Below are 45,080 nucleotides of genomic sequence, written 5' to 3' on the forward strand. Positions count from 1 at the left end.
CTGCAGATAGTTTGGTAATCAAACTCACGCTCGAAATACTTGCTAATATCGCGAGTACTTGTACCAAAAGCATACATGTTTATAATCTGATCTGCCATACCTTCAGCAAGGATTGTTTCGCGCTTTCTGACGGTCTGAGGCTCAAAGGAACCGTCACGGTCACGAGGTGTCTCAACAGTGACCTCACCATAGCATGTCTGCACTTGCTTAGGCATTTTACCATTACGGCGGTTGCCTTGTGAACGCTCTTCAGAAGTGGGATGAGCATCTATCTCACCTTCAAGGGCAGCATTCAAAATGCGCTCCAACATTGGTGCCAAAGCACCATCCTTATAATGGTTCTCCCTTACGAAGCTGCTCAGCAGCTCGCTTGTAATCAATTTCTTTGTTGTCCATAATAAATAAACTGTATAAAACTAATCTTATTGTAGCATGACACAGTTTACTTTACACTCTCTCAATGAACTCTTGAAGAACAAAGCTAACCTCGTACACTCGCGACATCGCTCAACACATAACTTTATCATGAACCTATGTTCTGCCTTAACAGCCTATTGCTTTTTTGACAATAAACCTGAGGCGCTACCTGTTTATGTCGAAGAATCAAGGCAGTTAGAATTATTTACATACTAAGCTTATCCCGAACTCGGGTATTTTCTTCTATTATCTATCTTCTCAATATCTCAAGACATCTTTTCAACATAGGCTCATTGTTAAGGATAATGATATACAATTTTTGTCTTGTCCTCGTCAATATCTGATAGAGCATCTGGCGTTGCGAATAGCAACTGTTATCTGCCACTAATATCCCATTTTCATTATATCTGAAGGTTTCATCTATTATGGCGGCGACCCTGTCAAATTCCTGACCAATTACAGCATGTGCACTTTCTTCATTATCTATTCCATATCCCTGATATTTAAATATAGAACGAGTTCCTGGGGTATATATTGGTATTTTCCAACCTTTTTCCTGCAGGTATTCTGACAATATTATAACATCTTTTTTGGCCGAACAATAATGCAAATCAATATTAGAATGCTCTGAACGATTTATCTTCTCATGAATATCAAATAAAGGTTTAATAAAAGAAGCTATTTCTTTATTGGTTCTAATCTTTGTTGTCAGTTGAAAGATATCTTGCGTCAAGACTCTCAAAATCTGATTTGACATATTTCTGTTCTTTTCATCATTGCTTAGGTATTGTTTCTCATCATACGAAAAAATACAAGTCATATTTTCTTGACTCGCCGATTCTATCAATTTGTCAAATTGTGTCTGCCGTACTCTTTGCGCTTCATCCACAATGATTACATTATATCCTTTCAGTACTTCATTTCCAATTGCTTTTGCCATACAGATATCCCAACCATATTCATCTTGCAACATTCTTTGACCAGAATTCAACTGTGCACAATGGACAATGAGAACTCGTTTGCCTTTATTTCTCAATTCTTTGGCAATATCGTATGTCAATAATGTTTTTCCCGTACCAGCTGCTCCTGTGAGCGCCATAAACTCTGTTGTAGATGTGTCAACAACTCTCATGATATTAGTTCGTATTTCCTCTTGGTGCTCTGTCAGAAAATATTCCTCTTCCATAAATTTCTTTGTAGAATTGAATGGGGAGATTAAATAATTACTGGGATTGAAGAGTTTGTCAATATCATCAAATTCGTCACAGTCCTTAATCAATTCTTTGTATAACTCATCACGGGAAACTGAGGTAAGATGGTCTTTATCCAGCATATAAAGTTTTTTAGTTTCCTGAATGTATGTAAACAGCGAAACTTCTTTATCTAAGAATTGTAAGTAATAGTGATTTCTTTTAAGTTGCTTCAAGATCTTATCTTCACTGGCTTTAGACTTTAATTCTATATTGACAACATTAGCTTTATTGAATCGTAACAAATCAAATTCTTTTCCTATTTGTGGTATCATATACCCTACAAAAAAATTATCCAATAAAGATATAGAATCATGTGTTGTTTTAAAAAGTTCGATAAATGATGTCATGCAGTCTAATTCATTTGCACTCAACCCACAGTTTTTCCCCTTTTCTGCTAATTCTATTCCATAGAACCCAAGATATGAAGATAGTGTCTCTATACTTAGGCTCTTATACGAATCCACTAAGTTCTTTAGATTTATAGTTTTCATTGTAATTGTTTAAATCGTGAATGTAAAATTGATGCGTGGGGCACATTATACTCTACGCATCAATGTAAATATTAGAAAATCATATTTGTTCGTCCCCTTATGGCTCTATTGCAATCTCTGGTCCCGATTGGAAGTGATTCTCAGCTCGCTTCTTGGATGCCTTGTCAGGTACAATAACATGTTCATAGCTCACACCAGTAAGTGTAAAATACTTCTTTAAGGGAGTGAGGTGTACCACAGGTTTCGTGATATGAACCTTGGGGTTGAACTCCGCTTTTCCTTTCTCTACCAGTTTACTCTGGAAAGAAGGTGTAAGTGTCCCGATGTCTCCGAAGTCTACAATGTCTCCGTTCTCAACGTGCTTTTTGCTATCTCAGCTGCAAGTCTGAGAACAGCCTCGACTTCTGCACCTGTGAACGTTGTAGCGTGTGCCACTTCATCACAGAAGCTACGATGATCAACTCTCTTTCGTCCTGTAGGATGTGCCTGCAGAACGATTTTCCCTTTCAAACTTCCAACTGTTCCTTTACGCTCCTTTAGCGTATAAGCAATGGGTCTGTTCGCCATAGTTATTAGTATGTGCCCCCGATTGTTAAGCCTTTGGAGGCTGGGGCTTTATCCTCCTCAACTTGTTAGCAAATTTATATCACAAAGGTAAGAAAATTCTTGACTGTCTCCAAGGAAAACACATACTTTTTTTGATACTTCTCAACCCTTTTTCTCAAAAAGGTTCACCTATTTCAGTAAAACTATCTACCTATTATCAGAAAACCGTCTACCTTTTCCATCAAAATGGTCTACCTTTTTCGCTGAAAAGGTAGACCATTTTTGAAGAGATTATCAAATCTTTCTGCAAAGACACTTTGAGATAAAATTTATTTCTCCTGTAGTTCGTTGGTCTAAGTTATACAATCAAAGATATTAGCGTCTCTAAAAAATAATTGTTTGATTTTCTTTTTTACTTTACATTTAATTGATTATCTTTGTGGCAATAATATTAAATCTATAAATAATGGAGAATAATTGTTGTGTAGAAATTATAACAGCTGCAACAGCTGTTTTAGGTATATTTTTTTCTAGTATCTCATTATGGCAGAATTACCAACTGAATAAAAAACAAAGAAAAGATTCTCTGAATGGCAAATTAAATCATCTTTTAGAGTTTGCTATTCAATATCCTGAATTAGAATCTCAAGCCTTTATAGACAAGTGGGTAGAAATGAAGGATAAAAATATCAAAGCATATATGAGATATGATATATATTGTAACTTGCTGTTTAATTTTTTGGTTGAGCTTTATGAGTTTTATGCTGGGAATAAAACAAATATTGAGAATTTCTGTGATGTTAAAACTTGGATTAGAATGCACAAGCTAAATTGGCTAAATCCAGTAGACCCAAATGAAAATATTGATGGCTACAGTGAAGATTTTAGAAGATTTATAAATTCTTATTTAAAATAGTATGAGAAAAATAGCATTATTAATTGGTAACTCTGATGGTTTAGAAGGAGTGAAAATCGATTTAGTTGAATGGGAAAAGTTCCTAATATCTCCAATAGGTGGGGCTTGGGAGCGTAATGAAATCAAAATGATTATGAATCCCCAAAAGTGTGAGCTGCTAAGTTACATCAATGAGCTTCGTAAAACAAAGGCATATGATTTCGCAATTGTTGTATACAGTGGACATGGTGGCTATGATAGAAAAACAATTTTAGAAATAAACAGGCAAGGAGAAACAATAAATGAAACTGATCTATTTTCCATTGCACCTAAACAAATTTCTGTTTTTGATTGTTGCCGCTGTCTTGTTGATAGGCATGAACCTCTCAATGACAGTCTAAGAACATTTTCTTCAGGTGGTCATCTTTCTAATCTACAAATGATTAGGAATGCTTATAATCAGCGAATAATGCAGGCTATACCTCAGCAGATCTGTTTGTATGCTTGTAGGATAGGTGAGATGGCTTTAGATACAGAAAATGGGGCACTCTATATCCAAACATTGCTAAGGCAAGCAAAGTTGTTCCCGAATAATGAAGAGTTTAGAACAGTTGAAGAGATACATAAGGAGGCATCAGAACTCACACGCACTAAGGGATTGTTTAAAAAACATACTCAACATCCTGCTGCTAGTTTACCTAAATGTCTGACAAGCCAAAAACTGATACTTTCAATTAATCCCAATAGGATTTGAATTAATCTGCGACTTATTGCTTTAACCGCATAGCTGTTTAAGAACTAAGAAAAGATAGCCATGCAAATTATCGGTTTGCGTGGCTATTAGCATTGCTTGGCTTTAAAGACAGATCAGTCACGAGGAGGAACATACGTAATACTTGAAACTCTCCACAAGTAGTAAGTATGGTGAAATACTGCTTCTGCTGCAACTTGCGCTCGTAGGTTTCTTTGACCTGCAACTTTGCCCTGCAATGAGGGCAAGTGCAAGTTTCTCTATGTTTGTCCATTACCCAACTATACCCACAATCCATACAAGTGGTGCGACCTTTTGGCAAGCGGTAGGCGAAGTGGTCTATGCACTCACGAAATGCCCACGTGCCTTGTGTCTTGGTTATTGGGCGAAGATGCTTACTTTGTTCCAAAACCGCCTTTTCAAATTTGTTTCTCGGTTTCATAGGCTTAAAAATCAAATAGTGATGGTTGTACTTGGGTTGCTGCGTTCTCAGTCTTTTTTACTCGTGCGTTACGGCTCTGTATCTTTGCAAGTTCCTCACGCTGATATTGCTTAATGGCTTCTTGCCTTGCTTCGGCTTTTCCTTCCTCCGTTAGTTCCACAACGTGATTAACGGCAACTTGGCAGGAAACAGCCTTGCCGACCTCTATATCGTCCTCGTCGTAGTAGTGAACAGCCATAGAGTATATTTCATCGTCGTCGAAACCATTGCAACCGCTTTTCTTCACCTCGTTCAAGATGTAGGTTATGCAATCTTCTATGTTCTTGTTAGGCTTCATCAAGTTGGGGGCAAACAATGGGTCTGTCGATGCACGCTGGTTGAGATACTCGGCTATTGTCCGTGTGAAATGTTCCGTTCCTTTCATGTCTTCTTAATGTTTAGAGAGTTCTACAATTTGATTGATATGTCCGTATAGGTAGGTTCTCAGGCTTGCTCTGTCGGGAGCATAGTATTCTGTCCATTGTCCGTACTGATTGACAAGGTATTTTTTCAGTACATCAAAGAAATCAAAGCGGTAGCCCATTAGGGGAACGGCTGTACGGAAGTAGGTGTTTGAGTTTACCGCTTCGCATAACCAATTCTTTTCTTCACGGCTCATCATTTCGCCACGATTGAGTTTCACACGTAGGAGATATATTTTGCTATTATAAAGACTCTCCAAAGGGGGAACGTCCCATTGTACAAGCTTAATTGCCAACACTTGCTCACTCTTTTCTGCCGTAGGGTTAATGCGGTAATGAGGAGGAGCTATATCCTTTGCTGTTCATCGAAGATGTTGTATTTACTTTTTGCTTATCCAGCGACATTTTTTTATGCGTCCAAAGATCGGAGTATGCTGATTCCTTTTTGTAGCAAAATCAAGGTGGCGGGGCGTGGCTTACACAAGGTTTTGGCGGAAAATACTACCCGCAGGCGTGGAGATTTTCCAAACAAACCGGAGGCTTCGACCTTGGGAAAGCCGTAAGCCCCGTACTACCTTTGCGGATAAAAAGGGAACAGCGTCCGTCTCCTTGACTTCGCATATCGTGGAGATATGGAAAGGAAGCGAAAGTGCAAAGCCGTAATAATAAGGAAAAGAGAATGTGGCTACTGTCGGTGATAACCGGCTATGACTTATACTGGCCACATGCCCCTTTTATAGAAATTATTCGTACCTTTGTGAAAAAGACATAAACTTTTGACTTATGAGGACATTGCATCTTGTTGCCATTGTTGGGATAATGTTGCTAGGCATCGCCCATTCGGCACTCAGTTTCAAGAAATACAATCAGATTTCAGCCGAAGCCTTTTGGTTTTTCAGTGCGGGGTTGGCACTTGTATTTGCCGGTTTAGCCAATAGCTTGTATTATCAACTCCAAATGCCTGTCATTTTCCGTTACACGCTTGCCATAAACGTATTGCTTGTGCTCTTCACGGTATTTTTGGCCATTAAGGTGACAGCACCTACCACCATCTTGGTGGCAGTGTTTTCAATCTTGCTTTGTATCGCAGTTTTATATAACCAATAGACAATCAGGGTACGGATACATAATGTGGAAAAAATGACTTAAAGGTTGTCGCTTTATCATTTGCAATTGCTATCCGGTAAAATATTGAGGAATGGGTTCCTATCGGCTATAAGAACATAAGAACCATAATCGTGAGAAAACAAAAGGTGGTTATCTCAAAACAGATAACCACCTTGCTGCAAAAAATGAGCCTTTTAGAAAACAGTGTTTCTTTAAAGGATAAAGAACGCGGTTATTATACAATATCGCTCTCGCCGTCTATTGTCGGCAGGTGATTGTCCTCGATAAGCAGGACGATTGTACCGGTCAGTTCGGTGTAGAGCCTCTCGTATTCAGGACTTACGCCAAATTCGTCCGTAAGGTCATACTTGGCGAAAACGCTTTGTACTGCCTTGTTCTTCAGAAGCAGTGGTGCAAGTCTTTCAGAAAGTGGGGAGGGCAGCTCCTTCTCAAACTCATTCTCCAAGACAGACACAAGGGTGTCGTACTTGGAAAAATGCAGCCCTCGATACAGGACTTCACTTGCCATCGTTTCCGCTTCTAGATGCGAGAAGCCTTGCGACACTGCATCACAGTAGGTGGTAAGGGCTTCGTCGGCTCTTGCCGTTATGAATGGTTTGTTATTCAGCATTTCGGAGAAATGCTCACCAAGATAGGTCTCTAACTTCAACCGGAAGTAGGACAATTCTTTCTTTGTTCCCATAATCTTCTTTCTATTTTAGAATTATTACATTATCATATTACATGCCCATAGCCGCATTGAACTTGCCGAGCTTACCAGCCAGTTCTTCCATATCATGCTCTATCTTCTTGTTCGTGATACGCGCGTAGATTTGGGTGGTTTTTAGGTTGGTGTGCCCCAGCATCTTTGACACACTTTCCATCGGAACGCCTTTGCTCAGTGACATCGTGGCAAACGTGTGCCGGGCAAGGTGGAAGGTCAGGTTCTTCTTGATACCGCAAAGGTCGGCAATTTCCTTGAGATAAGCGTTAATCTTCTGGTTTGTAAGTACCGGAAGGAGCTTACCGTCCCGATAGGTCTTATGCCCATATTTGGCGATGATGCGCTTGGGAATGTCAAGGAGCAGCACATTGGTCTCCACGCTTGTCTTCTGACGTTTGGTCATGATCCATTGCTTGTCATCAAGCGTAACGATGTTGTCCGGGGTAAGGTTGGACACGTCTATATATGCCAGACCTGTAAAGCAAGAGAAGATGAAAACATCCCTTACCAGTTCCAGACGATGGATACCGAAATCCTTGTTGGCAATCTTCATGATTTCTTCGTCCGTGAGAAAGCCACGGTTTACCGGCTCCAAGTGGAAATGATGATTTATGAACGGGTCGTGGTTCAACACGCCCATCTTCCTTCCTAGTATGGTGATGGTCTTGAAAGTCTTCATCGTTTTCGTGGCCGTATTGGGATTCTGCCCAGCGGTTGTACGCAGATAAATGTCAAAGTCATGAATGACAGTGAATGTCAGTTCAGACAGGCGAATGTCACAGCGCTTGTACTTTTCGTTCAAGAAGGCCGCAAAGTGTTTCTTGCACACGTTGTATTTCTGCAACGTTGCCACACTCACCGAGACACCAACCTGTTCCTGTATGTCCGTATTATGCTTCTCGAAAAGCTGCATGAGTGTACAGACATTGCCCTGTCTGCCAAGATACTCGGACTTGATGCGTTCCAAGCACAGGTCGTTCGTCATTTCCAACTTGCGATAGATGGTTTGCAGGTCGTTTTGGATACTGTCTAACTGCAAGTTCATGCTTAGGGCTTCGGTATTGCGTCCTTTCACCCGTTCTCGCGTACTGTCCCATTGGGTCTGTTCAACGGCGACCCCGGCTGAACCTATGCACAACCGTTCGTTGTTAAGGTAAATCCTCAACATCACAGGGGTCTTGCCCTCCTTGTTTACATAGTTGCTTCTGAGATAGAAGACTGTTCTGAAAATTGATTTCATACATTGACTGTTTTTAATTGCAACCGGGATCATGGGAAATAGTATCACATCGAAGGCATTTTACTACCTGAATGGATGAAATGAACTTCTATATACCCCACTGCAAAGTTCTACATAATCATTTGAATAACAGCAACATATAAGTACTCTAAACAATCTCTGTACGTACTCTTGGTTACAATTTTTATTCGGCTCATCTTTTTGTAACCAGATTGTAACCGTAGGAGAGTATTTTGGGCGTTTCGGCACCCTCCTTACGTACTCTGAAAAAACGTGTAAGTATAAAACAAAAGTATCGTAACTTATTGAAGCTACGATACTTACTGATTTCGCGAAGTGTTTTCTGAAGTCTTCTCCAGAGTACTTCCTGCGGAGAGAGAGGTTTGTGAACCAAACTCTCGTATCTCGTTGTATATAAATCTTCTATATATTTTAATAAATCATCTGTGTAGCATTTTTGTAGCAGTATTTTGACTGCTTAGTGACTACCATTCTGACTACCTTTTGAAAGCACAACAGCTCTCTTTTCTTGGGTACAAAGGTATATAAAATTGTACTAACCTCCAAATCTTTGCACCATAAATATTTAGAGATTTTACTGCTACATTTTCCAGTGCAAGGTGCAAGCCCTTATATAAAAAGGGACTTGCACCTTGCACTGGGGGATCCGTGAGTTCTTTGTTCTTTGACAGTGATTGTTCTTTATAAATGATAGTTGATTTTAAGAGGAATGGTATTTTAACATTTCCTTATATAAGTTTACTATAAATCTTTTCATTAAAAGTAGGTCATTCTTTAATATTCTTTTGTCTGTACTACGTATTTCTCGTCCTTATGCTACCGCTATGATGCTGAACCTTGCACCTGCTGCAAGACGGATTGCATAGGGTGAAAACATTTGCATATAGCGGGTTGCTCTTGTGGCGGTGCTTTTATAACTTTATAATTATGAAAGAGTTATTGGAAATGCTGAAGTCAGCAAGAGTAGAAAAAGGTTATTCCCAGGAGTATCTTTCTGGAATTCTGGGAGTTAGTTCAAGTCGGATCTCACGTTGGGAAAATGGACAAACAGAGATGACTCTCTGCCAAATCCTAAAATATGCTTCTAAAGTAGGTATCTGCTCTACTGAAATGTTTGAAGTTCTTGCACGGAATGGGCAGCCAAGACTTTTACCTATGGTAGAGATGCGTATAGAAGTTTTTATAGAGGAGGCGTTCAATAAGCTTTCACAACTATTAATTGAACTCGGAACAGAACAAGCGACGGGGGCTACAAAACGGTTATAGTCATGGAAATAATCACAGTAGAGAGTCTGGCTTATCAAGAATTGATAGATAGGCTCAATCGAATAGAGCAGTACGTCGAGAGAACCTCTCACCTTATACAGAATATAGATGACGAGCTGGAAATGACCACGAAAGACCTAATTGAGACTTTGAATGTTTCAGAGTCCACCCTTTACCGCTGGCGCAAGAAGCAGTTGCTGCGTTACCGCTACACGGAGAGTGGTGATGTGCGCTACTTTTTCAAGTCAATCATTATTGCCGTGAAATGTAACCGGCTCCGTGTATCAGGGATGAGGAATGATGTGGTTCTCGGACGACTCAACCGCTTCAAGGACAACCTTATTATGAGTTCTTGCCTTAATTCTAAAAATAGATAAATATGATAGATAAAGAACAAATACTTTTGCTTACACAAGGAGGGTTGAATGTGTTCTCCCAGTTCCTTGGCTTTGAGGTGAACCTGCATCGTAACTTCCGCAGTCCCTTCTATGATGACAAGCGGGCTTCATGCCATATCTTCTATGACAGGAAGAGTTCATCCTATAAGTTCTATGATCATGGGGATACAACCTATTCGGGAGATTGTTTTTGGTTTGTAGCAACTATGCGTGGCCTAAACCTGAAAACAAGCTTTCCCGAGGTCCTGGAAACCATAGTACAAGAACTTGGATTGTATTCTTTATGTGATGGTGAACAGCATAGCAAGCATATAACACAGTCATACAAAAAAACTATTGGCTTCAGTCCCGAGACTGATATGCCCAAGCATACGGAAGAACGACCATACAGTTTTGAGATACAGCCTTTTGATGACGGGCTGCTAAACTATTGGGCGCATTATGGTATCCATGAGGATGCACTCCGACGCTTTCGGGTACGGAGTCTTAAACGCTATGAGAGTATTTCTGCTGAAGGTCGGAAGTTTGAACTTTATGGCTCACCTACCGAACCTATGTTTGCCTATATCGGAAACGGCTATGTAAAGATATACCGACCTCACAGTCCGAAAATCCGCTTTCTCTATGGTGGACGGATGCCTGCCACCTATTGCTTCGGTATGGATCAGATTCCCGCTAAAGGCGATATGCTCTTCATTACAGGTGGCGAAAAGGATGTACTCTCATTGTATGCACATGGGTTTAGTGCAATATGCTTCAACAGTGAAACCGCACAGATACCGACAACCATCATTGAGAGCCTCCAACTTCGCTTTCGACATATCATACTTCTGTATGATGCTGACGAGACAGGCGTACGCGAGAGTCACAGACAAGCAGAACATCTGGCAGAATACAAGGTATTGAACCTTTCACTTCCGCTAAGTGGCACGAAGTCTGAAAAAGACATTTCAGATTTCTTTGCCTTGGGCAACGGGGCAAAGGAATTGAAAGAGCTGCTTGCCAAGATGTTCTCAGACCTATATAGCCAAACTATGATGATGTTACGTTCCTGTGAGATTGACTATGAGAATCCACCGGACATTTCCAAATCAGTAGTAGCAGTAAACGGTGTGCCACTCGGCACGCAGGACAATCTGTTCTGCATTACTGGAGGTGAGGGGACAGGCAAGAGCAACTATGTTGGAGCCATCCTTGCCGGAGCGTTGGGAGAAAAACGATTGCCGATAGAGAATACCTTGGGATTGGAGATTACCGCCAACCCCAAAGGCTTGGCAGTCCTGCACTATGACACGGAACAGTCCGAGGCACAGCTGCACAAGAACTTGGGTAAGACACTGCGCCGGGCTTCATTGGCGGCAGTACCGGACTTTTACCATTCCCTGTATCTTGCCTCTCTGTCCCGCAAGGACAGGCTGAAGCTTATCCGCGAGAGTATGGACTTGTTCCATCACAGGCATGGAGGCATCCATCTTGTGGTGATTGACGGAATAGCCGACTTAATACGTTCCGCCAACGATGAAACGGAAAGTATTGCCATTGTGGACGAGCTTTATCGCTTGGCGGGGATTTATAATACCTGTATCATCTGCGTGCTGCACTTCGTACCGAATGGTATCAAACTCCGTGGTCATATCGGCTCGGAGCTGCAACGCAAGGCGGCGGGCATTCTCTCCATTGAGAAAGACGACAATCCCGAATACTCAGTGGTGAAGGCATTGAAAGTCCGTGACGGAAGTCCGCTGGATGTACCGATGATGCTTTTCGGCTGGGATAAGGCAGAGGATATGCACGTCTATCGTGGTGAGAAATCCAAGGAAGACAAGGAAAAGCGCAAAACCGACGAACTTATTGGTGTTATTAGAGACGCCTTCCGAAGTTCTCTCAAACTCTCATACCAAGAACTGTGTGAGGTTCTGATGCGCGAAATGGAAATCAAGGACAGAACCGCAAAGAAGTACATCGCCTATATGAAAGAACAACGTATTTTGGCACAAGATACTAATGGTAACTATCAAAAAGGAGAACTATGTCGTACTTAGATTACAATACAGAAGATACATGGCAAAAACGCCTATTTGACAAGTTGATGAATGTCGAGGATAAACTTGACCAATTACTTGTCCTGCAAGAGCAATCTGTCGATACGACTGTCCGTCCACCTCTAAAACCGGAATATCTGGACATCATAGATGTATCCAAAATTTTGAAGGTAGAACAAAAAACTATTTACAACTGGGTTTGGACAGGGAAGATTCCTTATCTCAAAGCCAACGGTAGATTACTCTTCCTTCGGGAAGAGATAGATAAAATGTTGCGTAAACGAGATGGTTGGTAACAGTAGAAGCATACCTGCATGGTTAGATTTTGGCAATATATTTGTTTTATTGCCAAAATCTAACTATCTTTGCACCGAACCATTAGTGATAGCAGAATGAATGTCAGTAATATAATTGTAGATTTTGCAAACACCAACAAGGAATTCAAGACGAATGACTTGTCTGAGTATCTTTCCGGGAAGATTGAACTTTCCAAGAAGATGCTGTCCTGGCATTTACGCAAGTTGCTGGACGAAAAAAAAATATTCAGAATAAGCAAGGGAGTGTATACAACAACCCCTAAAGCTATTTTCCGTCCGGTTCCCAATGCTCGCTCCATTCGGTTATATAAGAAATTAAAAGCGGAATATCCCTTATTAGACTTTTGTGTCTATAATGGCGAAATCCTATCCGACTTGCAACATCACCTGTCGTACAACAACAATATCTATATAGAAACGGAGCGTGATGCCACTGAAACCATTTTCCACTTTGTACAGGATATGCATGAACGCAGTTTCCTTTCGCCAAAGGAGGATATTATGTCCGATTATATCCGGTTGGATAAAAGAGCCTATATCGTAAAGCCTCTTGTTTCAGAGTCCCCCATGCAGGAAGTAAACGGCACCAATGTACCAACTATTGAGAAGCTTTTAGTCGATATTCAATGCGACAGGGATTTCTTCTATCTGCAAGGCCAGGAAGCCTTGTACATGATGCAGAATGCCTTTGCCAACTATAATGTGAATATAGGTATGTTACTGCGATATGCCTCACGGCGCAATATTAAACCGCAAATAGAAAAATATATCAAGGAATTTGTATGATCAAGAAAGAATGTATGACCACCGAGTGGATAAAATCCATTTCTGTGCGTAACAAGTATAAAGACCTGAATCTGATAGAGAAAGTTATCAGGGCAATGTCGCTGTTGGAGATGCTGAAATTGTCAGGTTGCCCTTTCTGTTTCAAGGGCGGTTCGGCTCTGATGCTTATTTTGGGTGAATCCGCTCACCGACTATCCATCGACATTGACATTATCTGCCCACCCGGGACGGATATTGAGCCTTATTTGAAAGATATAGAAAAGTTCGGCTTCATATCTAAGACCCTTGATGAGCGGCAGCAGAGGGACACGAATATTCCCAAGAGTCACTCGAAATTCTTTTATCACATCGCTTATAAGAACGATGATAAACCTGCGTATATACTGCTTGATGTCCTCTACGAGGATTTACAATACCATGCGACTGAAGAAGTTGAGATTAAAGGCCCTTTTATAGAACTGGACGATGAACCATTGAAGGTAACCGTGCCATCCGCTGACGACATTCTTGGTGATAAACTTACGGCATTTGCCCCCAATACCTCGGGTATTCCTTATATCAAGGGAGATAGAGACCGCTCGTTGGAAATTATCAAGCAGCTGTATGATGTAGGCAGGCTGTTTGAACATTCCGGTAACTTTCAGCACACTAAGGATACTTTCACCCAAATCGGGAAAATAGAATTGCAATATCGGGGCTTACCCGCTGAACTGTCACTCATTTATGAGGATATTAGGGAGACCGCCTTGTGTCTAGGCACTAGAGGGCAGATGGGTAAAGGTGATTTCAAAATGCTGCAAAGTGGCATTAAGAAAATAGACGGCTACATCTACAAAGGGAAATATCGCATAGAAGAAGCTATCGTAGATTCGGCTCGTGCGGCTTACCTTGCTACCTCAATAGAAAAATCAAGCACAAGAATTGAGAAATACGATGGAAATCCGAACACCATACTTGCCATGGAATTATCTCCTTCCGTCAACAATAAACTCAACAAATTGAAGAAAATACTACCTGAAGCTTTCTTCTATTGGGTCAAGACAAGCGAACTATTACAAAAATAATCAGTTAGATTTTGGCAATAATTACAAATTATTACTATCGGTAAACCTTTTCGACATACAAAAGTCAAGGGCTAAAATTCTCACTCGGATTTCAGCCCTTTTTGTTACTTTTGTTTTCGATGCAAACTTCACATGGGCTACACATTTTAGCGGAAAGCTGGTCTATAATCAGGTAATAAAATTACTTGATAAACAAAAAATCAAGTAAATTAGCCTTGAAACACCTCGAAGTGAAGTTTATGTTAAGCGTCGACGGATGGACTCACCTTGTCATAATACTCTTTTTACCTTTCTCCTTTTCTGTCTGAAGGGGTGTCAGCTGGATTTGATAAAGTCTTTGGGCAGGATTCCGAACTGGGCATAGAAGCATTTGGTGAAGTAGCCTGAATTGTTAAAACCTACTTTGTAGCACACTTCATTGATTTTGCAGTCGCCGGCCTTTAGTAACTGGGCAGCATATTTCAGCCGTTCGATGCGGATATAGGTATTGGGAGATACGTTAAGTGTCCCTCTCACCTTCCGGTTCAGGTTGGAGCGACTCATGTTCATGTCTGAGGCGAGCTGGTCGACATTGAACTCGCTGTTGCTCATGTGTCGTTGCATCACACTTCGCAGCCGTTCTAGAAACTCCTTGTCAACATTGCTTTTCGCCACGGTATTAGACGAAACAAAGGGTGAACCGGCATAGGTACGTTTTATTTCTTCACGCGATCGCAGCAGATTGGTAATGGTGTTGATGAGGAATTCCATAGAGAAAGGCTTCTCTATGTAGGCATCGGCACCGCTTTCCATTCCTTCCATCCGTGCCAAATCCAGTGTGGCAGCAGTGAGGAGGATAACAGGCGTGTGGCTGTAGTTTACATCTTTCTTAATGTTCCGGCACAGTTCAAAACCATTGATGGGGGCCATCATCACATCGGTAACCACCAGACTCACTTTCTCCCGTTCTAAAATGGAGAGCGCTTCCTGTCCGTTAGCAGCCAGAACGACGTCGTAATAATCCTGCAATGTGCGTTTTTCGTATTCCAGCATCTCGGCATTGTCATCTACTAACAGCAGCAAAGGGCGTCCCGATTTTCTGGGTTCAGCTTCGTCCATGTTGATTAGATCCGACTCTTCAGATAACGAAATATAGTCTGTCTGGTTAATAGGAAGGGTGAGACGGAATACATTCAGATGGTCGTTCTGGTCCATGACGAGTGTTCCTTTGTGCAGTTCGGCCAGGTTTTTGGCCAGTGCCAGCCCTATTCCCGTTCCAGTCTGTGCTGTCTGCTGATGCCCTTCTATCCTGAAGAAGGGTTCGAAAATCCTACTTTGGAGGCTCTTCGAAATGATATTTCCATCATTGCTAATGATAACGGAGAACGTATTGTTCGGGCTTGACTCTATGAGAATAGATATCCGGGAGGCACAATATTTTACGGCATTGCCAAGCAAATTGCTGATGATTTTCGTGAAACACTCCTGATCGACATAGGCCATAATACCCGCATTGCAGACAGACAGTGTGGCATCAATGTTCTTCTCCCGAATCAATGGCAGGAAGCGGCGAAATGTTTTATCGACTAATTGCGGGATGTCACAGTGTTCGAAGTTCAGCTTTAGCCCGTCTCGTTCAGCTTTTCTGAAGTCTAGCAACTGGTTGATGAGCTTGTTCAGCCGTTCGGTATTCCTTGACATGATATGTAGATCCTCCTTGGTCTGGCTGTCTTTTACCCTTTCCTGCTTTATGATATGCTCTAACGGGCCTTTGATGAGGGTAAGGGGAGTGCGTATTTCATGTGCCACATGAGTGAAGAAATTAATCTTGCTTTCATAGAGTTCCATTTCTTTCTCCTGCTCCAGCTTGTCCATTGCCTGCTTGCGTTTGCGCCTGTTGCGCCTGTAAAGATAGCGGACCGTGAAGTAGCCCATTGCGCAGGCGCAGAGAAGATAAAACAGCTTTGCCCAGAACGAGAGCAATGGATAGGGCTTTACCACCACTTTCAGGCTATATTCCCGGGCATCCCACACTCCTTTGCTGTTCTTGATCCTTACGCGAAGCAAGTATTCACCAGCCGGGAGGTTGTCGAATCCGATGCGGTAATCTACTCTGACGGGCTGCCACGTATCGGTAAATCCTTCCAGAATATACTCCATCTGATATCTCTGTAGCTGCTCATAGGCCAGCGGGACGATACGCAGGGAAAAGGAATTCTGATTGTATGCCAGTTCTATCTCCTTCGTGTAGGAAATGTTTTGGTTCAAAGGACTGCCGGAAGTATGGTTGTCTACATCGGTATTATTCACAATCAGTTCCGTTGCAATGAGCTTTGGCGTGGTATAATGCCGCTTGAAAGCACTGGGAGAAAACTTTACTATCCCATTGTAAGAGCCGAAGTAGATGTCGCCTTTTCGGTCGACAATGGCCGAAGAGACATTAAGCTGATTGTCAAGCATCGTCATCTGAGCAGAGAACAGCTGCGATTGTCTTGTGCTGGTATCGTATTTCAGGATACCACTTAGTGTCGACATCCAGAGGAATCCATCCCTATCCTCTACGAGGTCGAGCACCACCGGCTCGGCCGTTCCATAGCCGTCCAGTGATACTTTTCGTATTTTCCCAGTACGGGGGCTGTAGGAAAAGAGCCCGTTTCCCAATGTCATAATCCACATATTACCGTTTCTGTCTTCGTAAAGTCCAACGGCTTTGCTCAGCGTATAGTCCCCGATGTGGCTATGGGTGAAATGAATCCAGCGCTGAGCTGTGCCCGTTTTAAGATAAACGCCATTGTTCTGCGTAGCCACCCATAGGTTGCCGAGGTGGTCGAACTTCACCTTGTTGATAAGAACAGAGGGAATATTGCTGTCATATTCAAAGTGACCGGTGCTTCTGTTGAGCCGGCATAGTCCGCGAATCGTGCCAAAATACAGTTCTTTCCGAGGCGACATGGCGATACTGAAGATGGTATTGTCATGCAATGCCCCCGGCTCCCCATCGGCTCGAAAGCTCTTGATGACCCTGTGTGTATGGGTATCTATCACTTTTAACCCCATGGCAAAGGTGCCTACCCATAGCTCGTTCTCATGCACACATAAACCGTGCACATTGGGAAAAAACATGCTTTCGAGTACATGGGTAATCCTGCCGGTGTCCATGTTCATGCAGTTCAGACCTCCGTCCTCTGTACCGATCCATAGCTGTCCATTGGTATCCAGTACCATTTCGCGCACCCTTCGTCCATGCAGTCTGCCTTCCGCAGGTGATGGAAGAATACGGACAAAGGGTGGGGCAGACAATGACGCATAGTTTACCCCACCAAAATAAGTTCCCATCCACATACCATTTCCATGGTCGTGAAGCAGACAATACAGCGGATTGTCCGATAAGGAGAAAGGGTTGGAAGTATCGTTGGTATAGTGATGTAGCGCTTTTGTTGCTATGTTGTAAACGTAAAGTCCTTGTTCACTGGCTGCCCACACCTCATTGCCCTTAACTGACAGTGCCCTTACAAAGATGTCGTAGCCGTTTTCCTTGGACTTTACGTCGGTAACGGCTGCATGCTTCGGGTTGATGATGCTTAGTCCGCGCTTGTCGGTTCCTACAAAAATCATCGTGGGATTAACCTCCTGAATGGCCGAAACGATACACCCCCTAAAGGGCTGGCGGCCGTTTTCTACAAAGGGTGTAAGGCTTTGGAACTGGGGAGAGGTGTACCAAAGTCCGCCGCCATAGAAGCCAAGCCACACCCTGTTGCCGATACCGAAACCGATGGAAGCGATGTTCGGGTGGTGCGGAAAGGTGTAGTTCTGTAGTCGTTTCGTCTTTAAGTCATAGACAAAGAGACCTTGTTCGTTCACCCCGATGTATATTCTCCCGCGGTGTCCAGCAATGAAATTTACATTTCCTGTTATCCGACTCTTCCTGTCACTGATAGCCCTAAGAGGCCGGAAGGAGTCGGCCGAGGGCGTGTAGATCCATACTCCCTGGTCGGTTCCCACCCATATAAGGTCGTCCTCTGACTGGTAGAGCGACGTAATGAAGTCGCTTCCCAGCTTGGAATTGTTATGGCTGTACACCTTGAAGAAGTTCCCGTCGTATCGGCACAGCCCCACTTTCGTCCCCATCCAGATAAAACCAGTGTGATCCTGAAGGATGGAATACACCGTACTTTGTGACAGTCCGTTGTTTGTATCAATGTGTTTAAAAGCGTAATCGGTTTGTGCCGAAGTGCGGGAAAAAAACAGAAGTGTACATATATAAATAAGGAATGTCACCTTTTTAAGCATGAAAGTAATAGCGATTATACTGCAAAGATAATGTTTTTTCCTCATATAAAATCAAGAAAACTAAGAATAGGCCGCCTTTGATCAGGGCAGCCTATCCAGTCTACTGATTTGAATCTATGTTCTTGAAAGAAACTATTCGATAGGTGAAATGAGGATTGCGTTGATAAAACTTGTGCCATCCGGCTGGTTTCCTCCTTCTCCACCGGTAACGGTAATAATGATTTTCCCACTTCCGTCTGGGGTTATCTTTATCTTTCCGTAGCGTATGAAAGTATTATCTTCGGCAGGTGTCCCACCGATAGCCGTACCTTTTGGAACTGCCGCCCCTGTGTCTCCTGGGTCGGAAGAGGTTTTCTTTGTCAGCAAGGTTATTGTCGCCCGGTTGTCTCCTGCTGCTGTAATCTTAGCCGAACAGACATCTCCCCAAAAGCGTTTGCTCGCAAAGAATGCGAGATGATAGCTTTGTTTGTAGCTCAGCCCGCTGATTTCGAATACGCCTGTATCGGCTTTCCTGTCGTTCTTGAAGGCACTTCCGGACACGGCATTGGGCAGCGTTATCGGTCTCCCATCTTCTATTGTCTCTTCCGGGTCGCCATCATTCTCGCCCCAGTTGAAGGCATTGGTAATCTTGATGTTTACCCAGGTAGGGTTGCCGTTGATGTCTTTCATCTCGTTGAGCCCCGCTCCTTCCGAGTAGCTTCCTATGTTGTTCCAAGGAGCGTCGGCATTGCCAAAGAGATTGATATAGACAGGTGCCTTAAGTGTATATGACTGTTTGTTGACATCCACGATACAGCTGTCTTTCAAAGAGCCGTCTTCTGATGTTATTCTGAGGACAGTCGTACCTACTTTCAAGGTCGTAACCTTGCAGACCAGGGTCTGGGGATCGACGGCGATGGAGGCTACGGTGGAGTCTGAATTAGTCCAAGAGAAGCCTTTTGCGAACGTTTCAGGGTTGTTGAACCTGGGTGTTATGTTAAGCTCTTCATCTACTGCCGTGGCAAAGTAATGGCTGCTGAGCTTCACCGTGTGGATATTCGGAGGAGTGGGGATTGCGGCTTCGTCATTGCAGCCAGCCATTCCCAGCATCATGAAGATGGCAGATACCCATGCTAAAGATAATCTTTTTATTTTCATGTCAGTAATAATTTCGTTATTAATTCCAACCCGGAAGCTGGCGTAAGTTCGGATTCTTGTCTATGTCGTCCTGTGGAATAGGCATCCAATAGTTCTTCTTGGAGAAGGAACGGGTCATAACAGGAGTCCTTACGAAGTATGATTTAGGATTAGACTTGTTATCACTGTTCAACGTTCCAGCGAAGTTCATGCCGTAAAAAATTCCAGTCAGTTGCTTCTCGGCTTCCTTCCAACGTCTTAAATCGAACCATCTGGTACCGTTTTCGCAGGCCAGTTCTACTCTTCTTTCGTGATGAATAGCCTCGCGCATTTCCTCTTGATTGCCGGGGACAGGGACATATCCCGCACCTGTCCCATACTGTGGGATGCCCGCACGCTCGCGGATAAGGTTAAGATACTTCACGATGTCCGGATTGCCGGGATCGCTTTCGTTTAGTGCTTCGGCATAGTCCAAGTAGGCATCCCCCATCCTATAGAGCACTCCCGGGCGGTAGGGGTGGACTTTCTGACGCGGATCCACATCTGGAGATACTTTCTTTCTTACGAGATATCCGTATGAAGGAGCATCGTGGGTTGGACCACCGTCATAGCCTCCAGAGTAGAACTGGGTGTTTCTTCCCTCTCTTCTGAACCATGCTCCGTTATAGAGAACGGTGATATAGAAGCGTGGCTCGCGGTTGCAATACATGTTGAAAGTGCCAGCCTGGGTGATGACATTGGTGGCATTCTTGGCAGATCCGTCAGGAGCACCCTCTATCCATTTGGTCTTTTCTTTATCATCAGCATTCGAGAAGCCTGTCTCTGTGTAACCGGAAGCAGGGTTGATGACAGGCGACCCATCGGGATTATACCCCTTGATAGGTGCCAGTCCATTCTTCATATAGAATGCGTCGACGAGCGTCTGGCTAACCCCCAGGCCACCATTGCCAGCTGTCCCTCGGGGTTGTGCATGCTCATCGTAGCTGTCGGAATTCACCCATGCACGAGGAAACAGTATCTCATTATTACCACGATTAGCAGTAACGAAGAGCATATTCTGGAACGACATGTATGGATCTATCGTACCATCGCTGTTATATTCCCTGTAAAGCTCGTGTCCATTGGCTGCAGCCAGGTTAATCAATTCCTTGCATGCCTTGGCCGCCTTTTCCCATTTTGTAGGATCATAGGTAGGGTTAAAGATAAGCTGTCCTTTATTATTGCGATAGTTAGAATAGTCGCTGTTGCCATTGACGAGCGGACTTGCTGCAAACAGCAGTAGTCTTGCACGGATGACATAGCACATGATAGAGGTGGCGCGGCCGTATTTCTTCGCATCGGTATAAAATGGAGGAAGCACCTTTGCAGCCTCAAGAAGTTTGGCTTCAGTGTCCTTTACCACATCGTCGAACGGGGTCTGACCAATCATTAGAGAGTCTGATTCCAAATCGGCGGTGCCCTCCTGCACTGGAATAGCACCCCATACCGTTAGCCGGCAGTAGTTGTTGTAGGCAATAAGGAACTTAGCCTCATTCTTCATGTACTCCACTTCCTGATTGTTCAGACCCTGCTCTGGAAGGCTGTGGATACGGTTGATGAGGGTATAAGCCGACCTTGTCCTACGGGGAAGGGTGTACCAGTATGCTCCACGGTACTCCCAATCGGTCGTCGGGTCAAAGTTTCCCTTTTGATACCCGATAACAGGCCAACCGTAAGCTTCCCATCCGATGGATGGAGCAATGTCGTCGGCCATACTGTCGAAACCCCTCATGCTGGAGGCATAGTTCTCTACGATACCGGAATAAATGGCACTTAGCCAGCTTTCTACCTCCGATTTATCGCTAAACACCTTTTCCAAGGTTTCGTAATCGTCAGGTTCTTTGTCCAAATAGTCGGTACATGAACCTAAATTTAATATGATTGATAAGGCGATGAATGCCTTTGTGATAAAATTTCTCATACGTTTATAATGTTAGAAAGCTATTTCGATGCCCATGGAAAATGATTTCATAATAGGGTAGCGTAAGCCGTTGCTATTGCTTGATGTTACCTCTGGATCCCATAGTTTGAACTTAGATAAAGTGAGTAGATTGGTACCGCGGAGGTAGAGGCGTGCTTTGCTCAGATAAATTTTTGCAATGAGATTTTTAGGTAATGAATAGCCTATTTCTATCTCTTTCATTCGCAGCATACTCATATCTTTCAGCCACCAGGTGGATGCCTGAGAGTTATTGGCGTTAGGTCCGGCTGTCAACCGTGGGTAAAAGACATTCTGTGAGGGTCTATCTACCGTCCATCGGTCATCAACATTTGAGAGTATGTTGCCCGTTGCCGAGTTTCCTCCACCTGGGAGGAAGTCCTGCGAACGACCGATAATCTGCCATGTGCAGCCATTTCCTTGGAAAAGCATGCCTAAATCGAAGTACTTATAGACAAGATTGACACCAAAACCGTAAATCAATCGTGGATCTGCTGTTCCACCAATAGCTGTGATATCAAGGGCATCAATGATACCATCGGCATTCAAATCCTTGTACTTGATGTCACCGGGGCGTACAGTAGAGGTGTATGACTGTATAGGGATGCCTGGCTTTAAGATACCCTTGGTAGGGTCGATAAAGTCGTCGTTAGTGAACAGTCGCTCTGCTACCAAGCCTTCTAACTGACCTACCGAGCGCCCTATCGTACTGCGGTAGGTTCCTCTTTTGCTGAGCGCCTCATCGTTTTCAAGAATCTTATTCTTGGCATAAGTAACGTTAGCCTGTGCCGAAATGAAGAAGTCATGGGTTAGTTGCTTGTTCAATGTGAGGGAAACCTCAAAACCATTGTTGTCTACTTTTCCAATATTTGCCCATGGAGCTTCAGAGAATCCTGCCGAGGCGGGGTAGTTAGAACGCTTCATGAAGATATCTCGACGCTGCTCTTTGAAGTAATCGAACTGCACTTGTAGGGCATCATTAAAGAATCCCAGCTCAAGTCCGGCATCTGTTTTATGAACTGTTTCCCATGTAAGTCCAGGAACACCTATGGCTCCTTCCCACTTTCCTCTTATCGACCACTCCTTGTTGTAACCGAATTCATATGCATCGGTGGTCGAGATCTCAGAGAGATAAGCAAAGCGTCGACCATCGAGAGAGCTGTTACCAGCCAGACCATACGAAACTCTCACCTTGGCTTTCGACAACACCGGGCGAAGCTTTTGCATGAACTTTTCCTCGCTGATAATCCATCCTCCCGCTACAGAAGGGAAAAAGCCGTAACGCTTACCCTTGGCAAAGTTCTCTGAGCCATTGTATCCGAAGTTGAACTCTGCGATGTATTTAGAAGCGTAATTGTAAGAGAACCGTCCTGCAAAACCTTGGTTGCGATAAGGCTGTTTGCTGCCATCGTCGTAGTTTCTCCAGTTCCCCATGAACATTGCGTCTATCGTATGCTTCTTGGCAAGGATCCTGTTATAACTGAAGTTGAACTCTAAGTAGGTACTCCTATTCCCCCAGTCGGATCCCTTTTCATAGCCCAGATAGTCTTGTCCTTCAGTATCTAAAGCACCCATCTTGAGTTCCCCAGTTACAGCATTGCGACCTACGGCGGGGTTGTACATATCAGGCCACTTGGCTCGCGTTACGTAATTGGATGAGTAACTGTCAAAAGAGAAAGTACTTTTAAACTTTAGACCCGAAGTAATGAACTTCAAATCCTGTTCTAAAGCGAACAAAGATTCTATCTTGCTGGAGTTGGTTGTTTTGTAGCCACGCTGTGTTGCAAGTACATAAGGGTTCTCACGATATACCACTCGAGCAAACTTTCCATTAGAATACTGTGCTGGATGTGCAATGGGAGTAATGGTGAAAGCTTGGTTGAAGATATCATCAATACTTTCGGGAGTACCTCTGCGCGACTGTAAGTAACCTCCGATGTTGAATCGCAACAGTGTAGTAGGAGTGATGTTGATATCAACATTCGAACGCATATTATAGCGATTGAGCCGTAAAGAAGAGTCCCACGACTGTGATTTGTCGTGTGCCAAGATACCTGACTCGCCATAATAGGCTCCCACCAGAGAATATCTGATGATGTCACTACCACCATTTACATCAATCGTAGCATGGCTATTCGAAGCATAATCCTTTGTAATGGCATCAAGCCAATTCACGTCCGGGTATATGTCTGTGTCCAAATGATAGCGTGTGTCGTAAATCTGCTCGTCAGAATAGATCGGTCTTTTACCGTTCTCGGTAGCGATGCTGTTCATCACTTCCATATACTTAGCACCATTGACAAAGTCCGGCAGCTTGGTAGGTTGCGTGACAGCACTCTCGAAAGTAATATTTACAGTAGGTTTGCCAATACGTCCGCGCTTGGTATTTATCAAGATGACACCATTCGCACCACGTACGCCATACACCGCACTGGCAGCAGCATCTTTCAAAACAGAGAAAGATTCAATCTCGTTAGGGTCAATGTCGTTCAAACTTCTTTCAATGCCATCTACTAAAACGAGTGGATTTCTGCCAGACTGAAAGGTGCTGATACCACGGATCCAGAAGGAGGAATTGTCGTAACCTGGCTCTCCTGACCGTTGTACAGCGATGATACCTGGTACTTGACCGGCGAGATTATTGCTGAGGGAACGTGACGTTCCCGACTTTAACCGGTCCGGATTGATGGTGGTAATGGCACCTACTACCGATTCCTTCTTCTGTGTTCCGTATCCTACAACGACTACGTCGCCCAGTTTACCCACATCTTCTTGCAAAGTAAAGTTAAGCACTTTACGACCGGCAATAGGCTCACTTTGTGCCTCGTAGCCGATATAGCTTACATAAAGGGTATCTCTCAGGCTCTTTACATTGATTGAAAAATGTCCGTCAATATCTGTGATTACGCCAGAAGGGGTGCCTGATGTCCGAATTGTTGCACCTATTAAGGGCTCTCCATGTGTGTCGGCTACGCTACCAGATACGCTCAATACTGTTTGTGCGTTTACCTGATAGGGTATAATAAGGAGAGACGCTACGAGGCATTTCCTCATGTATTTCCAAATTTTCAGTATTTGAACCATAGTTATTTTTATTTTTTATTGAATACAGGTAAAGGTTGTTCGGTGGTAGAAGGAGAGCCTCCTTCGATATAAGGCCATCCTTTCTCATCCCATTTTAACTGGTCGAGTAGTAGGAAACGACCCTCGTTCTCCTTGCCAATCTCAATTCCGTGGTATAGAATCCAGTCTTGGCCTGTGTCATCTTGTATTATTTTCGCATTATGACCATTACCAACAAAGATGTCGTTAGGGCGTATTACCACCGAGAAGTTGTTCGACAGCATGCCATCGCCCTCCTTGTCAACATAAGGTCCCCAGATATCTTTTGAGCGTCCTACTACTACACGATAAGTGCTTTTCGCGCCATTACAGCAGCTACCCCATGATGCGAAGAGGTAATAATAGTCGCCATGCTTATGTATATAAGGCGCCTCGAAAGCACTTCCCGCGAGTTTTATCTTCGTCGCTTTGGCATCATCAACGACCGATAAACCATCGTCCTTGAGCTGGACAGCATAGATTCCGTAGAAACTACCCCACACGATGTACTTCTTTCCATTGTATTCAAAGTAGGAAGGGTCGATGGAATTGGTTACACCAATCTCATTACTTCTGAACATCTTGCCTAAATCGGTGAACGGACCTTCGGGGGCATCGGCTACGGCAACACCTATTCCACAGGTCTGAATGCCTCCCCAGGTTGACATAGCATAGTACATTACATACTTTCCGTCAATGTAATTGATGTCTGGTGCCCACACATTACCGGTAGGTTCGAACCTAGGCCGTGTGGCATCAGTGAACGCTCTTGCGACGTAATGCCAGCTGGTAAGGTTGCTGGAGGCCATGATTGGCACGTTGTAGGTGTCTTCCGTTGCATATACATAGAAGTTCCCGTCTTTGCCTCTTATGACGGTGGGATCGGGCAGACTGCCTGCTACAACAGGGTTCTTATAGGTAGTCTTTTCCGGCGGTGTAGGTACATCATTGTTGAAAGGAGAGGTACAGGAGAGTAACAGAAGGCTAAATCCTGTAAGCGATAATAGAATTCTTTTCATATTATGGTTGAATAAATGTTTACAAGTTGATCTTGGCTCTCAAAGAGAGGTCGGCTGACGATGTTCCCACAAGTATTTCGTATTCTCCTGGGGCGACAACGAAACGATGAGAATCGGTGTCATAGTGTGAAAAGGAACTTTCATCGAGTTCTATCGTTACTTGTTTGCTTTCTCCCCGCTGCAGTTTCACCTTTTCATAGCCTTTCAGTTCCTTGTAAGGAACCGGCTCCTGGCTCTGTACACAATGTACGTAAAGCTGGCAGATCTCATCGGCTGCTCTGTTCCCGACATTCTTCACCGTAAAAGTCACAGTTACTTTGCCGTTATCTTTCTTCTCAACCTGTAACCCGTTATAGGTAAAGGTAGAGTAGCTTAATCCATAACCAAACGGAAAGAGGGGCTTTTTACCGGTTCTGTCGTAGCCCCGGTAACCCAAGAACAGGCCTTCTGAGTAGAGTACACGCTTGTGGGCTACATCCCTGTCATCATAGTAGCTGTTGTGAACAGGATTGTCTTCCCACTTTTCTTCGATGCTGATAGGGAGCTTTCCACTGGGTGACACCTTACCTGTCAAAATCTCTGCAATGGCCTGCCCACCCTCTTGTCCGGGATACCAGGCCATCAATATCGCCTTGGTCTGGTCTATCCATGGCTTGAAACGGATACCGCCGCCGCTGTTTACAACGACAATAGTCTTCTTGCAGTTGGCCGTTGCCATATTGATAAGGTATTGCTGCCATGTGCTTAGTTCGAAAGGACGGTCGAAATCTTCGCCTTCAGAGTCACTGTTGAAGCCTACACACACGATGGCATTGTCTGCTTTCGACAGTTTCTCTTTCATCAGTTCTGTGTTTAGCTTTGCCATGTCCAAATGAACTGAAGCCCCTTGATCCCACTCAAAGTATTCTGCACAGAGGTGATAGGTTATTCCTTTCTCCAGCTTTACACAAGCTTCTTTTGAGGTAACACCGTGTGTCCGCCAATCGGCTAACACCTCTTTGTCATCAATTTTGAAGCGATAACCATCGTCGCCATTCATGGAAATTCTGATAATTTCATCTGTCTTAGGCTGATAAGTGGCTATCCAGCGTGCAGAGAAATGGTCTTTTGGCATGCCTTCGCCGGGGCTGTCGCTGCCCCAGTCGTGGCTGATGCCCTTCTCGTTGCGGCTTATTACCGCTGCTCCGGCAAAGTCCCTGTTGTCATAATAGGTAGCTTTGAAGGTAAGAACAAGCGGCATGGTGTATTGATTTTCGGACAAAAATGAAGCCTGTCTACCCTTAAGGGCTTGTAAGCCTTTCCATACGGAGGTGCTGGAGTAAGGCTCTACGAATCCGCTTCCGCCCCCTTTGGGAAGGTTGTCGGCATTAGGTCCAAAGACGACTGCCGATCCTTTTAGTGGCAACACACTCTCATCGTTCTTCAGCAGCACGATTCCTTCGCGGGCATCGTCCAGTGCTGTGCCCTTTGACGAGGCAATATCCTTTCCGGTTGAAATAGCTGTACGAGGTGCATCGAGGAGCCCGAATGATGAAAGGGTCTGCAAGATGTGTTCCACCTGTCGGTCAATCATGCTCTCTTTAATAATCCCATTCTTCAAGGCGGGTAAGAGTTCTTGCGCATTCATAAACTTTCCACAGGGCATTTCGAGGTCGAGACCACCAAGGACGGCCATTGGCCCAGAATAAACCGACACCCAATCAGACATCAAGATACCCTTAAAGCCCCACTGATTGCGCAACACTTCACGATTGAGCCATGCATTTTCTGTAGCATGAACACCATTGATAAGATTATAACTGCCCATGACTGCTCCTACATGAGCTTCTTGGACAGCCTTGCGAAAAGCTGGGAAATAAATCTCTTGGATGGTTCTTTCGTCGGCATCAGAACTTACAACATGGCGACTCCACTCCTGATTATTCATGGCAAAGTGCTTTACTGTAGCAATAACCCCTTGCGATTGTACGCCGAGAATATACGCTTTAGCGGTTTCACTGACAAGATATGGATCTTCTCCAAAGTACTCAAAGTTTCGCCCGTTCATAGGAGCACGGTAGATATTGACACCCGGTCCGAGGATAAACCCTAGTCCATACTGGCGGGAATCGCGCCCGAGGCTTTCGCCGACACGTCTTGCCAAGGCTCTGTTCCATGTTGCTGCGGTGAGAATTCCGCATGGATACATGGTGCTCTTTACATTGTTGCGTACGCCTTGAGGGCCATCGGCCATCTTTACTTCCGGCAGGCCGAGGCGTAGGATGGGACGAATGGAGAAGTCTTTATAACCTGATATGTAGGATATCTTCTCGTCCAATGTCATTTGTTGGGTAATAAACTTGGCTTTTTCAATATCACTTTGACGAATGATGCCGTTCTGTGCCCAGGTAGAAGTGGCGTAAAACAAAAAGGCAGCCGAAAATACATATTTTTTTATCATTTTAAGAAAGTTATTGTATATCTGTTCTTTTGCGCAAAGATAGAGATAATCCATAATCGGAATTAGAAATATCCAGTCAAAAAATAGAAATATTCAGCCAAAAAGATGGTTTCATCTACTTTCATTCTGTTCTTTTTACTTGTTATTTATTTGACAGTTTTTCTAAAGGATAGCCGGCCTGCTTCACTTTGCAGAGAATTTATACACACAATGACTGTGATAGACCTCTTCAGGCTTTAGGTAAGGCGATGGCCACTGTGGCTTGTTGGGGCTGTCAGGGTAGTGCTGTGTCTCCAGACACACGCTTGCGTGTCTCGGATAACGATAGCCATGCTTGCCGATAAAGCTACCATCAAGGAAGTTTCCAGTATATACTTGCAGGCCGGGCTCATCGGTAAAGACCTCCAGCTTGATACCTGTCTGTGGACTGTAGAGGCTTGCCGCCACTATTTTGTCGTTGCCCTTCCCATGCCTATAAGTATTCAGACACCAGTTATGATCAAAGCCCATAGCGTTCTTTGTCATGTCAAAGAGCTGGTTGTTGATATTCTTTGACAGGGAAGTAGGATGTCGGAAGTCCATCGGAGTTCCCTTGACAGGTAGGATTTCACCAGTAGTCATGTAGGTTGTGTCGGATGGGGTATAGTTGTCGGCATTGATATAGAGTACCTGGTCTTCGCCATTCAGCATTGGCTTCCCGTTCAGATTAAAGTAAGAATGATTCGTCATGTTGATGACAGTTTCCTTATTGGTGGTAGCTGTGTAGTGAATGTCTATAGCATTGTCGTCGGTCAGAGTGTAGATAACAGTGGCTTCTACCTTCCCTGGAAAGTTGTTGTCCTTATCAGGAGAGACAAGGCTAAACTGTATTGTGTGTTCGTTGATCTTCTTTCCATCATAAACTTTGTACTGCCAGCCCGTAAATCCGCCATGCAGACAATGTCCATAATTGTTTCGGGGAAGCTGGATGGTTTCGTTTCCTATTTTGAAGCGTCCTTGATTAATACGATTTGCATAACGTCCGATGCTTGCACCGAAGTCGCTTCCAAAGTTTTTATAGTCAGAATACTCGGCAATATTGTCATATCCCAATACCACATCATGGAGTCTGCCCTTCCTGTCGGGTACCATGATCGACACGATTCGTGCCCCAAAGTTGGTAAGACACACCTCCATGCCCTTCTTGTTGGTGAGCGTATATAAGTGTGTCTGCTTCCCTGCTATGTTCATCTCAAAATCGGAAGGGTTCAGATTGCTCTTGGTTATGCCCCAATTCGTATGTAAGCGTGGCTTCTCAGCTACCCTTGCTGGCGCTTTGCCCAAAATATAGGGCCACCCTTCTTGCCAGTCAATGCGATCCATATACACCAGCCTGTAAGAGTTGTCGTCGGCTTTTCTCACCCCATGATAGAGGATATAGTCGCGTCCTTCATCATCAGTAATAATCTCGGCGTTATGTCCAGGGCCTGCTACATCGGCATTTCCTGTTAGAACGGTTTCGTAATGATTCTCCATTAAAGGCCTGCCTTCTTTATCAACGTAAGGGCCGAAGAGGTTTTTCGACCTCCCGACGGTGATGTGATAGGTGCTCTTGTTACCCTCACAGCAGGTACCTGCTGAGCCAAAAAGGTAGTAATATCCCCCACGGCGGTGGATATAAGTAGCTTCCATGAATGTTCCTGCTATCTGAACAGGCTTGGAACCGGCTTTCAGATGGAGTCCGTTTGCAGCAAGTTCTATCCCGAATATACCCCGAAACGAACCCCAGAAAAGATACTTCCTGCCCTGGTCTTCTATGTAGAAGGGGTCGATGCTGTTGCAGACTCCGATGGCTCTGCTTTGGATAATGTTACCTTTATCCACAAAAGGACCCTCAGGCTTCTTACTGACAGCCACTCCGATGCCTGCATCCCATATACCTCCCCATACAGATTTAGAGTAATACATGACATAGTCATCACCTATCTTGTTGATGTCTGGTGCCCAGATATCTCCGTCGGGAAGCCATTTGGGGCGTGTCTCATCGGTAAAAGCAGTACCGATGAGATTCCAATGCACCAGATCGATTGAGTGGAATATCGGTGTATTTCGTATGTTTTCTGTTGCGTATAGGTAAAATGTACCGTCGTTTGCCCTTATCACACTAGGGTCGGGGGCACTGTTGTCGATTACGGGGTTGGTGTAAACACTCTGTGCCGATGTCATCAGGATGCCTGTCAGCATTGAGAAAAGTATGAAAGACATTTTCTTTTTCATTTTGGAGGTTCTTTAAAAATTATATAACAGTATGTTCTTTTTACTTACTCTGGAAGAATTTTTCTGTTCTCTCAGGGCTGTATAGCTCCCATAACGAGGCGATTGTCCATCCCGGAGCAAAGATGTTGTTGTAAAAACCTTTACCGTTCCGGCCATAATCCCATGTGGTATGTTGCACTACTTCTGGATAATATCCTGGTTTTCCGATGCCACATAGGTGTCCGTGGGTGGGCAGCAACTGACAAAGAGAGCTTGTTATAATCTTGTCAAGCTGCACAAAACGAGGCTCATTGGTCTTTTCCCCCAGCCATTTGAAGATGTGAGAAAGCTCAAAAACGAACACATCAATATGATTATTTTCCACCGAAACATTGCCCCAGCCGCGTGACTTGAATCCTAAATCGCCCAACATCTGCCCTTGTGCAAAGGGTACATCCCATAAGTAATACCATGATGCGGCAAAGTAAGCAGCCCGCTTGCAGAGGTCAATATATCGCTGCTGCTCCCTGCCCGAACAGATCAAAGCCATGTAATAGGTGGCAGTTACAGCGGTAATAGCAGCTTCTTTGTCCTCACAATTGGCATCTAATGTTGATGAAAAATAGTCGCTTTTGGCAATGATGTTCTGCTCTAAATAGTCGACCGTACGCCTGGCTGCGGTTAGGTATCGCTTGTCTTTGAAATAGTGGTAGCCCATGACGAGAGGCACTGTTGCCGAAGGAGTACTTCCTCCACTGCCATCTATGTCGTTGCCATTCTCATTGAACTTACGTGCGAAGCTGCCGTCTTGTTTCTGCAAAGATACGAAGATATCAAGTAAATGATGGATCTTCTTCTCCAATGCCTTATGTGTCTTACCATGTTTCCGTTCGTACATTAAGTAATGCAGGAGCGCATAAATACCTTCCGATTGCTGCCGTATCGTGTGTACTTCATCATTCCCAGGCACTCCTTTCTCGAAGTTAATGAAGTCGTGCATATAACCTTTGGCAGAGAATCCGTAAGTCTCGAAACTATTAATCACATCGTTCCCTTGCCTTACGAGGTCGGGTTGATGATGCAGAGAGCCATACTCCAGTTGATTGAAGGCATTAAGTAGCGACCTGCCGACAAACCCTACGGCAAAAGTAGGGTAGGATTCACAGGTCTCAACGGAAATGTTTTCCCCAGAATTGAACTTGATGGGATAACCGGTTACAAACGAATTGCGGAAATAACTGCACAGCTGTGCCTTTACTTCGTCTGCAGTATAGGGTGAAGCTATTGGTTTTACACCTATTTCATCGAATATCTTTATCCATGTCTGGCGTACGAAGTCGCCATAGCTGTCAGCCTTGTCGGTAGCTATCGTCCATGTAATCGTCTTGCTCTCACCGGTATCCAGCTTAGCAAAGGTAATCACTCTCGGAGCTAAAGTGAGTTTTCGGATATAGCGTTTGGGCGTTTCCTGATATGGATAGCCAAAGGTTAAAGCAGCAATGCCAGTCTCATTGTTAAAGCCAAGATAGCCTAAGGAGGTACCGCCCGACAGAATCACCTCTCCGTCCATAGCGGGTGTGAGTGCTTCTTGTGGCAAATCCAACTGGCGCGTTACGGTAAAAGTTTGATGAGTAGCGTCGTTATACGCACCTGAAAGAGGTGCTGAGAGCCTGTCTTCACGGAAATTCCAGGTCTTGGAGCTTTTGAAAGAAGGTGCTTCGATGGGTGACCGCAGGTTTTTATGATACCAGAAGCCTGGTAGATAGAAGTCGCAATGATCCGTATCAAAACCGGTTGATACCGCAAAGTTCAGATTAAAATACACCGATTCCTTGGCTTTTATCGTAACAGAGAATACTGTCTCGTTGCCCCGTTGCTTCTTTTTCTGCATAATTTCCACAGGTAAGACTTTGCTGGAAAGGAACTTATCCCTGTCAGATGTCAAAGAATAGGTTACCGAAGGATTGCCCGGGGTCTTTAAACCGAGCTCGGCTGTGATATCAACTGCCCTTGCATAGGCAGTCATGCATGTCATAATAATGATAAGAGATAGTTTATGAAACATTGTTTTTCGACTAAAAATTTATGTAAAGTTGGTAAATACGAGTAGGGCTGTTAGTATATTTCGCCACACTGACAGTTTTCTCCTTAAATGAATGTCCACAATCTCTTATGCGACCCTCAATCCCCATAGTATCCTTATCGGGCATAAAGCCTATGTGGTAAAAGGAAAGGCGATAGTTAGAAAGGTGCTCCCATGGGTGCAAACATCTATCAGCAACGCCAAACGCAATATTCTTGACACCTACCATGACATAAAGGAGGAAATCTTGTAACTCTACCTTAATGAGTTTTGCTACAAGTTCAATCGGTGATACTTCTAATCTCACTCGCTTGATGGACTGGAATTCGATGATAAGCCAAGTCTCAAGCATAGAATTTACGGATTTTGATGATTGTGGATATTCATATTTTCTTATGACTGGTGCAAAGATATAAACTACGGAATGATAGAATTGGAAATATCCAACAAAAAAATAGAAATATCCAGTCAATTTCATTATTTTTATGGAGTCCCCATGGAAAACGAATATGTTTTTATTAGCTTGTATCTTTGCCGTTTAGTAAAAGATCTTAATGCTTAATTCTCTTACAAGATTGTAAGTCCCTGAGGCGACTCTTTTGCCGTTAATAGAACTTGTAATGGTATTCGCTTATCATAGATGTATCCAGAATCTTGAAAGTAGAGCAAAAAACCATTTACAACTTGGTTTGGGTAGGGGAAATCCCTTATCTCAAAGTCAATGGGCGATTACTTTTTCTCCGGGAAGAGATTGATGAGATGCTGAGAAGGCGAGATAGTTGGTGATGCGTATCTGTTGGTTTTTATTGTTGTTTTGTTGTGTAAATGCAAGCAGTTACATTACAAAATAACGGTTACAAAATTGATAATACGTACATTAATACTGGCATGGCTCGCCAAGCTCGTACTTTTCTCTGTTTTTTTTGTACTGATTATGAGATTTTATATGTACCTTTGTTGTCTTGAATAATGCATTATTTCGCGACAAAATACATTTATAATTATGATAGAAAGCATTGAAAGTAAAATACTTATAAAAGCAAAGAAGTGCGGACGTGGTTCTGTGTTTTTTGTAGGGGATTTTATTTCGTATGGCAATCGAGATGCCGTTAATAAGGCTTTGGAACGTCTCGTAGAAAAAGGACAGATGCTTAGAGTTGCACGTGGCATTTATTGCTACCCCAAAATGGAAAAAGTATATGGCCTGGGTACGGTTCCTCCATCGCTTGAGGATATTGCCAAAGCAATGGCAAAAAGGGATGGCGCAAGAATTGTCCCAACGGGGCTTTATGCCCAATACCAGTTAGGACTGACTCAACAGATACCGATGAACATAGCTTACTTAACCGATGGCGTCTCACGTACTATAAATCTTGGCGAAGGGAAAAACATAAAATTCAAGCGCGTCTCTCCCAGATATTTCTCCATCCGTAGCCGGTTGGCCCTTCTCTTAACAACAGCCCTTAAAGACTGGAAAGTAGAGAACCTGACTGATGAGCAGGTTGCTACCATTAAAATGAAGTTAAACGAAAATCCTCACCTTCAAGTTGCCGACCTCAAACTGATGCCTTCAAAGGTAAGGGAATTTATAGTTGGTCTATATGAATAGGTTTCTTGGATTATCCGACTTACAACGGAAAAGCGTCTATGAATCAATTGCAGATAAAGTCGGGTTACCCGCACAAGTGATTGAGAAAGATTTTTGGGTAACTGCAATCTTGCAAACTATCTTTTCACTTCCTATAGCAGAGCATCTTGTTTTCAAAGGCGGCACAAGTCTGAGCAAAGGTTGGAAACTTATAGAGCGATTCTCGGAAGATATAGATGTTGCTGTCAATCCTGTTTTTCTTGGTGCTCCTGAAGGAGACCTTACTAAAAAGCAAATCAAGAAATTGCGCAAGGCATCATCGCTTTTTGTTTTAGAGGAACTAACCCCTATGATTTGTGAAGAACTAAAAAGACAAGGCTTGCAGTCGTTTGTCACAGTTAATGCTCAACCCAATGGCGAAGGTGACGCCACCTATCCCGAGCCACGTCAGATTTATCTTCACTATAAATCAGTTTTTGACAAGGGGCTTACATATCTCCGCCCTGATATTGTATTGGAAGTGAGTGCACGTTCATTGCTTGAACCGACAGAATCAATACAAATTAAAAGTATTATTGGAGAGCATCTTCCGATTACACCATTGGCTGACAGTGCCATTCATACTGCTATTCCCGAAAAGACATTCCTTGAAAAGGCGTTCTTGCTTCACGAACTCTTCTCCATTCCCGGACACGGAATGATAGCAGAGCGCAAGAGCCGACATCTTTATGACCTTTACGTTATGATGAATAAAGATTTTGCAAAGAAAGCCATTGCAGATGATGCTTTATGGGAATCTATTCGTCACCATAGAGAAATTTATACTTCAGTGAAAGATGTGGATTATACTCCCGATGTACGCAAACGTCTCCAGATTGTCCCCCGGAAAGATATTCTTGAAGAATGGAAATCAGACTATCAGGCAATGATGGAATCAATGATTTATGGGAAAAAACCTTCATTCGAAGAACTATTAGATGCACTATCCGAACTTCAAGAAAGGTTTAGGATAAGCAAATAGTAAACAACACCAGTAATCTATTAGATTTTGGCAATAACAAGCGTTATTTGCCAAAATCTAATAGAGAGAACTAAGGAATAACATTAAAGATAATGTCGCCATTTCGGTTTAAAACTCTGCGAATGTTTCTCCTCTTCTGAATCCTGAACAGAAAGGTTATCATTCCCTTTCCCGACAGAATGATTGTTGCCGGACAGACCCTCTCCTTTTCTTCCGTTTCATCTTTTTCCTCATCAGGTGGAGCAAGTGTAAGTGCAATTTTTCTGTCCAGCTCCGCAGCTTCACTTTTAAGTGAGCGAAGCTCGTCCTCTTTTTTCCACGAGCTGTTTGCAATAGTAATGTAAACCTCCTTACCAGCTGCTACTTTTTCCATTTCCTTCTCATGCGACTCTATCACCTTCGGGATACGCTCCAAGGCATTAATGAAGTTTTGACAGGCAAGTTTCGGGTCTGTTGCCAACTTACCATTATTATAGGTATAGTAGATACTCTCCTGCCCTTTCACAAAGAAGCGGTTCACCGAACAGTCGAACAAGTCCTTGGAAGTACTCTCCGTCTTGACCATGATGGAAAACCCATAAATCTCACCGATTTTGTTGTACTCACCCTTGGTTCGTGCTTTCTCGTCTATTTCTTGTAAACGTGCAGCAATGACCTTGATATCGGTGCTGTTTTCCACACCTTTGATTGTCAGTTTATTTATAGGTGTACCTTCATCATCACGCTCCACACGCTTCTCAAAGAGAGCCAAGTCAGACTGTGCCTCTTTGATTTTGTCCGTATGGAAAGATACAGAACTCTCAATCTCAGCCAACTTGCCCGTTGCGGCATCACGCTCACGGAGAAAGTTCTTACGTTCTGATTCCAAGGTGGTAATCTTCTTATCCAATCTTGCTTTCTCTAAAAGGTCGGTATTACCTGAAAGCACTGCTACGTATTCGGAGAAGTTCATGCCGCTGTCCTCATCCATCGACCCCTCATCAATGGTACGACTACCAAGCGTGTTCGTCTTGAGCTGATTGATGAAAAGCTGCTTGTTATGCAGCAGGTTAAACTTGTAGCTATCCAAGGAACGTTCCACGGCATAGATAATCACATCAACTTTGTTATCCGCAAATTCCTTGGCGATAAGGTTTCCCTTGCGCACAGCTCGTCCGTTACGCTGCTCTAAATCCGAAGGTCGCCAAGGCGTGTCCAAATGATGGACCGCAACGGCACGTTGCTGGGCATTTACACCAGTACCCAACATAGAGGTAGAACCGAAGATAATGCGGATATCCCCACGGTTCATCGCATCTACCATCGCCTTCTTTGCCTTCTCATTATTGCACTCTTGAATAAAGCGTATTTCGTAGGACGGAATATGGTAGTCCTCCACCAGTTTGCGCTTGATTTCCGAATAGACATTGAAGTCTCCACCGGGCTTATAAGTACCTAAATCAGAGAAAACAAACTGCGTACCTTTCTGTGCGTCAAACTTTTGGTAATAGTCATTGAGCATCTTGGCACAATGGCTTGCCTTGTTGTCAATATGATCTGAGTAAGCATTTTCATCAATCATGCGTAAATCAAGGCTCATCTTGCGGGCGTAGTCTGTTGCAATAAGCATCTTTGCCCTTTCCTCACTCTCACTCAGAGGTGCACGTCCTAAGATTGTAGCATCGCCACTCTTGGCAAACTCCATCAGTTTGCCGATAAAAACTTCCTGCTCGGGTGTCGGTGGTATGTTATGCAGTATCTCATTCTTTTCCGGACGGTCGATACCGATGTCCTTTGCCGTACGAAAATCGCAAATCTCCGCATAGAACGCTGCCAGTTCGGGTACTTTGATAAACGTCCTGAACCGCTCTTTCTGAATGATGTCGTTCGTGATGGAGAACTCGTAGTCCGTAGACTTCTTGGCAAATACGGCAGCCCAAGCATCAAAACTGTTGATGCCTTGCTTTTCCAAAGCCTGCGGACGGAGATACTTGAAAAGCAGATACAATTCCGTCAGACTATTGGAAATGGTCGTTCCTGAAAGGAAAGTGGCTCCCAAGTCCTTGCTGGACCGCTCCTGTATGGTACGAATAGCAAAGAGCATGTTTAAGGCACGTTGTGAGCCATCGGGATTGCCCAAACCCGACACACGGTCGTGGCGTGTGTTGAACATCAGGTTCTTGAATTGGTGGCTTTCATCGACAAAAAGGTGGTCGATACCCATCATCTTGAAGTCTACAGCATCGTCCTTACGCTCTGCGATGCTGTCCTGTATGTTCTGTAACTTGGCTTCAAGCGTCTGCTTGCGTTTTTCCAGTCCTTTGAGCATGCCACGAGAGATATCTCTTCCTTGTTGCCGCAACACCTCGAGGTTCTCCTCCACGGAGTCCTGTTCCTTCTGCATAATCGCTTCCTGTATCTCCAAGGCCTGCGGTATCATGCCGAACTGTTCATGTGTAAGTATAATACAGTCCCAATCGTTGTTCTTGATGTCGTTGAAGATACGTTGGCGGTTCTGCTTATTAAAATCGTTTTTACCTGGATAGAGTACCTTAGCATTAGGATATGCCTTACGGAATGTATCGGCAATGTCGAATACATTTGCTTTCAGACCGATAATCATCGGTTTGTTTGCCAGTCCCAATCGCTTCATCTCGTAGGCTGCCGTACACATGATGAGCGTCTTGCCCGCTCCCACCTCATGGTCGCAGATGCCGCCACCGTTGGTTTTGAGCATCCACACGGCATCCTTCTGGCTCTTGTAAAGGTCGGCAATACCCAATCGTTTAAGGTCAAGGTCGGGAAACGTCTGGTGCGTACCGTCAAAGTTGGGTCGCACAAAACAGTTGAAAAGGCGGTTGTAACGGTCGGAGAGTTGCTGTTTGAAGGTATCAGGTGTGCGTCCGAGCCAATCGACAAAGCCCTGTCTGATTTCCTCAATCTTGGCATTTGCCATCTGGATGGCATGTCCGTCCCTGACTTTGATGGTCTTGGTCTCTCCCGTAACCTTATCTGTCACCTCCTTACTCTTGTTGATGTCGGGAATGGTATTGTGTATGGCGTACTTCAAGAGGTTATACTATCACAGCTTTGTATCAAGAATATGTATTAGCTTTGAACTATAGATAAAAACAAAAGCATTGCATTTCAATAAAAAATTGTATATTTGCAATCGATTAACAAAAAGTATTGTGCCTATGAACGAATAAAACTGATAGCAGACATATAAAAAAAAGCGTTAGCTTGCATTCTTGTTCTTGGAATTCGCTAAAATTAAAAGAGCCACGAGAGTAAAAGTTAATGCTCACGTCAAATGGCGTGGACTTTTACTCGTTTAAGTGGCAATGGCGTTTGGCGATACCTCAAGAACATAGGCGAAGTTATCAGTCCACGCTTTTCATTTGTCTTTCTCCAACATCTTTCTGCGGACTGAGCCTATCATATTTCATATAAATCTAAAATTAAAAATAATGGAAAAGAATTTAATAACGATGTTCTTTGCTACAATAGCCTTGAGTGCAGCGATGACGTTTTCATCATGTAGTAAAGATGGTGATGAATCACAAGGAGAAGTTTCAACATCAAGTATCAATCCTTTAAGCGTGTTTACAGGTGGACTACCTAAAGGGCTTGATGGTATACAAATTCTGACAGATGCAAAAGGACGTGTTTATGCTATGAAATCTTCAGACGAAAATGTTACTTTTGAATATAGAGAGGAATCTACACGTTCAATAGAAAAAGGTCCTGATGTAATTATGACTATAATAAGAAGTGATGAGAAACTGGTCTGCAATTTGTTTCTCAATAAGAAAGGCTTTGTGCAGTATTGTACAGAAACACAATACCATAGAGGGGATCAACCAGATGAAGACACGTGGAGTTTTACATATAACAATGACGGGCAATTAATTAAGATGGTACGATCCGAAGGATTTGAGACGACTACCATGAAATATCACGAAGGCAATATCGTTGAAACATTAGAGGTTTCGAATGAAGATAATAGTCATAAAAACCTAAGTACCATATTCTATACATCTGACAAAGTAACCACTCCTATTGTGAACAAAGGTTGTATTATGCTTTTTGATATAACGTTGGGTATTGATATGGATGAAATGGAGTATGCGTACTATGCAGGTCTGCTTGGTAAAGCTATTAAAAATCTACCTGTCAAGTGTGTGGATGACGAAGGAAATGTAGAAAACTACTCGTGGAAATTAAACTCTACTGGTTATCCTACACAGATGAAAAGTGAGCATGGAAGTTATTCTTTTATTTGGTAAGGTGTGGAAGACTTTCATCCTCTTAATAAATTAAATTTCTACAATCAGTAATCGCAACTTATCAAAATTATATGAAGAGAGAAGCGTCTTTGCAGAAAGGCTCTCTGAAGCTTATAGACTTTTAGGGAAAAGCTCCTAACCTTTTTCTAAAAAGCTTAGGAGCTTTTTTCTGTTAGTTCTTGGTTTGATAAAATTTTATTACTATCTTTGCTGTTGGTTGCCCATGACAGCCACCTTTGTGGGTCTTATGGTCTCGACTCACGCAAGGCTAACAATACAGGCCAACTTTGTGTATACTATGGCAAACAAGCCTTTACAATTTATTCTGACTGAGCGCAAGCTCAATGTGGGCAAGGCGGGTGAGAAAACCGTACAGATTGCCCAACCTACGGGACGACACCGTGTGGATTTCCGCAACTTCTGCGAACGTGTGTCTAAGTCTACTACTTTCAATCCACAGGAAGTGGCGGCAGTTCTTAATCTTGCTACTGAAACGGCTCGCGACATTGTGGCTAATGGCGACATCGTGGACTTTGGTGACCTCGGTACGCTGAAGCCATCGTTCAAGAGTAAAGCCGTTGAAGTGGGCACGCCTTTCCGTGCGCAGGTGCATATCGAAAAGCCTGTGGTGCGACTGGTTGCATCAACCAAGTATTTTACGCTGACCGATGTTGCCTATGAGCAGGTGACGAAGAAGGAGACTAAGAAGAAAGAAGAGGGCGGTATCGGGAAAAAGAAGCCAGGAACAGAGCCTGTACCAGGACCTTCTTCAGAACCGTAAAGTGCGCCTAACGGTTGTTGTGAAAGAATCACAAACCTTGTGAGTAAAAGAATTGGCTGCTCGGGCATAGTTGATTGCTGGAGCAGCCTTTTTCTTTTTAACTTCAAATGTGCGCACCCATACCCATAGAAGGGTCTAAGCATCGTCTTACCTGCAGGTTTGTGAAGGCAAGTGCACCTGATATAGCAGACACGATACGGGTATCAGTATAGAAGGAGGTCAGTACGCTTGCCTTGATGCTCTCCCAATACCGCTTGGCGGTGTTGGCATCTATGGCTTCACGATAAATCATCTGTTTGAGCTGCTGTGTCGGCTCAAAGAGATTCTGCTCTGACTTGCTCCAATAGCGTATGTCATCTGGGGCGTCCGTTCGGTTGAGTACACATTTCAGACCACCGAAGCCCTGATAGTTCCGTAAGATACTTTTCTCAGCTTCGGTGGCTTCGCGGCGTTCCTTTTCTAAGCGCAAGACCACACGGATAGCTTCCGTGTTGGCTTGCAGGACTTCTTTCTTATTGTATGCCATAGTGTTTTCTTTTAATAAAGTGGAGGAAAAAAGGTCGGCAGGTAATACTTATATCTCCCGATCTATATCTGTTCCTCTCTGTTTCTGTCGGGATTATCTCCCTTTTTGTTTTCCTTTCATGTTCTCAAACTCAAAGGAAGTGGCGTAGTCTTCGCCCAGAACAAGTCGGGCATTGAATTTCTTGCCTGCCTTGCTCGTTAATCCTTTGAGGACGGGTGTTCGTCCTATAGTTATCAAATCCCGGATATTGTCCTCGGAGAGCAATGTGCCGCAGACTTCACGGAAGATATGGAAGTCGCAGCCCTCGTTCCTGCACTTGGCAACTTTGGCATAGATGCCGACACTCTGCTGTCTGCATTTTGGGCAGCGGTAAACAGGATAGGACTTTTGTTCGGGAGTAAGTGAAAGGAGTTCCTCACAGATGGTACTTACATAAGAATTGATGCCTTGTGAGAACTTATCAGATGGCATCTTTCCTGCTTCAATAGCGGCAAGGGCAAGTTCCCAACTGCCTGTCATCTCCGCATTGGCAATCTTCTTGTCCTTGACTATTTCATAGACAGCCAGGCCTTTCTCGGTAGGTATGATGGCTTTCTTGTCCCTTCGGATATAGTCATGGAGAATAAGCGTTTCGATGATGTTGGCACGGGTGGCAGGTGTTCCAATGCCACACTCTGCCATTGCCTTGCGCTTATCGTCTTCCTTCACTTCCTTGCCAGCTTTCTCCATAGCAGAAAGCAGTGTTGCCTCTGTGTAGAGGGGTTTAGGTTTGGTCTTATGCGCGGTTATTTCAGCAGAAACAAGTGGCAAAACCTCTCCCTCCGTCAAATCAGGCAATGAAGGTAAAACTAGTTCATCGTCGTTTTCCTTTTCCTTTTTCTCTGCATCAGCAACCTGCTCTTTCTGCACGGCTTTCCATCCCAAGGAAATCTGCCTACACGCTTTCCAAGTAAAAGTACTGTTACCATCCGTAAACAGTACCTGCATACGTTCTTCTTCCGAATTCGGGGAAAAGGCTTCAACAAAGCGGTTGACCACCATTTGATAGATGGTCTCTTCATCTGCTGACAATCCTGATGGCGTTTCACCTGTTGGGATAATGGCGTGGTGGTCGGTAACCTTGGTATTGTCCACAGAATGGCGGTTAAGTGGATTTGATAGTGGCATGCCTACCTTGCGCAGCAGGACGGGGACTTCCTCGAATACATCCTCACTGATGTATCGACTGCCTGTGCGGGGATAGGTCGTGATTTTCTTCTCATAGAGGCTCTGGGCTACCGAGAGGGTCTTGTCTGCAGAAAAGCCATGGCGTCTGTTGGCTTCCTTCTGCAAGGCAGTAAGGTCGTACAAGAATGGTGGTGCGGTATGCCCCACCTGTCTTGCGACCGATTCTACTTTAAGCCAGCTCTGACTGCGAAGCAGGGCGAGAGCAGTCTGTGCCGATGCTTCACTCTCATAGTCGGTAATGCCAATGGCTTCCAGCGACACGCCCTCTTTTTCTGTAAAAACAGATAATTTCCAATAGGGTATGGAAGAAAAATCACGGTTCTCTATGTACCGACGGCAGACCATAGCAAGTGTTGGAGTTTGTACCCGTCCCAAGGAATAGCCTCCCCTGCGGGCAATGGAAAGCGCACGGCTGGCATTGATACCCACGAGCCAGTCGGCTTCGCTTCTTGCCTTGGCAGAGTGGTAGAGATTGTCATAATGGCTTCCGGCCTTGAGATTGAAAAGTCCCTCACGAATAGCCTTATCGGTGAGTGAACTTATCCAAAGTCTTTCGAAAGGTTTTTTACAATCAAGATATTGATAGATGTAGCGGAAGATGAGCTCACCTTCACGCCCTGCATCGGTAGCGACAATGATACGATCTGCCTTGTCAAAGCAGGAGCGTATCACCTTGAGTTGCTTGAGTGCTGTGGGGTCGGATATATAGTCCTTATCCTTACGTACTTGGCGGACGATAATCTGGAAAGGATTGGGACGAATGGGCAGGTCTTCAGCTTTATAGGCAGAAAAACCGTAGGTATCGGGCATGGCAAGGGCTATGAGGTGTCCCATTGCCCAAGTGACGAGGTAGCCGCTGCCTTCCATATATCCTTCTTGTTTACTCTTTGCCCCTACGATGCGGGCAATATCTCTGGCTACCGAGGGTTTCTCGGCAATAATACATATATTCATTTGTTTTTATAATATTTATTTGTAACTTTGCAAAATATTAATTAGCATTTGTTTCGGCATAATGCTGCTCTTTAATGTTCCTCTTTATCCCAACTTAATAGAGCTAACTTTGAGTGTTTCGACACTATTTGTGAATTATATTAACATAAAGGATTATATTATGATGGATACAGAGAAGACTATAACTTTTGGAATTTGGGGAGAAATGGGAGTAAGAAGTTCCGTTAAAGCCAATATTATGTCGGTAAAAATAAATGATTTCCCCCTCCCTCCAATACGGAGAGCCGCTTGTGTGGCTCTCTCGTTTTACATTTTGCGCCCACGAGACTTCTTCTGTTTGTTCTCGTCCTGCTTTTGCTTTTGGGCAGCAGTAGGCTGTGTCTGTCCCGTTTTCAGCGGTTCTTTCACGTTCTTGGTAGCTTCATTCGTCTTGCCGTGGTTGTTGACAGCTACCTGTGTTTTGTGTTCTTCGGCTACGGCAATCACCTTTTCTTTGCCGGTTTCCTGCTTCTTGTCAGGATTCCACTTGTAAAAACGTGGGCGGTTCTGTTCCTTGTCCATGCGAACGTATGCGTTGAAAGGTTGTCCCTGTTTGTCCACCATATTCTTTAGATATAGTGTACGACCGCTATCCAAAGCTTCACGCTGTTTATCTGACAGCTCCAAGCCGCAGAGCTTATGCGGGACGCCTTGCTGCTGTGTTTGTTTGTGTTCCTGTCGTTCTCTTAAACTCTTGTTGTCGCCAAAGATAAACTCAATACCCTTTCGCTCGGCATTGACCTGCAGGGTTGCATTGAATGTCTTACCACTCTTGGCAGTCATACCTTCCACTTTCACGGCTTTGCCTTCCACAAGGTCTTTATACTGAGCGTCAGAAAGGGTACACCCTTGATTTCCTTGGGAATGTTCACACGGTCAGCACGCAGGGCTATAATTTCGTTGGTCTGCGGGTCGATGGAGACGTATGCAGAGAATGGTTCGCCAGTCTTGGGTGTCACTTCGATGGTTTTACCGAGATTGCCCGTAGTGAGAAGTGCCTCCTTTCCCTCGGGAGAGAACTTGTAGCCCATATAGGGAAAATCGAGTTGCGGTTCCTTTCTCAAAGGATGAATTGCCAAACCGATATTGCCGTTATCGTCCGTGCGGAACGCAAGGCGGGCTTCAGTGTAGATGGTGGTGTCTCCAATTGGGACAGCAATCGTCAAGAGATTACTCTTTTGCCAGTTAAGCATCTTTTCCAATTCTCCACTCTGCTCCAATCTCTCACGGGTAAGTCCGAGATTATCGAGCATCTTCCAGTCCACTTTCTCGGGGTCGATGGCAGTGGTATTCTTCTTTTGCGGCAGATAATCATCAAAGGACACCCCAATCTCTGCCAGCTGCTGCTTGCTTTCGAGCTTCTCGCGGTTTTGCAGCATGGTACGCAGGTTATCCACACCTTGCTCCACGTTGTCCGCTAATACCTTGTACAGTCCGAAGCGAGTCGGGGTATTGAACTGTTTGAGGAAGTTGGTCATGAAGTTTTTGAGAAGTCCGTCCTTATTGTTGAACTTCAAGAACGCTGCTTGATTGGCAGCGACAGCCTCAGTTGTTTTAAGGTTTCCCTTGTCGTCAACACCGGATACAACGGACAATTTACCCGCTTCCTGCTCATTCTTCACTTCCGTGCGGTCTTCCAAGACCAGCACGTAATTGTCATTGCTGTTTGATTCCATTGCTTAATAATTTTAATGATGAATACTGTTATCAAGTAGCTAAGTTATAGCTATATAAATTAACGTGAGTTCGACGAATTCAGAACAATGCAAGCTGTGTGTCAATGGTCCTTTGCACATTGATGCACGGCTTTTTTGGAAACAGGCAATAGGCAGCAATTGCCCCTAATAAGTTGACGATGAAATTGTCAAAGCATCTATGTATAGAGTGTTCCACCTGCGCAATGTTCTTTAGTTCATCATTCACCGTCTCTATAATGGCTCTTTTTCTGAGTAAAAGTCTGTCTGAAACACTCATTAACGCTCCTTTCATGTTACTTTTCAATTTGGTAATAAGCTGTATTCCGTCAACGAAAAGCCTTTGAAAGAGGTTCTTGCTGATGTAGCCCTTGTCACCGAATAGCTTACCATATATAAAATCTATGAATGCTTTGTACTCCAAAGGCTTACGGTCATCAATATCTCCTGGCGTTATCATAAAGTTGAGAAGTTCTCCTTTCTCTTTGCAAATCAAATGCAACTTGAAGCCAAAGAACC

The 45,080-nt window shown here is 43.9% G+C and carries 28 protein-coding genes and 9 pseudogenes; 16 read left to right on the plus strand and 21 right to left on the minus strand.

Features of this window, described 5'->3' with window-relative positions; all coding sequences use genetic code 11:
* Positions 1-380, minus strand: a 380-nt coding sequence (locus HMPREF9431_RS08875; protein ID WP_004380907.1) for an IS256 family transposase, incomplete at its 3' end; no start/stop codon positions are given.
* 76 nt (positions 381-456) lie between these two features.
* On the opposite strand from HMPREF9431_RS08875, the pseudogene HMPREF9431_RS13545 reads away from it, so the two are divergent.
* Positions 457-633, plus strand: a pseudogene (locus HMPREF9431_RS13545) (IS982 family transposase); the annotation flags it as partial.
* A gap of 34 nt (positions 634-667) precedes the next feature.
* Here HMPREF9431_RS13545 and HMPREF9431_RS08880 read toward each other — a convergent pair.
* Positions 668-2,161 carry an ATP-binding protein gene (locus tag HMPREF9431_RS08880; RefSeq protein WP_004380909.1) on the minus strand — a complete coding sequence of 498 codons (1,494 nt, stop codon included), beginning with the start codon at positions 2,159-2,161 and terminating at the stop codon, positions 668-670.
* A gap of 97 nt (positions 2,162-2,258) precedes the next feature.
* Positions 2,259-2,728 (minus strand): annotated as a pseudogene (locus HMPREF9431_RS12485) (HU family DNA-binding protein).
* A 445-nt stretch (positions 2,729-3,173) separates the two neighbouring features.
* Here HMPREF9431_RS12485 and HMPREF9431_RS08885 point away from each other — a divergent pair.
* Positions 3,174-3,623: a hypothetical protein gene (locus HMPREF9431_RS08885; RefSeq protein WP_004380910.1), complete on the plus strand. Its 450-nt coding sequence runs from the start codon at positions 3,174-3,176 to the stop codon at positions 3,621-3,623.
* A gap of 1 nt (position 3,624) precedes the next feature.
* Positions 3,625-4,356 (plus strand): caspase family protein, encoded by a 732-nt coding sequence (locus HMPREF9431_RS08890; RefSeq protein ID WP_004380911.1) that lies wholly within the window; start codon positions 3,625-3,627, stop codon positions 4,354-4,356.
* Between the two features lie 109 nt (positions 4,357-4,465).
* On the opposite strand, the pseudogene HMPREF9431_RS08895 reads toward HMPREF9431_RS08890, so the two are convergent.
* The 3 genes and pseudogenes from HMPREF9431_RS08895 to HMPREF9431_RS08905 all read right to left on the minus strand — a co-directional run.
* Positions 4,466-4,795: pseudogene (locus tag HMPREF9431_RS08895) on the minus strand (hypothetical protein); the annotation flags it as partial.
* Between the two features lie 4 nt (positions 4,796-4,799).
* A complete protein-coding gene (locus HMPREF9431_RS08900) occupies positions 4,800-5,219 on the minus strand; it encodes a PcfK-like family protein (protein WP_004380913.1) in 420 nt (139 codons plus the stop codon).
* Between the two features lie 6 nt (positions 5,220-5,225).
* Positions 5,226-5,655 (minus strand): annotated as a pseudogene (locus tag HMPREF9431_RS08905) (hypothetical protein).
* A gap of 420 nt (positions 5,656-6,075) precedes the next feature.
* Between HMPREF9431_RS08905 and HMPREF9431_RS08915 the strand changes: the two are divergent.
* The gene (locus tag HMPREF9431_RS08915) at positions 6,076-6,363 is read left to right on the plus strand and encodes a hypothetical protein (RefSeq protein WP_231287801.1); all 288 of its coding nucleotides are present in this window, start codon (positions 6,076-6,078) and stop codon (positions 6,361-6,363) included.
* A 235-nt stretch (positions 6,364-6,598) separates the two neighbouring features.
* On the opposite strand, the gene HMPREF9431_RS08920 is transcribed toward HMPREF9431_RS08915, so the two are convergent.
* Both HMPREF9431_RS08920 and HMPREF9431_RS08925 read right to left on the minus strand, forming a co-directional pair.
* Positions 6,599-7,066 carry a DUF1896 domain-containing protein gene (locus tag HMPREF9431_RS08920; protein ID WP_004380917.1) on the minus strand — a complete coding sequence of 156 codons (468 nt, stop codon included), beginning with the start codon at positions 7,064-7,066 and terminating at the stop codon, positions 6,599-6,601.
* 37 nt (positions 7,067-7,103) lie between these two features.
* Positions 7,104-8,327 (minus strand): site-specific integrase, encoded by a 1,224-nt coding sequence (locus HMPREF9431_RS08925; protein ID WP_004380918.1) that lies wholly within the window; start codon positions 8,325-8,327, stop codon positions 7,104-7,106.
* Between the two features lie 948 nt (positions 8,328-9,275).
* Between HMPREF9431_RS08925 and HMPREF9431_RS08930 the strand changes: the two genes are divergently transcribed.
* The 6 genes from HMPREF9431_RS08930 (at position 9,276) to HMPREF9431_RS08955 (ending at position 14,221) form a co-directional block, all read left to right on the plus strand.
* Positions 9,276-9,614: a helix-turn-helix domain-containing protein gene (locus HMPREF9431_RS08930; protein WP_040561480.1), complete on the plus strand. Its 339-nt coding sequence runs from the start codon at positions 9,276-9,278 to the stop codon at positions 9,612-9,614.
* Positions 9,615-9,616: 2 nt separating this feature from the next.
* Positions 9,617-9,991, plus strand: a complete 375-nt coding sequence (locus HMPREF9431_RS08935; RefSeq protein WP_004380919.1) for a helix-turn-helix domain-containing protein — start codon at positions 9,617-9,619, stop codon at positions 9,989-9,991.
* A gap of 2 nt (positions 9,992-9,993) precedes the next feature.
* Positions 9,994-12,054 carry an AAA family ATPase gene (locus HMPREF9431_RS08940; RefSeq protein ID WP_004380921.1) on the plus strand — a complete coding sequence of 687 codons (2,061 nt, stop codon included), beginning with the start codon at positions 9,994-9,996 and terminating at the stop codon, positions 12,052-12,054.
* On the plus strand, positions 12,042-12,350 hold the full coding sequence (locus HMPREF9431_RS08945; RefSeq protein WP_004380923.1) for a helix-turn-helix domain-containing protein: 309 nt from the start codon (positions 12,042-12,044) through the stop codon (positions 12,348-12,350). The genes HMPREF9431_RS08940 and HMPREF9431_RS08945 overlap by 13 nt, the downstream gene beginning before the upstream one ends.
* 96 nt (positions 12,351-12,446) lie before the next feature.
* Positions 12,447-13,157, plus strand: a complete 711-nt coding sequence (locus HMPREF9431_RS08950; protein ID WP_004380927.1) for a DUF6577 family protein — start codon at positions 12,447-12,449, stop codon at positions 13,155-13,157.
* On the plus strand, positions 13,154-14,221 hold the full coding sequence (locus HMPREF9431_RS08955; RefSeq protein WP_004380928.1) for a nucleotidyl transferase AbiEii/AbiGii toxin family protein: 1,068 nt from the start codon (positions 13,154-13,156) through the stop codon (positions 14,219-14,221). Before HMPREF9431_RS08950 ends, HMPREF9431_RS08955 begins: the two co-directional genes overlap by 4 nt.
* Positions 14,222-14,536: 315 nt before the next feature.
* On the opposite strand, the gene HMPREF9431_RS08960 is transcribed toward HMPREF9431_RS08955, so the two are convergent.
* From HMPREF9431_RS08960 to HMPREF9431_RS08995, 8 genes are all read right to left on the minus strand, one after another.
* A complete protein-coding gene (locus HMPREF9431_RS08960; protein ID WP_004380929.1) occupies positions 14,537-18,490 on the minus strand; it encodes a hybrid sensor histidine kinase/response regulator in 3,954 nt (1,317 codons plus the stop codon).
* A 132-nt stretch (positions 18,491-18,622) separates the two neighbouring features.
* Positions 18,623-19,627 carry a hypothetical protein gene (locus HMPREF9431_RS08965; protein WP_004380930.1) on the minus strand — a complete coding sequence of 335 codons (1,005 nt, stop codon included), beginning with the start codon at positions 19,625-19,627 and terminating at the stop codon, positions 18,623-18,625.
* Between the two features lie 19 nt (positions 19,628-19,646).
* Complete coding sequence (locus HMPREF9431_RS08970; RefSeq protein WP_004380931.1) at positions 19,647-21,566, minus strand: RagB/SusD family nutrient uptake outer membrane protein; 1,920 nt, start codon at positions 21,564-21,566, stop codon at positions 19,647-19,649.
* Positions 21,567-21,578: 12 nt separating this feature from the next.
* Positions 21,579-24,668: a SusC/RagA family TonB-linked outer membrane protein gene (locus tag HMPREF9431_RS08975; RefSeq protein WP_004380932.1), complete on the minus strand. Its 3,090-nt coding sequence runs from the start codon at positions 24,666-24,668 to the stop codon at positions 21,579-21,581.
* A gap of 8 nt (positions 24,669-24,676) precedes the next feature.
* Positions 24,677-25,705 carry a family 43 glycosylhydrolase gene (locus tag HMPREF9431_RS08980; RefSeq protein WP_004380933.1) on the minus strand — a complete coding sequence of 343 codons (1,029 nt, stop codon included), beginning with the start codon at positions 25,703-25,705 and terminating at the stop codon, positions 24,677-24,679.
* Between the two features lie 19 nt (positions 25,706-25,724).
* A complete protein-coding gene (locus tag HMPREF9431_RS08985; RefSeq protein WP_040561379.1) occupies positions 25,725-28,145 on the minus strand; it encodes a beta-glucosidase in 2,421 nt (806 codons plus the stop codon).
* A gap of 183 nt (positions 28,146-28,328) precedes the next feature.
* Positions 28,329-30,401 carry a galactose-1-epimerase gene (locus tag HMPREF9431_RS08990; protein ID WP_004380935.1) on the minus strand — a complete coding sequence of 691 codons (2,073 nt, stop codon included), beginning with the start codon at positions 30,399-30,401 and terminating at the stop codon, positions 28,329-28,331.
* A 40-nt stretch (positions 30,402-30,441) separates the two neighbouring features.
* A complete protein-coding gene (locus HMPREF9431_RS08995; protein ID WP_155813010.1) occupies positions 30,442-32,406 on the minus strand; it encodes a hypothetical protein in 1,965 nt (654 codons plus the stop codon).
* A gap of 142 nt (positions 32,407-32,548) precedes the next feature.
* On the opposite strand from HMPREF9431_RS08995, the pseudogene HMPREF9431_RS13700 reads away from it, so the two are divergent.
* The 4 genes and pseudogenes from HMPREF9431_RS13700 to HMPREF9431_RS09010 all read left to right on the plus strand — a co-directional run.
* Positions 32,549-32,833 (plus strand): annotated as a pseudogene (locus HMPREF9431_RS13700) (transposase); the annotation flags it as partial.
* 254 nt (positions 32,834-33,087) lie between these two features.
* A pseudogene (locus HMPREF9431_RS12495) lies at positions 33,088-33,249 on the plus strand (helix-turn-helix domain-containing protein); the annotation flags it as partial.
* A 217-nt stretch (positions 33,250-33,466) separates the two neighbouring features.
* Positions 33,467-34,072, plus strand: a complete 606-nt coding sequence (locus tag HMPREF9431_RS09005) for a DUF6088 family protein (RefSeq protein WP_004380939.1) — start codon at positions 33,467-33,469, stop codon at positions 34,070-34,072.
* Positions 34,065-35,072, plus strand: coding sequence for a nucleotidyl transferase AbiEii/AbiGii toxin family protein (locus HMPREF9431_RS09010; protein WP_004380940.1), 1,008 nt, complete (start codon positions 34,065-34,067; stop codon positions 35,070-35,072). The genes HMPREF9431_RS09005 and HMPREF9431_RS09010 overlap by 8 nt, the downstream gene beginning before the upstream one ends.
* A gap of 83 nt (positions 35,073-35,155) precedes the next feature.
* On the opposite strand, the pseudogene HMPREF9431_RS13780 reads toward HMPREF9431_RS09010, so the two are convergent.
* A pseudogene (locus HMPREF9431_RS13780) lies at positions 35,156-38,127 on the minus strand (helicase-related protein); the annotation flags it as partial.
* A 394-nt stretch (positions 38,128-38,521) separates the two neighbouring features.
* Here HMPREF9431_RS13780 and HMPREF9431_RS09020 point away from each other — a divergent pair.
* Both HMPREF9431_RS09020 and HMPREF9431_RS09025 read left to right on the plus strand, forming a co-directional pair.
* Positions 38,522-39,340 (plus strand): DUF4595 domain-containing protein, encoded by an 819-nt coding sequence (locus HMPREF9431_RS09020; protein ID WP_004380942.1) that lies wholly within the window; start codon positions 38,522-38,524, stop codon positions 39,338-39,340.
* Between the two features lie 298 nt (positions 39,341-39,638).
* Complete coding sequence (locus HMPREF9431_RS09025; RefSeq protein WP_040561383.1) at positions 39,639-40,121, plus strand: HU family DNA-binding protein; 483 nt, start codon at positions 39,639-39,641, stop codon at positions 40,119-40,121.
* 112 nt (positions 40,122-40,233) lie between these two features.
* Here HMPREF9431_RS09025 and HMPREF9431_RS09030 read toward each other — a convergent pair.
* The 4 genes and pseudogenes from HMPREF9431_RS09030 to HMPREF9431_RS09045 all read right to left on the minus strand — a co-directional run.
* A pseudogene (locus HMPREF9431_RS09030) lies at positions 40,234-40,647 on the minus strand (hypothetical protein); the annotation flags it as partial.
* Positions 40,648-40,740: 93 nt separating this feature from the next.
* Positions 40,741-42,828, minus strand: a complete 2,088-nt coding sequence (locus HMPREF9431_RS09035; protein WP_004380945.1) for a type IA DNA topoisomerase — start codon at positions 42,826-42,828, stop codon at positions 40,741-40,743.
* 306 nt (positions 42,829-43,134) lie between these two features.
* A pseudogene (locus tag HMPREF9431_RS09040) lies at positions 43,135-44,543 on the minus strand (DUF4099 domain-containing protein).
* A 79-nt stretch (positions 44,544-44,622) separates the two neighbouring features.
* The coding region (locus HMPREF9431_RS09045) for an IS982 family transposase (protein ID WP_004380948.1) at positions 44,623-45,080 on the minus strand (458 nt) is incomplete at its 5' end.

Source organism: Segatella oulorum F0390 (assembly GCF_000224615.1).
GTDB lineage: Bacteria > Bacteroidota > Bacteroidia > Bacteroidales > Bacteroidaceae > Prevotella > Prevotella oulorum.

Coding starts and splice junctions, on each gene's coding strand:
- HMPREF9431_RS08965 (WP_004380930.1), bottom strand. CDS start 19,627: ATGAAAATAAAAAGATTATCTTTAGCATGGGTATCTGCCATCTTCATG.
- HMPREF9431_RS08900 (WP_004380913.1), bottom strand. CDS start 5,219: ATGAAAGGAACGGAACATTTCACACGGACAATAGCCGAGTATCTCAAC.
- HMPREF9431_RS08945 (WP_004380923.1), top strand. CDS start 12,042: ATGTCGTACTTAGATTACAATACAGAAGATACATGGCAAAAACGCCTA.
- HMPREF9431_RS09020 (WP_004380942.1), top strand. CDS start 38,522: ATGGAAAAGAATTTAATAACGATGTTCTTTGCTACAATAGCCTTGAGT.
- HMPREF9431_RS08995 (WP_155813010.1), bottom strand. CDS start 32,406: ATGACTGCCTATGCAAGGGCAGTTGATATCACAGCCGAGCTCGGTTTA.
- HMPREF9431_RS08970 (WP_004380931.1), bottom strand. CDS start 21,566: ATGAGAAATTTTATCACAAAGGCATTCATCGCCTTATCAATCATATTA.
- HMPREF9431_RS08930 (WP_040561480.1), top strand. CDS start 9,276: ATGAAAGAGTTATTGGAAATGCTGAAGTCAGCAAGAGTAGAAAAAGGT.
- HMPREF9431_RS08980 (WP_004380933.1), bottom strand. CDS start 25,705: ATGAAAAGAATTCTATTATCGCTTACAGGATTTAGCCTTCTGTTACTC.
- HMPREF9431_RS09025 (WP_040561383.1), top strand. CDS start 39,639: ATGGCAAACAAGCCTTTACAATTTATTCTGACTGAGCGCAAGCTCAAT.
- HMPREF9431_RS08975 (WP_004380932.1), bottom strand. CDS start 24,668: ATGGTTCAAATACTGAAAATTTGGAAATACATGAGGAAATGCCTCGTA.
- HMPREF9431_RS08890 (WP_004380911.1), top strand. CDS start 3,625: ATGAGAAAAATAGCATTATTAATTGGTAACTCTGATGGTTTAGAAGGA.
- HMPREF9431_RS08920 (WP_004380917.1), bottom strand. CDS start 7,066: ATGGGAACAAAGAAAGAATTGTCCTACTTCCGGTTGAAGTTAGAGACC.
- HMPREF9431_RS09035 (WP_004380945.1), bottom strand. CDS start 42,828: ATGAATATATGTATTATTGCCGAGAAACCCTCGGTAGCCAGAGATATT.
- HMPREF9431_RS08960 (WP_004380929.1), bottom strand. CDS start 18,490: ATGCTTAAAAAGGTGACATTCCTTATTTATATATGTACACTTCTGTTT.
- HMPREF9431_RS08950 (WP_004380927.1), top strand. CDS start 12,447: ATGAATGTCAGTAATATAATTGTAGATTTTGCAAACACCAACAAGGAA.
- HMPREF9431_RS09005 (WP_004380939.1), top strand. CDS start 33,467: ATGATAGAAAGCATTGAAAGTAAAATACTTATAAAAGCAAAGAAGTGC.
- HMPREF9431_RS08885 (WP_004380910.1), top strand. CDS start 3,174: ATGGAGAATAATTGTTGTGTAGAAATTATAACAGCTGCAACAGCTGTT.
- HMPREF9431_RS08985 (WP_040561379.1), bottom strand. CDS start 28,145: ATGATAAAAAAATATGTATTTTCGGCTGCCTTTTTGTTTTACGCCACT.
- HMPREF9431_RS09010 (WP_004380940.1), top strand. CDS start 34,065: ATGAATAGGTTTCTTGGATTATCCGACTTACAACGGAAAAGCGTCTAT.
- HMPREF9431_RS08915 (WP_231287801.1), top strand. CDS start 6,076: ATGTTGCTAGGCATCGCCCATTCGGCACTCAGTTTCAAGAAATACAAT.
- HMPREF9431_RS08935 (WP_004380919.1), top strand. CDS start 9,617: ATGGAAATAATCACAGTAGAGAGTCTGGCTTATCAAGAATTGATAGAT.
- HMPREF9431_RS08925 (WP_004380918.1), bottom strand. CDS start 8,327: ATGAAATCAATTTTCAGAACAGTCTTCTATCTCAGAAGCAACTATGTA.
- HMPREF9431_RS08990 (WP_004380935.1), bottom strand. CDS start 30,401: ATGAAAAAGAAAATGTCTTTCATACTTTTCTCAATGCTGACAGGCATC.
- HMPREF9431_RS08880 (WP_004380909.1), bottom strand. CDS start 2,161: ATGAAAACTATAAATCTAAAGAACTTAGTGGATTCGTATAAGAGCCTA.
- HMPREF9431_RS08940 (WP_004380921.1), top strand. CDS start 9,994: ATGATAGATAAAGAACAAATACTTTTGCTTACACAAGGAGGGTTGAAT.
- HMPREF9431_RS08955 (WP_004380928.1), top strand. CDS start 13,154: ATGATCAAGAAAGAATGTATGACCACCGAGTGGATAAAATCCATTTCT.